At 65.0% G+C, this 44,393-nt stretch carries 38 protein-coding genes, 3 pseudogenes and 1 other annotated feature; of the genes and pseudogenes, 30 read left to right on the top strand and 11 right to left on the bottom strand.

Features of this window, described 5'->3' with window-relative positions; all coding sequences use genetic code 11:
- Window positions 1–174 precede the first annotated feature (174 nt).
- Entirely contained in the window at window positions 175–813 is a 639-nt protein-coding gene (locus tag QX121_RS30605; protein WP_315813805.1) for a DsbA family protein, read from the top strand.
- Window positions 814–2,171: 1,358 nt separating this feature from the next.
- Here QX121_RS30605 and QX121_RS30600 read toward each other — a convergent pair.
- The 4 genes from QX121_RS30600 to QX121_RS30585 are packed head-to-tail and all read right to left on the bottom strand — an operon-like array spanning window position 2,172 to window position 7,852.
- Complete coding sequence (locus QX121_RS30600) at window positions 2,172–3,371, bottom strand: 2Fe-2S iron-sulfur cluster-binding protein (protein ID WP_409999386.1); 1,200 nt, start codon at window positions 3,369–3,371, stop codon at window positions 2,172–2,174.
- The gene (locus QX121_RS30595; RefSeq protein ID WP_315813802.1) at window positions 3,368–4,198 is read right to left on the bottom strand and encodes an FAD binding domain-containing protein; all 831 of its coding nucleotides are present in this window, start codon (window positions 4,196–4,198) and stop codon (window positions 3,368–3,370) included. The genes QX121_RS30600 and QX121_RS30595 overlap by 4 nt, the downstream gene beginning before the upstream one ends.
- Window positions 4,195–6,573 (bottom strand): xanthine dehydrogenase family protein molybdopterin-binding subunit, encoded by a 2,379-nt coding sequence (locus QX121_RS30590; protein WP_315813801.1) that lies wholly within the window; start codon window positions 6,571–6,573, stop codon window positions 4,195–4,197. The genes QX121_RS30595 and QX121_RS30590 overlap by 4 nt, the downstream gene beginning before the upstream one ends.
- Window position 6,574: 1 nt before the next feature.
- On the bottom strand, window positions 6,575–7,852 hold the full coding sequence (locus QX121_RS30585) for an amidohydrolase/deacetylase family metallohydrolase (RefSeq protein WP_315813800.1): 1,278 nt from the start codon (window positions 7,850–7,852) through the stop codon (window positions 6,575–6,577).
- Window positions 7,853–8,026: 174 nt separating this feature from the next.
- On the opposite strand from QX121_RS30585, the gene QX121_RS30580 reads away from it, so the two are divergent.
- The 10 genes from QX121_RS30580 to QX121_RS30535 all read left to right on the top strand — a co-directional run bounded on the left by QX121_RS30580 (window position 8,027) and on the right by QX121_RS30535 (window position 15,326).
- Entirely contained in the window at window positions 8,027–8,512 is a 486-nt protein-coding gene (locus QX121_RS30580) for a MarR family winged helix-turn-helix transcriptional regulator (protein WP_315786448.1), read from the top strand.
- 424 nt (window positions 8,513–8,936) lie between these two features.
- Window positions 8,937–9,770, top strand: coding sequence for a nitroreductase family protein (locus tag QX121_RS30575; RefSeq protein ID WP_315813799.1), 834 nt, complete (start codon window positions 8,937–8,939; stop codon window positions 9,768–9,770).
- A gap of 24 nt (window positions 9,771–9,794) precedes the next feature.
- The gene (locus QX121_RS30570) at window positions 9,795–10,649 is read left to right on the top strand and encodes a transporter substrate-binding domain-containing protein (protein WP_315813798.1); all 855 of its coding nucleotides are present in this window, start codon (window positions 9,795–9,797) and stop codon (window positions 10,647–10,649) included.
- 117 nt (window positions 10,650–10,766) lie between these two features.
- Window positions 10,767–11,411, top strand: a complete 645-nt coding sequence (locus QX121_RS30565) for an amino acid ABC transporter permease (RefSeq protein ID WP_315739206.1) — start codon at window positions 10,767–10,769, stop codon at window positions 11,409–11,411.
- Entirely contained in the window at window positions 11,408–12,064 is a 657-nt protein-coding gene (locus QX121_RS30560; RefSeq protein WP_315705368.1) for an amino acid ABC transporter permease, read from the top strand. Before QX121_RS30565 ends, QX121_RS30560 begins: the two co-directional genes overlap by 4 nt.
- 13 nt (window positions 12,065–12,077) lie before the next feature.
- Window positions 12,078–12,845, top strand: a complete 768-nt coding sequence (locus tag QX121_RS30555) for an amino acid ABC transporter ATP-binding protein (protein WP_315813797.1) — start codon at window positions 12,078–12,080, stop codon at window positions 12,843–12,845.
- A gap of 27 nt (window positions 12,846–12,872) precedes the next feature.
- Window positions 12,873–13,265 (top strand): RidA family protein, encoded by a 393-nt coding sequence (locus QX121_RS30550; protein ID WP_315744929.1) that lies wholly within the window; start codon window positions 12,873–12,875, stop codon window positions 13,263–13,265.
- A gap of 11 nt (window positions 13,266–13,276) precedes the next feature.
- Window positions 13,277–13,879, top strand: a complete 603-nt coding sequence (locus tag QX121_RS30545; protein WP_315813796.1) for an urea carboxylase-associated family protein — start codon at window positions 13,277–13,279, stop codon at window positions 13,877–13,879.
- Window positions 13,876–14,685 (top strand): urea amidolyase associated protein UAAP1, encoded by an 810-nt coding sequence (locus QX121_RS30540; protein WP_315776814.1) that lies wholly within the window; start codon window positions 13,876–13,878, stop codon window positions 14,683–14,685. Before QX121_RS30545 ends, QX121_RS30540 begins: the two co-directional genes overlap by 4 nt.
- Before the next feature lie 11 nt (window positions 14,686–14,696).
- Complete coding sequence (locus tag QX121_RS30535; protein WP_315813795.1) at window positions 14,697–15,326, top strand: urea amidolyase associated protein UAAP2; 630 nt, start codon at window positions 14,697–14,699, stop codon at window positions 15,324–15,326.
- Between the two features lie 54 nt (window positions 15,327–15,380).
- Here the strand turns inward: QX121_RS30535 and QX121_RS30530 are convergent.
- Window positions 15,381–15,998: pseudogene (locus tag QX121_RS30530) on the bottom strand (NAD(P)/FAD-dependent oxidoreductase); the annotation flags it as partial.
- 223 nt (window positions 15,999–16,221) lie between these two features.
- Entirely contained in the window at window positions 16,222–17,157 is a 936-nt protein-coding gene (locus tag QX121_RS30525; RefSeq protein ID WP_315813794.1) for a LysR family transcriptional regulator, read from the bottom strand.
- 136 nt (window positions 17,158–17,293) lie between these two features.
- Between QX121_RS30525 and QX121_RS30520 the strand changes: the two genes are divergently transcribed.
- The 8 genes from QX121_RS30520 (at window position 17,294) to QX121_RS30485 (ending at window position 26,970) form a co-directional block, all read left to right on the top strand.
- Window positions 17,294–18,604, top strand: a complete 1,311-nt coding sequence (locus tag QX121_RS30520) for a cation:dicarboxylate symporter family transporter (RefSeq protein ID WP_315786473.1) — start codon at window positions 17,294–17,296, stop codon at window positions 18,602–18,604.
- Window positions 18,605–18,609: 5 nt separating this feature from the next.
- Window positions 18,610–19,641, top strand: a complete 1,032-nt coding sequence (locus QX121_RS30515) for a PdxA family protein (RefSeq protein WP_315813804.1) — start codon at window positions 18,610–18,612, stop codon at window positions 19,639–19,641.
- Window positions 19,631–21,088, top strand: coding sequence for an MmgE/PrpD family protein (locus tag QX121_RS30510; protein WP_315813793.1), 1,458 nt, complete (start codon window positions 19,631–19,633; stop codon window positions 21,086–21,088). The genes QX121_RS30515 and QX121_RS30510 overlap by 11 nt, the downstream gene beginning before the upstream one ends.
- A 2-nt stretch (window positions 21,089–21,090) precedes the next feature.
- Window positions 21,091–22,542, top strand: a complete 1,452-nt coding sequence (locus QX121_RS30505) for an MmgE/PrpD family protein (RefSeq protein ID WP_315799234.1) — start codon at window positions 21,091–21,093, stop codon at window positions 22,540–22,542.
- A 329-nt stretch (window positions 22,543–22,871) separates the two neighbouring features.
- Window positions 22,872–23,870: an MBL fold metallo-hydrolase gene (locus tag QX121_RS30500; protein ID WP_315799248.1), complete on the top strand. Its 999-nt coding sequence runs from the start codon at window positions 22,872–22,874 to the stop codon at window positions 23,868–23,870.
- 56 nt (window positions 23,871–23,926) lie between these two features.
- Window positions 23,927–24,736: a transporter substrate-binding domain-containing protein gene (locus tag QX121_RS30495; protein WP_315799233.1), complete on the top strand. Its 810-nt coding sequence runs from the start codon at window positions 23,927–23,929 to the stop codon at window positions 24,734–24,736.
- 265 nt (window positions 24,737–25,001) lie between these two features.
- Window positions 25,002–26,300, top strand: a complete 1,299-nt coding sequence (locus QX121_RS30490) for an MFS transporter (protein WP_315799232.1) — start codon at window positions 25,002–25,004, stop codon at window positions 26,298–26,300.
- A 136-nt stretch (window positions 26,301–26,436) separates the two neighbouring features.
- Entirely contained in the window at window positions 26,437–26,970 is a 534-nt protein-coding gene (locus tag QX121_RS30485) for a GlcG/HbpS family heme-binding protein (RefSeq protein WP_315739221.1), read from the top strand.
- A gap of 59 nt (window positions 26,971–27,029) precedes the next feature.
- On the opposite strand, the gene QX121_RS30480 is transcribed toward QX121_RS30485, so the two are convergent.
- A complete protein-coding gene (locus tag QX121_RS30480; RefSeq protein ID WP_315799231.1) occupies window positions 27,030–28,001 on the bottom strand; it encodes a LysR substrate-binding domain-containing protein in 972 nt (323 codons plus the stop codon).
- 213 nt (window positions 28,002–28,214) lie between these two features.
- On the opposite strand from QX121_RS30480, the gene QX121_RS30475 reads away from it, so the two are divergent.
- The 9 genes from QX121_RS30475 to QX121_RS30435 all read left to right on the top strand — a co-directional run bounded on the left by QX121_RS30475 (window position 28,215) and on the right by QX121_RS30435 (window position 40,109).
- The gene (locus QX121_RS30475) at window positions 28,215–29,612 is read left to right on the top strand and encodes an aldehyde dehydrogenase family protein (protein WP_315813792.1); all 1,398 of its coding nucleotides are present in this window, start codon (window positions 28,215–28,217) and stop codon (window positions 29,610–29,612) included.
- A gap of 30 nt (window positions 29,613–29,642) precedes the next feature.
- On the top strand, window positions 29,643–31,433 hold the full coding sequence (locus QX121_RS30470; RefSeq protein ID WP_315813791.1) for a thiamine pyrophosphate-binding protein: 1,791 nt from the start codon (window positions 29,643–29,645) through the stop codon (window positions 31,431–31,433).
- Window positions 31,434–31,475: 42 nt separating this feature from the next.
- A complete protein-coding gene (locus tag QX121_RS30465; protein WP_315799228.1) occupies window positions 31,476–32,714 on the top strand; it encodes an ABC transporter substrate-binding protein in 1,239 nt (412 codons plus the stop codon).
- Window positions 32,715–32,760: 46 nt separating this feature from the next.
- Window positions 32,761–33,630, top strand: a complete 870-nt coding sequence (locus QX121_RS30460) for a branched-chain amino acid ABC transporter permease (protein WP_315739227.1) — start codon at window positions 32,761–32,763, stop codon at window positions 33,628–33,630.
- Window positions 33,627–36,206, top strand: a complete 2,580-nt coding sequence (locus QX121_RS30455) for a branched-chain amino acid ABC transporter ATP-binding protein/permease (protein WP_315813790.1) — start codon at window positions 33,627–33,629, stop codon at window positions 36,204–36,206. Before QX121_RS30460 ends, QX121_RS30455 begins: the two co-directional genes overlap by 4 nt.
- A gap of 70 nt (window positions 36,207–36,276) precedes the next feature.
- A complete protein-coding gene (locus QX121_RS30450) occupies window positions 36,277–36,699 on the top strand; it encodes a cupin domain-containing protein (protein ID WP_315739229.1) in 423 nt (140 codons plus the stop codon).
- Window positions 36,700–36,709: 10 nt separating this feature from the next.
- Window positions 36,710–37,699, top strand: coding sequence for an NAD(P)-dependent oxidoreductase (locus QX121_RS30445; RefSeq protein WP_315813789.1), 990 nt, complete (start codon window positions 36,710–36,712; stop codon window positions 37,697–37,699).
- The gene (locus QX121_RS30440; protein WP_315776797.1) at window positions 37,696–38,409 is read left to right on the top strand and encodes an SDR family oxidoreductase; all 714 of its coding nucleotides are present in this window, start codon (window positions 37,696–37,698) and stop codon (window positions 38,407–38,409) included. The genes QX121_RS30445 and QX121_RS30440 overlap by 4 nt, the downstream gene beginning before the upstream one ends.
- 2 nt (window positions 38,410–38,411) lie before the next feature.
- Window positions 38,412–40,109: an FAD-dependent oxidoreductase gene (locus QX121_RS30435; RefSeq protein ID WP_315813788.1), complete on the top strand. Its 1,698-nt coding sequence runs from the start codon at window positions 38,412–38,414 to the stop codon at window positions 40,107–40,109.
- A gap of 731 nt (window positions 40,110–40,840) precedes the next feature.
- On the opposite strand, the gene QX121_RS30430 is transcribed toward QX121_RS30435, so the two are convergent.
- The gene (locus QX121_RS30430; protein ID WP_315739233.1) at window positions 40,841–41,221 is read right to left on the bottom strand and encodes an avidin/streptavidin family protein; all 381 of its coding nucleotides are present in this window, start codon (window positions 41,219–41,221) and stop codon (window positions 40,841–40,843) included.
- A gap of 92 nt (window positions 41,222–41,313) precedes the next feature.
- Between QX121_RS30430 and QX121_RS30425 the strand changes: the two are divergent.
- A pseudogene (locus QX121_RS30425) lies at window positions 41,314–41,488 on the top strand (GMP synthase (glutamine-hydrolyzing)); the annotation flags it as partial.
- Window positions 41,489–41,737: 249 nt separating this feature from the next.
- Here QX121_RS30425 and QX121_RS30420 read toward each other — a convergent pair.
- Window positions 41,738–42,033: pseudogene (locus QX121_RS30420) on the bottom strand (IS3 family transposase); the annotation flags it as partial.
- Window positions 41,834–41,950, bottom strand: a sequence feature (AL1L pseudoknot). (Overlaps the previous pseudogene by 117 nt.)
- 235 nt (window positions 42,034–42,268) lie before the next feature.
- Between QX121_RS30420 and QX121_RS30415 the strand changes: the two are divergent.
- Window positions 42,269–42,637, top strand: a complete 369-nt coding sequence (locus tag QX121_RS30415) for a hypothetical protein (RefSeq protein WP_315739234.1) — start codon at window positions 42,269–42,271, stop codon at window positions 42,635–42,637.
- Window positions 42,638–42,761: 124 nt separating this feature from the next.
- Here the strand turns inward: QX121_RS30415 and QX121_RS30410 are convergent, their stop codons facing one another.
- Both QX121_RS30410 and QX121_RS30405 read right to left on the bottom strand, forming a co-directional pair.
- Window positions 42,762–43,616 (bottom strand): IS3 family transposase, encoded by an 855-nt coding sequence (locus QX121_RS30410; RefSeq protein ID WP_315813787.1) that lies wholly within the window; start codon window positions 43,614–43,616, stop codon window positions 42,762–42,764.
- The gene (locus QX121_RS30405) at window positions 43,613–44,014 is read right to left on the bottom strand and encodes a helix-turn-helix domain-containing protein (protein WP_315705390.1); all 402 of its coding nucleotides are present in this window, start codon (window positions 44,012–44,014) and stop codon (window positions 43,613–43,615) included. Before QX121_RS30405 ends, QX121_RS30410 begins: the two co-directional genes overlap by 4 nt.
- Window positions 44,015–44,393: the final 379 nt, after the last annotated feature.

The following is a 44,393-nucleotide window of genomic DNA, read 5'->3' as shown; positions in this document are numbered from 1 at the left end:
ATCCGCAGCTCGCCAAGCGACTGTGGGATGTGTCCGTCAAGATGACCGGTATCGACCCTGGCTTGCCCTCCGTCGATGGCGTGTCCTGATTTAGGGATGGAAGGCGCCGCGGTCGACGCGAAACGGCTCAGATTAATCCAAGACTGTCGGTTCAATGACCAGAAGGATGAGATAATGCTGCAAATCGATCTTTACACCGAGACCGCCTGCCCATGGTGCATCATCGGGCATCACCGTCTCGACAAGGTCCTGGCGGAACGTTTCCCTGAGCTGGATGCCGATATCCGCCAGCACCCGGTCCTTCTGCTTCCCGATGCGCCGGAGGAGGGCCTCTACATTCCCGATCTTCTCTTGTCGCGTTACGGCGTGACGGATCCGAAGGCCTCCTTCGCCCGGCCCGAGGCGGAGGCCCGGGCGTCTGGCCTTGACCTCGACCTGAGCCGCCAACTCTGGACTTACAGAACACAGGCGGCGCACGGGTTGATCCTTGCGGCGCGCGCACGAGGGACGCAGCATCCGCTCGCCGTCGCGATCACTGATGCGCATTTTCTGGAAGCAAGGAACGTCTCAGACGCCGATGTCCTTGCGGATATCGCCGTGGCCTATGGGTTCGAACGGGAAGAAGCTCGTGCGATAGCGCTTGACCCCGAGCAACATAGACGTGTCGAGCAGGAGGCGGCCCGATCGATGGCAGCCGGGGTCAGGTCAGTTCCTCACTTCGTCTTCGGCGGGCGCATCGCCATCAACGGAGGACGCAGCGAAGACGAGATTGCATCAGCCATCCGTGAGGCTGCTGCTGTCGCTCCCGCCTAACGGCGATCTGGCCGCCATCGCAGCGAAACATGTAAATCAATGTATCAAGTTCCTTGACGGAGAGCACTTGCGACCCCTCGGCGCAATAAGAATAATTTGGGGTTACGTTGACAGTGCACTTAACTCTGCCGTCGCAACCCGCCGGTCGAAGACCGGGGCCGCGACACCCGTTCGCCGCTATCGCGAGCGCAGGGGCGTTTGAGGTGTGACCGATCTCAAACCACTCCACTTCGAAGCGCTTGCCGCGTATCATGATCGATCCGGGTTCGAATGCAGCGTAGGGCCGCTCGACCTGCATTTTCGGACACAGGCAGGAGAGTACTCGCGCAAGACCATGGCTGCGCCCTTCGTGGGAGATGGCGGATCATTTGATGCGTTCCCGGTCGCCGGGCGACTACTTCAAGCCCTCACCCTGAGGAGCCCGCTGAAGGCGGGCGTCTCGAAGGGCGAGGCCCCAGCTGCGGCCTCATGGTTCGAGACGCGCCGCCTTGGGCAGTCGTCGCGGGACGGGCTGCGGAGCCCGGCGCTCCTCACCATGAGGGTCAAAAGCCGAGGACGGCACTGCACATCGGCCATGAGCTGCGTGTTCATGGAGAGGGTCCAGCGCCGAAATCCGCGCGGCACATTGGCCGTGAGCAGCGTGTTCACGGTGAGAGCGAACGCCAAGCAGCGCTGCGTCGACGTCCGGTGGTGTCGCCGATCGGCTGACTGACCATCTGCCCGACGGGCAATCCTTGCATGCCCGGCATGCGCCAACCGCCCGTCGTGCCGGTTTGTCGCAGACTCATCCCTTGCGTTGTCGGGCAAATCACCTCCACATTCTCGCGCATCCCGGCTCGCTGAAGAGGGACGTTTCGCGATCGTCACGAGCGTCGAGCCGGAAGATGCGACGGGCGCGTTGCTCCGCAGCCGGGTGTCACAGCCCGCGCCGACGAACGGAGCGATGCGACGGCGAAGTGGTGTGGTCCTGGCATCGCGGTGCTGATGCCAAGCCGGCGGTGATGATGATCCGCTGGCGACGGGGGCAAGACAGCCGATCCCCGGGGAGAGCGCCTATAACCCGTCAAACCGTCGCGCAGGGAAGGCCGGATATTGGGCTGAACCTGTGGTTCTGCCGCGTGCTAATTTGCTGCACGCGGACCGCGGGTATCAGCCGATACCCGGTCTTCCCTGCGCCTCTTCGTTGAGAGGCGGTTGAATGAAGACAATAACTCGGGCTCGGGCGGCCGCGAGATCGCGTCGTCACGCCTGCTGTTTGAAACGTGGAGACAGGTGCCGTGACGATGTTCCGCGCTGGTGTTCGGCGCTCATTCAAAGCTGACCGTGGACGAGAACCAGTCCGCCGGTGAGGGGCGGCTTCATTGCCCGCGCATGCGCCGCGCGAAGGCCGTAAGACGTGTCCGTGCGATGTCCATCAGGAGGGCAAGTGCGTTGAGGCGCTGCGGCTCGGCAGTCTCTGCCGGATTCAACGTGCCGTTGAGATGCCGCTCGCAGTTTTGCGCGAACGTCGTCGTGAGGCGCGCCGCTAGATCGCGCACCAACCCGTCGCGCGCGATCTGCGCTAGTGGACCGGAGAGGCTGTAGCGTATGGCGAGCTCGACGCGGGTTGCCCGTCCTTGGTCGATCGGAAGCATGCGCCAGCTGATCTGCCCGGAGGTCGAGCTGCGGCTCTGCTGGTCACGTCCGGTGCCGATCAGCCGGCCGGACAGACTTGCGTCGTCGCGCTCGATCCGCGCGGCGCCGCGGAACACGGCCGCAAGCGGGCCAAGCGCGACCCTGATCTCGCCTTCGATGCGATCGGGGGCCGGCATGGCCGTGATCATCGCGCCGGGAAAGCATGCGGTCAGGGTCGTGAGGTTTCCGAACAGCGCGAAGACCTGCGCAGGCGCGGCGTTCACCGTGAAGGATGCGTCGAAGCTCTTGGCGGGCACGGCCTCGGGAATATCGCGTGTGCTGATGGCAGCGCCCCGGTTAACCGCCGTCTCCGCCATTGCTGGCCGCGCTGACGACGCAGCGGTCGCGACCGCGCCCGACTGCGATCCCACGGGTCCGAGCGTCGTGCGTCCGGCGCCGATCACGGACGCGATGCCGCGTTGCCGCCGCGCCTCGATCACCGCGCGGACAGCGCGGACGATCCCGACATAGCCGGTGCAACGGCAGAGATTGCCGCTCAACCCGACACGGATGGCCTGCTCGTCCGCGTGATCGAGGCGCAGCACGAGGTCGCGCGCCGACATGATCATGCCGGGTGTGCAGTAGCCGCATTGCAGCGCATGCTCGCGCGCAAAGGCCGTGCGCAGCTCGGCTGCGATCTCATCCTCATCCAGGCCTTCGATGGTCGTGACCGCGGCACCATCGCAGGCCACCGCGAGCGTGATGCAGGAGCGGGCCGGAGCGCCGTCGAGCAGCAGTGTGCAGGCGCCACAGACGCCATGCTCGCAACCGAGATGCGTCCCGGTCAGGTCGAGCCGATCACGCAGGACGTCGGCGAGATGGGTACGCGGTTCGACCGTGGCCTCGGTCGCGCTGCCGTTGACGGTGAGCTGGAGCTTCATCACGCCACGGCCTCCGCGATCGCCCGCGCGAGCACGGTCACGTGGATGTGCCGGGCGGCCGGATCGGTCACGCCGGCCTGCATCAGCAGGCGGTCGGCGAGGTCGCGATCGAACTGCTGCCCGAGATTAGTGTTCGCTCCGCCAAACAGCGATGAATCGTCGACGACGATCGGCGTCCTGTCGATGGCGCCGATCACAACTCGGCTGCAGGCCTTGTCCGGCTCGATCAGGACGGCGGCCATCGCATGCGCGAATTCGCCGGGCTTGCGGCAGGCCTTGGCGTAGCCGAAGCGCGTCGTGGGCGACAGGGAGGGAAGGCGGATCGCGGCGACGAACTCGCCGGGACGCAGCGCGGTCTGCAGTGCGCCCTGGATGAACTCTGCCACGGCGATGTCACGTTGGCCGGTGGAGCTCGTCAGCCGCACGCCGGCGCCGAGGGCCGTGAGCGTCGTTACCCAGTCGGCGGCCGGGTCGGCGTGACTGAGCGAGCCTCCGATTGTGCCGCGGTTGCGTACGGCGCGGTAGGCAATGCCGCGCGCGATCCGCCGCAGCACGCCATGAGTCACGTCAGGAAGCCGGCCGTCCTCGATGTCGGCATGGGTGACGCAGGCGCCGATGACAAGATCATCGCCGTCACGCTCGGCCGTACGAAGCTCGGCGAGCCCCGCGATGTCGACGATCAGTGGCGGCTGCACCAGGCGCAGATTGAGCATCGGCCCGAGCGACTGGCCACCGGCCATGATCCTTGCGCCGCCATTGGCGTCCGCGAGCAGGGCGAGCGCGGCGCCGACGCTGTTGGGACGCTCATAGGCGAAGGATGCAGCCTTCACGGCGAGCTCGCTTGCGCCTGTTTCGCTGCCAGCACTGTCGCGACGATGCGGCGTGGCGACAGCGGTGACTGCATCAGCTCCGCACCAAGCGGCCGCAGCGCGTCGTTGACGGCATTGGCGATCGCCGCCGGTGGCGCGATCGCACCGCCCTCACCGATGCCCTTGACGCCGAACATCGTGTAGGGCGACGGCGTCTCCATGTGGAACAGGCGGGGCTCGGGGACTTCGGTCGGACCCGGCAGCAGGTAGTCGGCCAGCGTCGTCGCCAGCGGCTGCGCGGCGTCGTCGAACGGCATCTCCTCGTACAACGCGGTGCCGATGCCCTGCGCCAGGCCACCGAGAATCTGGCCGTCGACGATCATCGGATTGACGAGGACACCGCCATCCTCGACGATGACGTAGTCGAGCAGCTCGACCTCGCCGAGATCCGGATCGACCGCGACCGTGACGGCATGGGCCGCGTAGGAGAAGGTGCCGCTGTCGCGCACCGGCTTGTAGCCGCTGGTGACCTCGAGGCCGGCCGGGTCAACGTCGGCGGGAAGGTCCTGCGGCCGGCGGTACCAGGTGTGGGCGATCTCGGCGAGGCTGACGCTGCCGTTCGGTCCGCAGGCGCGTCCCTCGCGCCACACGATCGCCTCCGGCGCGAGCTGCAGCAGCTTGGCGCCGATGCGCGTGGCGCGCGCGACGAGCTGCGCGCAGGCGGTGCCTACGGCTCCGCCGGCCATCACCATCGAGCGCGAGCCCCAGGTGCCGGTGGAATAGGGCGTCATCGCGGTGTCGCCGAGCACGACGCGGATGTTGCCGGGATCGACGCCGAGCACTTCGGAGGCGACCTGAGCCAGCGTGGTCTCGAGTCCCTGGCCGTGCGAATGAACGCCGACGCGCAGCTCAAGCCCGCCGTCGGGCGTCAGGCGCGCCGTGGCCTGCTCATGGCCGGGTACCATCGGGATGCCCCAGCCGGCATAGACCGAGGTGCCATGCGCGGCCTGCTCGCAATAGATCGAGACGCCGGTCCCGATCAGCCGGCCGTCCGCCTCGCCGCGCTGTTGCCGGGCGCGGATCGCGGGGACGTCGATCGACGCCAGCGCCCGCTGCAACGCGCCGGGATAGTCGCCGCTATCGAAATGCTTGTTGGTGATGTTGTCGAACGGCATGTCCTGCGGTTGCACCAGATTGCGCAGCCGGACCTCGCCGGGCTCGAGCCCGGCTTCGGCCGCGACGGCATCGAGCAGCAGCTCGAGCGCGAAGCAGACGCCGGTGCGCGCCACGCCGCGATAGGGCAGGATCGGGCATTTGTTGGTTGCGACCGAGTAGGTGCGGCAGCGATAGGCCGGCATCCGATACGGCCCCGGCAGGATGCTCGCGATCTGCGCCGCTTCGAGGCAGGCCGAGAACGGATAGGACGAGTAGGCGCCGGAATCGACGATCGCCTCGCAGTCGATGCCGCGCAGGCGGCCGTCGCGATCGGCATAGACCGTGATGTGATAGGCGTGCTCGCGGCAATTCGCGCTCGCACTCAAATGCTCGCGCCGGTCCTCGAGCCAGCGCACCGTCCAGCCCTTTTCCATGGCGAGCCAGCTCAGGCACACTTCCTCGGGCAGCAGGATGCCCTTGTGGCCGAAGCCGCCGCCGATGTCGGGTGCGATGATGCGGATGCGGCCCTGGTCCATGCCGAGGCAGTCGGACAGGCCGTTGCGCACGATGTGTGGCATCTGCGAGCCCGTGTGCAGCGTGAGCTGATCGAGCCGGTGATCGAAGGTCGCGACGACGCCGCGGCCCTCCAGCGGCGCCATGCACTGGCGCGCCGTCGAGATCTCGCGCGTCACCTTGATCGGCGCGTCAAGCGCCGCAGTGATGTCGACCTCGAAATTCGTTTCCAGGAAGACGTTGTCGCCCCAATGCTCGTGCACGAGCGCGCCGCCGGCCGCGCGCGCCAGCCGCATGTCGTGCACCGCCGGCAGCGGCTCCAGGTCGAGCTCGACGGAAGCGGCGATGTCCTCGGCCTCGGCGCGGCTGCGCGCGACGCACATCGCCACGAGTTCGCCGACATGGCGCACCTTGCCTGTCGCCAGCACCGGCTGCTCGGAAATCTTGAACCCGGGCAGGCCTGAGACGGCGCGGATCGGCTTGATGCCGGCGAGGTCGTCGGCCGTGAAGACGACGTCGCGGTACACCGTGGGAATATGGATCGCCTTGATGCTGGCGTGCGCCATCGGGCTGCGCACGAAGGCGACGTCCTTCATCCCCGGCAGCCTGATGTCGGCGACATACTGGCCGCGGCCGCGCAGGAAGCGATCGTCCTCCTTGCGCTGCAGCCGCGCGCCGACGCCACGCGGCGCGCGCTCATCCGAGACGGTCGGCGCCGCGCCGGCCACGTCAGGCCGCGACCGCTGCAGGCAGGATCGGCGCCGTTGCGTCGTGCCTGACGCCGGCGCGCAGGCAGAACACCGGCTGCAGCAGCCGATCGGCAATCACCTCGGTCTTCTCGTTGTCGCGCAGCACGAAGCGCTCTTGCTTCTCCTGGAGCACGCTGACGTCGGCGTCCATGCCCGGACGCAGTGCGCCGATCTGATCGGACAGGCCGAGCATGCTAGCCGGGTTCGACGTCACCATCGGCACGACCTGCTCCAGCGTCAGCCCGAGCGCGACCAGCGAGCTCATCGCCTGCACGAGGCTGAACTTGGCCTGGCCCGCGAACGGATGGTTCTCGTCGTCGGCATGTTCGTCCGGCGTGCCGGCCGGTGCTGGCACATGCGTGTTGTAGCCGTGGATGTCGGCGCCGAGCGTATGCGGCACGATGCCGGCGTCGATCGCCTTGCGCGCCAGCCGATAGGAGAAATGGCTGCCATGACCGACGTCGACCTTGAGCCCGCGGTCGAGCGCGGCCTGGATCACCGGATGTACATCGCCCTTGGTGTTGACGAAGCCGCCGGGATGCCGTGTGAACGGGTGCGCCAGCACGTCCCCCGGACGCAGCAGCGGGATCACGCGCTCCAGGATGGTGTCGACGTCCTCGCCATTGGTGCCGCTCGCCGGCAGGCCCCAGAGCTGGCCGAAATGCACATAGACCGGCAGCTCGGCGCGGCGGCCGATCTCGGCGGCCATCTCGATCACGCGGATGCCCCAGCGCGCGAAGCCGCCGATCTCGGCATGTGCCTTGATGCCGCGGACGAGGTCGCGGTTGGCGACCGCGGATTTCACCGTCGCGTCGATGTCGACACAGTCGGGCCGGTAGAGATCGGGGTAGTAATGGCCCTCGAGGCCGCCGACCAGATAGGCCGACAGGAACGCATAGACGCGCGATTGCGCCTGCTCGGCGACGAAGTGCCGGAAGCCGGGCAGGGTCATGCAGGACGGACCACCCTGGTCGATCAGGCTGGTGACGCCCGACTGTACGCCGACCATGTCCGCATTCATGCCGAAGCGGCCGGTGACGTACTGATAGGCATGTGCGTGGGTGTCGATCAGTCCGGGAAGCACGAGCTGGCCGGTGACGTCGACGACGTCCCTGGCGCTGGTCGGCAGGATATCGGACTGGACAGCGGCGATGCGGCCATTGCGGATGGCGACATCCTTCAGTCCATCGATGCCGGAGGCGGGGTCAATGACACGACCGCCGCGCAGCAGCAGGTCGAACGAGGCGCTCACGGACATGCAAGGTCTCCTTTCCGGGCAGCGTGCTCGTCCCGGTCAAAGCCTTCCTCGATGAGCCGGCACCGATGATGTGCCGACCGATTTACGAAGCATACTTCGCATTACATCAAGATCCGTGCCATAGACAGCTTCAAATTGATGCAGCGTGATCAGCGCTTATGCGGGAGCCGTTCGATGGCAGGAAGGACTAATCCGAAAGCAGATCCGTCATGGCCGCTCGAGGCGCGCCCGGGCTATCTGATCCGGCGGCTGCACCAGATCCACGTCGCGCTGTTCCAGCAGAAATGCGCCGCCTATGAGATCACGCCGTTGCAGTACAGCCTGTTGACGGCGCTGGCGAAACGGGGGACGGCGGATCAGACGGCGCTGGCCCAGGACATCGCGCTCGACCGGACCACGACGACCGGCGCATTGAAGCGGCTGCAGGCGCGCGGCTTCGTCGATCGCAGCGTCGGACCGCACGACCGGCGGTCGCGGACCTGCCGCCTGACCCGTTCCGGCGCGGCATTGCTGCGCAAGATCGAGCGGCCGGCACGGGCGGCGCATCTCGCGACGGTCGCGGATCTCACCAAGGCCGATCAGAAACGCTTCATTGCCATGATGCAGGCGATCGTCAAGGCGCAGGGCGAACGGCTCGATGCGACGCGATCGCCAGACTGAGCGCGCCCGACCGCGATGAGTTCCGATTAGATAATGGGCATGGTGCTGCCCGAAAAGCAGCGCGTCGCCGGAGTGCAGTATCCGGTCGGGGCGCCGTCGCCGTAAATACGAAGCATGCTCCGCATTCAGGTGCTGCGGCGTTTTGTCCGCAACCGGCGCATTTGGCTGCTCATTTTCGGTGAAGATCGTTGCAGGAGCGGTCGCGCTGCGCCAGGCCCCGCGACATCTGGCATGTCCCTTGCTCACATCTCGAATAATAGCTGCGGAAGCCGCGGCGAAATCGATCCGGGGCGGCGACACCGATGTCGCAGCGCGTGGGGTGAGCAATGCGACGTCTGCCGCTGCGGGATCCGCCGATCATGGCTCAGGCCAATGGCGTTCGTTCGACCTGGCGCGTCGCGCGTGATGCAATAGGGGCGCTGTGATGTCCGAGCATGCCGATGCCCTCGCCACACGCTTCGGAGACGGCGGACCCGATGGCGGCGATGTCGAGGCCAATGCGTTCCTGCGCGGCGTGCTGTCGCGCAAGACGGTGCGCCGCTATAGCGACCGGATGCCGGAGGAGGGGCTGCTCGACCTGCTCGTCGCCTGCGCGCTGAGCGCCTCGGCCAAGTCGGATTTCCAGCAGGCTTCGGTGATGCGCGTGCGCAATGCCGACAAGCGGGCGGCGATCGGCCGGCTGTTTCCGAGCATGCCCTGGATCGGCGCGTCGCCGCTGTTCTTCGTTTTCCTCGGTGACGCGCGGCGGCTGCAGCGGATCGGCGAGCTGCGCGGCAAGCCGGTCAGGAACGGCACCCTGGAAGGCTTCTTCAACGCCTCGGTCGATGCGGCGCTGGCGCTGCAGACCATGATCCTGTGCGCGGAGTCCGCCGGCCTCGGCACCTGTCCAATCAGCGTGATCCGCAATGAGATCGACATTGTCGCCAAGGTGCTGGAACTGCCCGACATGGTGTTTCCCGTCGCTGGGCTGTGTCTCGGCTATCCCGCCGCAGAAGGCCATGTCAGCCTGCGGCTGCCGCGCAGCATCACCACCCATGTCGACTGCTACGGCGACGATGCACTGCCTGCGGCGCTCGACGATTACGATCGGCGGCGCCATGCGCGGCACGCGATTCCGAAGGAGCAGCAGCGCGGCAATGCCGAGTTCGGCGAGGCCGATTTCTACGGCTGGTCGGAGGACAAGGCGCGGCAGGCCGCCAAGGCCGAGGGGGCTTCCTTCCCACCTTATCTGCGCGCGCACGGCTTCAGCTTCGACTGATCAGTTCATGTAAGGAGATACGAGATGACCAAGCCTTCGTTTCCCCGCCTGTCGGCACCGTCGCGGCGAGCAGCGCTTGCGCTGCTGGCCGCCGCGCTGACCTTGCCGCCCGCGTTCAGCGCCAAGGCCGGCAGCCTCGACGAGATCAAGAAGCGCGGTCTCATCGTCGCGACCGAGGACGATTTCCGTCCCTTCGAGTTCGTCAAGGACGGCAAGCCGACCGGCTTCGACAACGAACTGATCGAGGATCTGCGCAAATACGCGCCGTTCGAGATCAAGCAGCAGATCCTGCCGTGGACAGGCATCCTGGCCGGCGTCTCCACCGGCAAGTACGATGTCGCCATCACCGCGGCGATCATCACCAAGGAGCGCAAGAAGTCGCTCGACTTCACCAGCCCGATCGCCGACGCGACGCACTATTACGTGAAGCGCAAGGACGACAAGAGCATCTCCGCGATCAAGGATCTCAGCGGCAAGACCGTCGGCGTGCAGGCCGGCAGCGCGCTGCTGGGGCGGCTGCCCGAGCTCCAGGCGATGCTGGAAAAGGAGGGCGGCAAGCTCGGCAAGGTGGTCGAATACACCTCTTATCCCGAAGCCTATCAGGATCTCGCGCTCGGCCGCGTCGACTACGTGGTCAACACGATCATCAACATCAAGGCGCTGATCGCCGAGAAGCCGAACGTGTTCGCGGTCGGCCAGCCCGTCTCCGGCAAATCCTATCCGGCCTGGGCGGTCGCCAAGGGAAACACGGAGCTGGTCGAATTCCTGAACGGCTTCATCGCCAAGGAGAAGGAAAGCGGCCGGTTCGCCGAATTGCAAAAGAAGTGGTTCGGCGAGGCCTTCCCGGATCTGCCGGTCACGTTCGAGCCGGAATTCTGACGCCGCGGTTGGGGTGCAGCTGATGTGCGGGTGGCGATCGCTGCGCGCCGGTCCGCTCGACGGCGAGTTGACCCTCGACGGGACGCGGCTGCTCGGCGACGCCACGGGTGGACGGCGATGAGCGCGGCCGACGTGCTGGCCATCCTGCAGGGCGCGGTGGTCACGGTGACGCTGTCCTTGGTCGGCATCCTGATCGGGCTGCCGATCGGCCTTGGCCTGGCGCTGCTGCGCTGGGCCAACGTTCCGATCGTCGCCCGCGTGGTCGCGGTCTATGTCTCGGTGCTGCGCGCGACCCCGCTCGTGACGTTGCTGCTGCTGCTGTTCTTCGCGCTGCCCAATGTCGGGATCGCAATCGGGCCGGTGTCGGCGGCGATCCTGGCGCTGGTGATGAACACCTCGGCGTTCAACTGCGAGGTCTGGCGCGCCGCTCTGATGAACTTCCCGAAGGAGCAGTACGAGGCCGCGCAGTCGGTCGGCATGCATGCGAGCCTGCGCTTCCGCCGCATCGTCCTGCCGCAGATCGTGCGGGTCAGTCTGCCCGGGCTCGTCAACGAGATGTCGCTGCTGATCAAGGTCACGCCCGTGCTGGCGGTCGTTGGCGTCGTCGACATCACCCGCGCGGCGGTGCGCATCGGCGCCGAGACCTATGAGCCGCTGCCGCCGTTCCTGGTCGCCATCGCGATGTATGCGCCGATCGTGTTCGCGCTGGTCTCGCTGCAGCGCTTCATCGAGCGGCGCCAGCTCGCGGCCGAGGCCGCATGATCCGGGATTTCGCCATCGTCTGGAGCGAGCGGGGTCTGCTGCTGAGCGGTCTCGGCAACACCACGATCCTCTCGGTGCTGTCGGCGATCGCCGGGCTCGTGATCGCCTTCGTGCTGACGCCGGCCCTGATGTCGAAGCGGCGCTGGCTGGCGCTCACCGTGCGCGTGTTCGTCGACGGCATGCGCTGCGTGCCGTTCCTGCTGTTCGCCTACATCGTCTACTACGGTTTGCCCTCGTTTGGCATTAGGCTCGACAATTGGAGCTCGGGGCTGGTGGCGCTGACCGTCTATCACGCCGCCTATCTCGCCGAGATCCTGCGCGGCGCCTGGGCGGCGCAGCCGCGCGAGCCGATCGAAGCCGGCGTCGCCTTCGGCTTCTCCGGGGCGCGATTGTTCCGCCGCATCATCCTGCCGCCGCTGCTGCTCGCCGCAGGTCCTGTCATCGGCAACCAGATGATCCAGATCGTCAAGGACAGCGCTTTTCTAACTATCATCGCACTGCCCGAGCTGACGCATGCCGCGAGCTCGATCCAGTCGCGCCACTACGTGCCGTTCGCCGCCTTCATCACCGCCGTGATCCTGTATTGGGGGCTCTGCCTCGTGATCGAGGCGGGTGTCAGCGGCATCGACCGGCTGGCCGCGGCGCGGCGCTGAGAAGGAGCCCGGGATGACCGACGACATGGCCGTGCTCGACGTCGCCGGCATTTCCAAGCGGTTCGGCGAGCTCGAGGTGCTCTCCGATATCAGCTTCACGGTGACGCGCGGCGAGACGGTCTGCGTGCTCGGCCCGTCCGGCTCCGGCAAGTCGACCCTCCTTCGCTGCATCAACTGGCTGGAGCGGCCGAATGCCGGCCAGATCTATCTCAACGGAGACCGCATCGGCATCAACAATGGTGGCGTCGTTATGTCCGACCGTGAGCTGTCGCGGGTCCGCACGCGGATCGGCATGGTGTTCCAGCATTTCGCGCTGTGGCCACATCTGACGGTCCTTCAGAATCTCATGGAGGCGCCGGTGCAAGTGCAGAAGCGTCCCGTGGCCGAGGTGCGCGAGGAGGCGATGGCGCTGCTCGCCAAGGTCGGGCTCTCCGACAAATGCGATGTGTTCCCGGCGCGGCTGTCCGGTGGGCAGAAGCAGCGCGTCGGCATTGCGCGTGCGCTGGCGATGAAGCCGGACGTCCTCTTGTTCGACGAGCCGACCAGCGCGCTCGATCCGGAGCTGGTCGGCGAGGTGCTGGTGGTGATGCGCGAGCTTGCGCGCGAGGGCCGCACGATGGTGATCGTGACCCACGAGATGGGCTTTGCTCGCGAAGCCGCCACCCGCATTCTGTTTCTCGATCGCGGCCGCGTGGTCGAGACCGGGCCTCCGGAGCGCTTCTTCGTCAACCCGGAAACCGAACGCGCGCGCCAGTTCATCCAGCGCTACGCCGCCGGATGAGCCAGAAACAACGCGAGGAGACACGCCATGGATCCGATTTATCATCTGCTCCCGGACGCGCCGAAGCCGGTCACTCCCTACAGCCATGCGGTGCAGGCCGGTCCGTTCCTGTTCGTCACCGGCCAGCTCGCGACCGATCCCGATGACGACGCGCTGCCGCTCCCGGACGGTATCGACGCGCAGACCCGCAAGGTCATGGATAACCTCGCGCGTGTGCTGAAGGGCTGCGGCATGAGCTTCGCGAACGTCGTGTTCGCCCGCATCTACCTGACCGATTTCAAGCGCGACTACGCCGCGATGAATACGATTTTCTCCAATCATTTCGACGATGCGTACCGGCCTGGCCGGACCACGATCGGCGTCTGCGATCTGGCGCGCGGCGGCATCGTCGAGATCGACATGGTCGCCTACAAGCCCTGAAGGAGAGAGCGATGGATCCGATCGAGATTCCGGCGCGGCGCGGCAAGGCGGCGCTCGTCACGGCCAGCCAGGTGGTCACCGTGATCAATACCCATGGCGAGCAGGTGGTCGACACCTGGGCGTTCAATCGCGCCGACTTGTCGGAGTTCATGTCGAACGAGCACACGCGGGCGCATTCGCTGCATCTGGTGCCGCGGCCGGGAGACGTGCTGCGGACCAACAAGCGCCGGCCGATCCTGACCTTGATCGAGGATACTTCGGGCGGCATTCACGACACTCTGATCGCCGCCTGCGACCGCTATCGCTACGCGTTTCTCGGGCACGAGGGCCACCACGACAATTGCACCGACAATCTGTTCGCCGGCATGGCCGAGCTCGGCCTGACGCCGCCGGAGGTGCCGAGCCCGCTCAATCTGTTCATGAACATTCCCTGGGAGGCCGACGGCACGCTCGGCTTTGCCGCGCCGCCGCGCCCCGTTCCCGGCGGCCAAGTGCGCTTGCGCGCGGAGATGGATCTGGTGATCGCGTTCTCCGCCTGTCCGCAGGATATCCTGCCGATCAACGGCAAGGCCGGACGGCCGGTCGAGGCGCATTTCACGGTGACGGACGCATGAGCGGAGAGACCAAGGCGGAGCGGGCCGCCGCCAACCGCCGCCGCTACGAGGAGCTGCGCGCGGCGGGGCAGGAGCTGAAGCAGCTGCCGCCGCCGACCGCGCGCGACGGTGCGCCGATCACAGCGAACGCGATCATCCAGACCGAGCAGGTGCCGCCCGGCTGGCACGCGACGATGCGGCTGTCGCGCGGCGAGGCGCTGCGCATCAGCGATGATCTTGGCCGCTCCAGTGTCTCGCTGCTGGCGTGGCGCAGCGAGGATCCGTGCGAGCGGATCAACTGCGCCGACACCGTGAAGGTGCAATGGAGTGCGGCGCTGTCGAAGGGCCGGATGATCCTGTCGGACATGGGACGGGTGCTGCTCTCGGTGATCGAGGATACGTCCGGCGCGCATGACCTTCTGGTCGGCGGCTCGACCCCTGACTCGACGTTGTCGGCCTATGGCGAGGTGACGCGCAACACGCAGGCGAATTTCATCTTGGCCGCTGCCAAGATCGGACTGGGCCTGCGCGACATCCCGCCTTGCGTGACCTTTTTTGCGCCGGTGACGACGGACGCAAACGGCCGCTTCGTCTGGCACGCGGAGCGCAAACTCTCCGGCGATTTCGTCGCTCTGCGCGCCGAGATGAACCTGATCGTCGCCGTCTCCAACTGCGCCCATCCGCTCGATCCGGCGCGACCCGCAGCGACCGCGCCGATCACGCTGATCCGGCACCGGCTGCCGCCGCCCGCGGCCGACGACGTCTGCCGCACGGCGTCGCCGGAAGCGTTGCGTGCCTACGCATTCACCGATCGGCTGTTCGCCTGAGGAGCGTGGTCATGTCATCGATTGATCTGGGCCGCATCGTCTATGCCTTCGACATTCCCGCCGAGCAGCCCTGGTCGCGGGTGCTGAAGAGGGGCCAGACGCTCCGCATCATCGACAGCGAGGGCGAGCAGGCGGTGGACGCGCTGATCTATGTCGCGGAGGACACCGCCGAGCGCTACAGCGCGCAGGACACCTTGCGCGTCCAGGGCTCGGCCTATCTCGAGCTCGGCACGCGGCTGATCTCCAACCGCGGACGGGTGATGGCGCGGATCACCGCCGACACCTGCGGCCGCCACGAAACCTCGGCGGGCTGCTGCTCCTGCGAGAGCAATGCCGTGCGCTTCGGTGAGGCGACGCGCTACCTGCATGCCTGCCGCGAAAACTTCATCCTGGAGCTGTCGCGGCACGGCCTGACCAAGCGCGACATCGTCTCCAACCTGAACTTCTTCATGAACGTGCCGATCGAGCCCTCCGGGAATTTCACCGTGCTCGACGGCCCGTCCGCGCCGGGCAACTACGTCGACGTGACCGCGGAGATGGACGTGCTGTTCGTGATCTCGAACTGTCCGCAGGTGAACAATCCATGCAACGGTTTCGATCCGACTCCGATCCGTGTGGAGATCAGGGAAGCGACGGCATGAACCCCTGCTGCTGCAGGCGCACGCTCGTCGGACCGACCTGCGGCGAGAGGCGCCTCAACTCGCCTCGTCGCGCAGGTGATACCAGCGATAGAGCAGGCGCTGGCCGATGCGGCGGAACGGCGCGAAGGGATGCGTCGGCAGCGCCGAGGTGAAGATCGGCAGATCCTGCCCCTTGAAGGCTTGGCCCGCGAGCATCTGCGCCATCCGGCGGCCGGCCTGCGCCGAATAGGAGACGCCGTTGCCGCCATAGCCGAGCGCATAGACCAGCTTCGCCTGGGCATCGGGACGCACGATGCGCGGCATCATGTCGTGGCTGACATCGACCCAGCCCCACCACGAATAATCGATCTCGATGCCTGTGAGCGCGGGAAACTTGCGATGCAGGCCGTCGATCAGGAGCTGGAGGTGCCGGTCATGCGTAGCGTCGGCGTCAGTGATGGCGCTCCGGCTGCCGATCTGGATGCGGTCGTCCGGCAGCAGCCGGTAGTAGAAGCGCAAGGTGTGCGTGTCGGTGATCACCTGCCGGGTCTTGAAGCTGGTCGCCGCGAGCTCGGCCGCAGTGAGCGGGCGCGTCACCAGCGAGTTCGACAGGATCGGCATGCAGCGGCCGGACAATTCCGGCGTCAGCCCCAGCGAGGTATAGGCGCCGGTGGCGATGCCGACGCCGTTCGCGGTCATGTACACCCGATATTTGTGATCAAGCTATGCGATCTTGGAACAAGTGAGGTCGAGGCAGAGGCGATTGCCGGAAGACATCTCGTTATGCCTGCCCAGAGACATGAATCGAGCCGTAGCGGGTCGAAGAGGCGCAGGAGATGCGGAAATGGAGCGCGAGGCCGAAGCCCTGCCTGGGCTGACCTCAACGCTGGCTGTGCAACCAATTCTCGCCAATTGGCTAAGTGGCTGCCAGCTTCCTTGCCGTGCTCCAAAGACTCTCAGCGGCATGGATCATCCGCGCCCGCGCGCGGATGAGGCATATGTTGATCTTGATGTCCCAGTCCTTCGGGCCGGCTCTCACCAATCGGCCGCTCTGGAGATCGAGCTCGACCAGGCTGCGTGGAGCCCAGGTGATCCCGCGGCCTTCCCGGGCCATGTTGATGAGCAGCATCACCGGTGCTGAGAAGCTGGGGAGCAGCATGGCGCTTGGCTGCTTCGTCGCGAGGAAGGCGGTCACGATGCGGCCCACGCCTGAACCCGGATGATAGGCGAGATAGGGCAGCGGCTTGTCCGCAGAGCCAGGCAGCGCAAACCGCGGCATCGATTGCCGCCGGCGCCCGCTGCGCGTGACGGCCCTGTAACCGGTCGCGCTGATCGGGACCAGGACGTCGTCGGCGAGATCGATGCGCTGAAAGCGATCGTTGTCCAGGCGGCTGGCGAGCGATGGGTGGTAATGCGCCAGCATGAAATGCGCATGGGCCTCAAGCAGGAGCTTCTCACACCCGGCGAAGTTCGACGCCACGAGTTGAACAGCGGAACCGGATCGCGCACGATCGACCCGGCGGATCCAGTCCGGAAAGAACGTCTGCGACAGTGCGTGGGTGGCGACGAATTGAACGGTCTCGGCCTTGAGGCGAGCCGCTTCCAGGGCCTCCTCGCGGCCGTTTGACAGCCTGCGAATGACGTCCTCCGCCACCGGACGAAAACTCTCCCCTGCCGGCGTCAGCTTCACGACATGGGTGCTGCGCTCGAACAGAGGCGCTCCAAGCCACGCTTCCAGCGACTTGATCCGCCGGCTCAAGGCCGGCTGCGTCACGTGCCGGCGCAGCGCTGCGCGGGAGAAGCCGCCGTCCTCCGCAATAGCGAGGAAATCCTCGATCCAGCTCAGGTCCATGATGCCAATTCGTTATTGAATTATTCCAATCTGGCATTAGCACCGCGGCACCGGCTGGTCCAATGTCAGGCCAAAGATAAGGGCCGCGGAGACGCTGTTTGCAGCGCCGAAGAGCACGAGGCGGGAGGACACGGAATTGACGATCACAACGACTCCTTTGTCCGAGGCGCTCCCGACGCAGGCTGCTGCGCCTCGTGCCGGCTCGCTTTGGCGGGAGCCTTATGTCCTGATCGTGGCGGGCGCCGTGCTCGGCGCACTCGTCGGCGCGCTGTTTCCGGCTGCGGCACTCGAATTCAAACCGCTCGCCGACGGCTTCATCTCGCTCATCAAGGTCACGATCGCGCCGCTGGTGTTCCTGGTCGTGGTGACCGGCATCGCGCAGGTCGGCGACATGAAGGCGGTCGGGCGCATCGGACTCAAGGCGTTCCTGTATTTCGAAATCGTCACGACGCTCTGCCTGCTGTTCAGCTTCGTCGTGGTGCGATGGGTCCAGCCCGGCGCGGGTGTGGCGCACGCCACCCCGCAACAGGCCGAAGCCGTGGCCCGCTATGCGCAGACCCATGTCGGCTCGTTGTCGGCGTATATCCAGCACATGATCCCCGAAAGCTTCTTCGGCGCGTTTGCCAGCGGCGACGTGCTTCAGGTTCTCGTGCTCGCGCTGCTGTGCGGCATCGGCCTCTTGATGCTCGGCGAAAAGGCGCTGTCGCTGCGCTCGGGCATGGAGCGGTTGACCGCGCTCGTGTTCAGCGTGGTCCATGTCGTCGTCATGCTGGCACCGATCGGGGCCTTCGGCGCCATGGCTTTCACGGTCGGCAAGTTCGGCGCCGCCACATTGTACGCCCTCGCGCTCCTGGTCGGGACGGCCTGGGGGATGATGGCGTTCTTCATCTTCGTCGTCCTGGGAATGATCTGCCGTCTGGTCGGCATCCGGCTGATGGACCTGCTCCGGCTGTTGCGCCCCGAGCTTCTCGTCGTGCTCGGAACGTCGTCGTCGGAGACCGCGATTCCCGGAATGATGGAGAAGCTGCCAAGGGCGGGGGTGGGACGCGCCGTGACCGGTCTCGTCATTCCGTCCGGCTACTCCTTCAATCTCGACGGCGTGGCGCTGACATTGCCGCTGAGCACGATCTTCGTGGCGCAGGTCTACGGCATCGAGCTGAGCACGGCGCAGCAGTTGAGCCTGTTTGTCGTGATGCTGTTCACCAGCAAGGGCGCAGCCGGTGTCACGGGCGGGGCGTTCGCCGCGTTGGCGGCGACCATCGTTGCGGCCGGGCTGCCTGTCGAAGGCCTCGCGCTATTGCTCGGAGTAGACCGCTTCATGTCGCTGGCGCGCGCCATCACCAACACGATCGGCAACGCAGTGGCCGCGATCGTGGTGGCGAAATGGGATGGTGAATTCGACCGCGACGATTGGGGGCGGGTCGTCCAGATGAAAGCAGCAAAGTAGGATCCATGGTTCTCTGTGAAGACTTGCCAATCGTGGCGCTGGTTCCCGGTGATTGCACCGGTATCGGTCCTGAGCAGACGGCGCGAATCCTCTCCGATCACCGGCTGGCCGATGCGGCGCGCCTCGTCGTGGTGGGCGATGCCCGCGTGCTGGAGATGGGAATGGCGCATGCCGGCGTGAGCTTCGATATCGAGCGGATCGGCTCCCCCAGCGAGGCTTCCTGGGCTTCTGGCAAGATACAGCTGATCGATCTCGGCAACACAGACCCGTCGAGGCACCCGATCGGAAAGGCCAGCGCCGAGTCCGGGCGACTCACCGGAGAGACGCTGTCGCGGGCGATCGATCTTGCCAAGGACGGCGCGATCAATGCCATCACCTTCGCGCCCTTGAACAAGCGGGCGATGTTCGACGGCGGCTGGAGGTACCCGGACGAGCACAAGATGTTCGCGGACCTGCTCGGGCACCGTACCTATTTTTCTGAAATGAATGTGCTGGATGGTCAATGGATGTCGCGCGTCACCGGGCACCAGTCCCTGCGCGAGGCGCTGAACGACATCAGCCCGGCGCGGATCGCCGATGCGGTGGTCCTCGTCGACAGGATGATGCGGAGATCCGGAGTCGCTGCGCCGCGGATCGCCGTGGCCGCGCTGAATCCGCATGCCGGCGAGGGCGGCTTGTTCGGTCGCGACGAGATCGAGATGATCAAGCCGACGGTCGAGGCGATTGCGAAAAAGGGCATTGTCTGCAGCGGTCCGTATCCAGCGGATACGGTTTACATTCGCGCCTTTGCCGGCGAGTTCGACAGCGTCGTCGCGATGTATCATGACCAGGGGCAGATCGCGACGAAGCTGCGCGGCTTCAATCGCGGAGTGACCGTCACGGCCGGCCTCGAGACCGTCTTCACCACGCCCTCGCACGGCACGGCGTTCGACATCGTCGGCAAGGGCGTCGCAAACACCGGCGCGCTCGAAAGCGCGGTCCGGCTCGCCGCGCAATTGGCCTCGTTCAAAGCCCGGGAGACGTCACATGTACACTGATCGCAGGACCCTGCTTCAGGCCGCCGCCGCTCTTCCCTTGTCCGCGGTCGGCGCGAATGCGGCTTTTGCACAGGCTGAGGCACCGGCGGCGCCCGCCGCGGCGCAGCCCAAGGAGGTCACGCGTACGCTTGCGCGGTACATCGTCTCGGCGGGATACGATGATCTGCCGGTCAAGGTCCGCAAGGAAGGCGTGAGGACGCTGCTGAACTGGGTCGGCGTCGCGATCGGTGGGTCGCGACATGAAACGGTTGATATTGCGGTTGCCGCGCTGGCACCGTTCTCAGGCCCGCAGCAGGCGTCGCTGTTCGGCCGGCGCGAGCGGTTCGACATCATGAACGCCGCCTTCATCAACGGCGTGTCCAGCCACATCTTCGATTTCGACGACACCCATCTGAAGACGATCATCCATCCGGCCGGCCCGGTGGTTTCGGCGATCATTGCGCTCTCGGAAATGCAGCCGGTCTCCGGAAAGGAGTTCTTGAATGCGCTCGTCCTCGGTGTCGAGACCGAGTGCAGGATCGGGAACGCCGTCTATCCGAACCACTACGATGTCGGCTGGCACATCACCGGGACCGCAGGGGTGTTCGGCTCGGCGGCAGCTGCAGGCAAGCTGTTGAAGCTCAACGAGCAGCAAATGACCTGGGCGCTGGGCCTCGCCGCGTCGCAGCCGGTCGGCCTGCGCGAATCGTTCGGGTCCATGAACAAGAGCTTCAACCCCGGCCGTGCGGCGTCAAACGGCATATTCGCCGCCATTCTGGCGTCGAAGAATTTCACGTCGTCGGACGGGATGATCGAGGCGAAGCGCGGCTGGGCCAATACGATCAGCACCAAGCAGGACTATGGCGAGATCGTCGGCGATCTCGGCAAGCGTTACGAAGCCGCGCTCAACACCTACAAGCCGTTCGCCTGCGGCATCGTGCTGCATCCGGCGATCGACGCTGCGATTCAGCTGCGCAACGAGAACAGGCTGACGGGCGACCAGATCGATCACGTCGATCTCAAAGTCAATCCGCTCGTGCTCGAGCTGACCGGCAAGAAGACGCCGCAGCAGGGGCTCGAGGGCAAGTTCAGCATCTATCACGCGGTGGCCGTGGCGATCGTGGAAGGCGCGGGCGGAGAGAAGCAGTTCAGCGATCGCGCGGTAACCGATCAGACGGTGCTGTCGCTGCGTAGCAAGGTCATTCCGGTCATCGCGCCCGAGATCAAGCCGGAGCAGGTCGAGATGACGATCGTGCTGAAGGATGGGCGGAAGCTCAGCCGCCGCATCGAGCACGCCGTCGGCAGCGTTGAAGTGCCGATGACCGACCAGCAGCTCGAGGCGAAGTTCTCCGATCTCGCCGACGGCATCGTTCCTGCCGCATCGATCCGGCGGATCATGGACGCCTGCTGGAATGTCGAGGGCCTGTCGAGCGCAGCCGACATCGCGAAGATGTCGGCGTCGGCGTGACCATGGAGAACGGGGCCCAGCTGTCACGTCGCCGGCTCCTGCAATCGGCGGGGGCGTTTGCTGCGATCTCGGCGATGCCGATCCGTTTCTCCCGTGCCGCCGGCTCGGGCGTAACCGAACGCTTGGCGCGCTACATGGTCGCGGCGCGCGACCAGGAGCTGCCGGAGCAGGTGGTGCTCGCATGCAAGCACCGCATGTTCGACACGCTCGGCGCCATGGTGTCCGGCGCTCGGATGCATCCGGGCGAGATGGCGCTGAAATACGTGCGCAGCCTCGGCGGCGCGCCGCAGGCGTCCGTCGTCGGCTCCGACTTCCGGACGACGGCCGTCAATGCGGCGATGGCAAACGCCATGTGCGCCCACGCCGACGAGACCGACGATTTCGAACCGGTCACCAAGGCGCATCCGGGGTGCGCGGTCATCCCTGCCGCGCTCGCGATGGCTGAACGGGAGCATTGCAGCGGGCGCGACGTGATCCGCGCCGTTGTGCTCGGCTACGACTTGACCTGCCGGCTTCTGATGGCGCTCGGGCCGGACCTGGTGCGCGGCTCGCATCGCAGCGCCGAGGGCACGTCCTCGACATTCGGTGCGCTCGGCGCGGCGGCCTCGCTGGCCCGGCTGGACGAGCGGGGCATGCGTCACGCCATTTCCTATTCGGCGCAGCAGGTCTCAGGGCTGTGGAGTTGGGTGAAGGACAAGGACCACATCGAGAAGGCATTCGATTTCGCCGGCATGGGCGCGCGCAACGGCGTCATGGCCGTCGACATGGTGATGGCGGGGCTCACCGGCGTCGATGACGTGCTCGATGGCACCCACAACCTGTTCATCGCGCTGTCGAGCGATCCGAAGCCGGAGGAGATGGTCAAGGATCTCGGCAGCCGCTTCTACGTCACGGAAACCGCCATCAAGACCTTTTCGGTCGGCTATCCGATCCAGTCGCCGCTGGATGCGCTGCTCACGCTGCGCCGACAGCACGGGCTCACTCCAGACAACGTCCGCAGCATCCTGGTCAAGCTTCCGACCGACGCGATGGGCATCGTCGGCGACAGCGCCATGCCCGACGTGAACTGTCAGCATCTCGTCGCACTCGCCTTGGTCAAGGGGGCCGTCTCATTCGCCGACAGCCATGATGTCGCGCTGATGCGCGACCCGATGATCCTGGAGCAGCGTGGGAAGGTGACGCTTGTAGGCGACAAGAGTCTGATGGATCCGGCCGCGCCACGCGGTGCGATCGTCGAGGTGACTCTGGTCGATGGCCGCAAGGTCGATCATTTCACCAGGCATCCGCCGGGCACCAGGGAGAATCCGCTGAGCACGGAGGCCGTCAACGCCAAGACCAGGGATCTGATGACGCCCGTTCTGGGGCGTGAGAAGACGGAGAAGCTGATCGACATGGTCGGGCGGCTCGAAGAAATCGACGACATCGGCCGGTTGCGCGCACTATTCGCGGCGTGATCGGCTGTCATGGCGATGAGAAGCGAGATCGACGATCCCGACACCAGCTGAAGGGACGAGGTCTGTGGACCATGACCGGCACGCGCGCGAGCTTCCACGGCGAGGGCGGCAAGGAGGCGTCGCCGAAGGTCTACAAGGTGCAGATGAGGCCTGATCCGCTGGCCCACTGAAGCAAAACGCCACGGGGAGCCTTCATGGGTCGTCCCGTTCTGGGACTGAGAGACATGAAGACGACATCACGACGCGAACGGACGTGTCGATCAGGATCGTCTGAGGTCCCGCGCCGCGTTCAATTTCATCGTCGTTGGATCGACCAGAAGGAGGGGCACGTGATCAATCTCAACCGTCGTCAGTTGTTGGCCGGCGCAGCCTTGGCAGGGACTGCGGCCGCTACTCGCCTCGGCACGGCGCCCGCCGGAGCGGCTATGAATCCGGCCGGCGCGCAGGCAGCCGGCTTCTACCGCTACAAGGTGGGATCGTTCGAGTGCATATCCATCAATGACGGTGCGCGCACGTTTCCGGTTCCGGACAAGTTCGTCACCAACGCGTCCAGGGAGGAGGCGGTCGCCGCCGCCGACGCCGCCTACATGCCGAAAGGGATGGTGACCATCCCCTTCAACCCCCAAATCATCAATACCGGCAGCAAGCTCGTGCTGATCGACACCGGGAACGGTGTGGCCAATCTCGAGCCCAGCAAGGGCGCGGTCGGCCGAACCCTGCAGAACCTTGCTGCGGCAGGCGTCGATCTGAAGGCCATCGATGTCGTGCTGCTGTCGCATCTGCACCCCGACCATACCAACGGCATCCGCGCAGCCGACGGATCGATAGCGTTCCCGAATGCCGAGATCATGGTGCCTGCGAAGGACTGGGACTTCTGGACCAGCGAGGACAACGCGGCCAAGGCGCAGTCCAGCGAGATGATGAAGAACTACTTCGCCAATGTGAGGAAAACCTTCGCCGGTATCGAGTCGAAGGTGACGAAATATGACTGGGACAAGGAGGTCGCTCCGGGGATCACGTCGATCGCGACCCCCGGCCACACGCCAGGTCACACCTCGTTCGCGGTCGCGTCGGGCAACGCGAAGGTTCTGATCCAATCCGATGTCACCAACATCCCGGAATTCTTCCTGCGACATCCGGATTGGCACGTCGTCTTCGACACCGACCCCGATCTTGCGCAGCAGACCCGCCACAAGTTCTACGACATGGCGGCGGCGGAGAAGGCGATCGTGATCGGATTCCACTTCGCGTTCCCGTCGGTCGGACACGTCGAGAAAGACGGCGCCGGCTATCGGCTGATCCCATCATCGTGGAATCCGACACTATGAAAGACCGGCACATTGTCAGCACGGCGGTACCCATGTCGGATCGCGCCAGACCACGCATGAAATCGACCGGTCCGCTTGCATCGCTTTGTTGTGCCATCGCAAGTCTTTGCTTGGGCTTCTCGGCCATGATGGCGGGAGCAGCTGCGCAGGATGCGCGCGAGATCGCTCCGACCGGCGTGTTGCGCGTCGCTGTTGCGGTCGGGCCGGCCGCCTCGGCGTTCTGGACGACACGCGATCCGGCGACAGGCAAGCCTGTCGGCGTGACAGTCGAACTGGCCAAGGCGGCCGCAGGCAAGCTCAATGTGCCGCTCGAGCTCGTAGAATATCAGAGCTCGGACGAAATCGCGGCCGCCGGCAGCAAAGGCGCGTGGGATCTGTCCTTCATGCCTGCGGACCGGAAGCGAGAGCAGTTCGTCGATCAGGGACCCGCTTATGTCGCCTACATGAGCGGGTATCTCATTCGCGCCGGCTCAGACATCACCTCCGTTGCCGAGATCGACCGTCCGGGAATCCGGGTTGGCTGCATCGAAGGCACCTCGACGTCCAGAACGGTCGAGGCGAGCATGAAAAGTGCCAGCGTGACGAAATTCGTCAAGCCTGAAGAGGCCGCTGAATTGATCGGCCGGGGTCAGCTCGACGCCCTCGCCATGGGCATGGAAGCCTTGGAGGAGCTGTCGCGGCGCCTGCCGGGCAGCCGGGTCTTGAACGAGGTCATCCAATCAACGGGCGTCGTCGTGGTCGTCCCGAAGGGCAAAGTGACGGCGCGGGAGTGGGCGGCCCGGTTTCTTGCAGATGCCAAGGCGAATGGCACAGTACGCCGAGCGCTCAATCAAAGTGGATTTGTCACCGCCAGGGTCGCCCCGTGATGCCGCGGTGAGCTCCGGCCAAGCCATATCTTTCGCTTATGAGCGCCAACGCCAAATCGTATTTTGGCTGTCCTGGAATTCCGTCTATCTCCAATCGGCGGGCGATGAAGCTGTCGGCATTCATAATGGACACGACCGGCAGGCACGCGCAGAAAGTGCGCCTGCATGGTCCATGCGGCCACCCGATTGTACTGCACTCGCGCTTGTTCTTCCGGCCAACGAAGAAGCGCATCTGGTTCGCGTCCTGGCCTGAAAGTGAACGATCATGAAACTGGGCTGGTATTCCGAACTCGACGAGGTCGAACGCCGGACGTATTGGGCTTGCTTCGCGGGCTTTGGTCTCGATTCGTTGGATTCGACGATCTATGCGCTGGTCATCCCGGCGCTGATTGCAACAATCGGACTGACGCGCCCTGAAGCCGGCTATCTCGCGACCGCAGCCCTCGTCGGTGCAGCTGTCGGTGGCTGGGGCGGAGGGATCCTTGCCGATCGCATCGGCCGCATCAAGGTCCTGCAGCTGACGATCCTCTGGGTTGCCCTGTTCACGCTCGCATCGGCTTTCGCGACGGGCTTCAACTTCTTGCTGATCGTGCGTTTTCTCCAGGGCCTCGGCTACGGCGGTGAGGCGGCCGTGGGTGGCGTCCTGATCAGCGAGGTCGTCAGGCCCGCGCTGCGCGGCCGGGTGGCCGCGTCGGTGCAGAGCAGCTACGCGGTGGGTTATGCGATTTCCGTCGCGCTGCTCCCCGTCATTTCATCGCTGTTTCCTGAAGAGCTCGGCTGGCGCGTGTTCTTTGCGGTCGGCATCGCGCCGGCCTTTCTCGTGTTCTTCATCCGCCGCCTTGTGCCGGAGTCCGGGCTTTATCGTCAAAGCCGCGCGGACAAGACAGCCGGACTGCCGGCCTGGACGATCTTCACCAGGGCCCATGTGCGGCGTACCGTGGCGGCGGTCACGATGGCCACCGGCATTTTCGGCGGTGCCTATGTGATGATCACGTGGCTGCCGACCTATCTGCGCACCGTCCTCAACCTGACGGTGGGGAGCAGTGCAGGCTATCTTGCCATGAACATCCTGGGTTCGTTGGTCGGACCCTTGCTCTATGGCTGGCTTTCGGATCGCACGGGCCGGCGTCCCGCATTCATGATCTTCCTGCTATGCCAGGCCGTGAACGCGAGCATCTACCTGCTTGCTCCGATCGGCGCCAACACGACGATCCTGCTCAGCTTCTTTCTGGGCGCGTTCCAGGGTGGGTTGGCATCAGGAATGTTGCCGACCTTTGCCGAATTGTTTCCGACCGAGATTCGTGCGAGCGGGCAGGGCTTCTGCCTCGGCGGCGGGCGTGGGTTTGGCTCGGTCGTGCCTGCGACCGTGGGCGTGCTTGCTGCGTCGCATCCTCTTGGCTTGTCGATGGGCCTTTGCGCGCTCGCCGCCTATGGACTTGCTTTCATCGCCGCGATGGCTTTGCCCGAGACGAGCGGCGCTGACCTGCAGCGTATGACACCGTTGGAGATGCAAACAGGGCAGCCCGAAGATATCGGCAGCTTGGAAGCGCGGCGGTCGGAATGAAGCGTAGAGACGCGCCGGGTGCCGCCGGCGCGGAGCGCGCGCCAACGGAGGCAGAGAACGACACGCCTCGTCGAGTAAAACAAGGCGGCCAGGCTGGCCGACGAGCACGAGAAGGCAACAGGGTCGGGAGGAAGACATGCACTATCGGGCCATTTTGAGCATCATCGCATGCGTCGCAGCTTTGCACTTATCGAGCAGCCTCGCCCAGACATCGAACACCGACAACCCCAACGACGCGGTCGCGGATGCACTGAATCCGCCGCCTTATGGCGAGCCGATCAGCCTGGAGATGGCCAAGAAGGTGGCTGCTGCGGCCGTTGCCGAGACGACGAAGCGCAACTGGAACGCCTTCTGCATCTCCGTGGTCAATCCGAGCGGCGATCTGGTCTATTTCGAAAAGCAGGACAATTGCCAATATGCGTCGGTCGGCCTGTCTCAGCACAAGGCGCGCACGGCGGCACGTTATCGACGCCCCACGCTGGTGTTCGAGACGCTGCTCGGCAAAGGCGCGTATTTCGCCTATCTCGCCACGCTCGATGACGTGATCGCATCGCGGGGCGGCAATCTGCTGATGGTGGACGGCAAGATCATCGGTGCCGTCGGTGTGAGTGGTGGGTCGGGCGCCCAGGACAACGTCGTATCTCTGGCCGGGCAGGCGGCGCTGAAGTAGACGAGACCGGGCCGGGGGCGGATCGCGATGCCGTCGCGATCCGCCGGTCAGCGCGTGCGCTAGGCCGCCGGCGGGATCGCGGAAGACATGGAGTCGTCGACCAGGCTGACGCCGCGCCATTGTCCGGATGTGACGAGCGTTCGCGCCGTATCCTGGAGCTCCTTGGCGACGGCGAGGGCTGCAGGCGCCAGCAGGTCTGGCTTGATTGAATAGACATAGTTGCGTCGCGTGATCCGGGCGTCCGAGATGGGCAGGGCGCGCCAGTCCTCGCTGCTTCGTCCTCCTGCCTGCAGCGCCGACATCGGCTTGATGGTGACTCCGATGCCCTCACCGACGCAGCTCATCACCAGCGAGAGCGAGTCGATCTCGGCGACCACATTCGGCGTGATGTTGCGCCGCTCGAACTCTGCAGCTACACGCCGGCGCAGGCCATGAGTTCCCGTCGGCAGGATCAGGGGCAGCTTTGCAACTTCCGCAACTGTGATGCTGCAACGGTGTTGCGGCACCAGCGGGCTGTCGGCAGGGAGAAGCACGAACAGTTCCTCGTCGAGCAGCGGAATCGCGTCGAGCTTGGACGACACGTCGTTGTTGAACAGGATGGCCAGGTCGAGCTGGCCAAGCCGCATCATGTGAGCGATGTGGCCGCTCATTCCCTCGACGACATTGAGCAGGATACCGGGATATTTGGCGCGGATGCACTTGGTGAGTGGCAGCCCGATCGCGAGCACGGTCGTTGCGGGTAAGCCGACCGACACCATGCCGCTCACCTCTGCCGAATCCTGGCGGGCAATCGACAGCGCATGGTCGAGCTGCCGCAGCATGAAACGGGCGTGATGGTAGAGCGCAAGGCCGTTCTCGGTCGGGATCACGCCGCGCGAGGAGCGCTGCAGCAAGGGCCTGCCCACTTCCTCCTCGAGCTTTGCGATCTGCTGGCTCAAGGCGGGCTGCGCAACGAACAGGCAGCGCGACGCCTTCGACAAACTGCCGCTCTCGACGATCTGGGCGAAATAGCGCAACTGACGCAAATCCATGGGCGGGCACCGCACTGCCGGGGAAGAACGAGACGTTTCCGCCGAGCTATATGCTCAGCTTATAGCAACTAATCCAAAACAGTATTTTTGCTAATGTCAATTTCTCTCTAAGGACGAGGGTAACAGGCGTAAGACCCCTTTGGGAGGAACCAGACGATGGCGGACGCTGCGGTTCAGAGACAGGCGTCGGCCGAACTGCCATCGTGCCGCCTCTTGATCGCCGGGGAATGGGTGAAGAGTACGCACACCGTCGCCGTGCTCGACAAATATCGCCTACAGCCCGCCATGTCCGCGCATCTGCCGTCGCGCGAGCAGGTCCGCACCTGCATGATCGCCGCGGAGCGGGCGTTCCAAGCCAATGTGCTGACGCCCTATGATCGCGGCCTCATCCTCGATCGCGCTGCGGTCGAGCTAGAGAAGCGTGCGTCGGAGCTGGTGGAGGTGCTGCGCCAGGAGGCGGGCTTTCCACGCCGCGATGCAATGGGCGAACTCCAGCGCTGTGCGACGACATTCAGGCTCTCCGCCGAAGAGGCGCGGCGGCTTGCCGGCGAGATGGTGCCGATGGAGGGAGCAGCTGGCCAGAAAGGCCGTATCGGTTTCACCATCCGTGTGCCGCTCGGCGTCGTAGCCGCGATTACGCCGTTCAATGCTCCGCTCAATACGGTGGCGCACAAGGTTGCGCCTGCACTGGCGGCTGGTAACGCCGTGGTGCTGAAACCGTCGCTGCATACGCCGATGACGTCCTGCATCATGGCCGAGTGCCTGATCGCAGCCGGTCTGCCATCGGGCCTGATGTCGGTAGTCCATGGCGATAGCGAGGTTGCCGATTGGCTGATGAGCGAAGCTGCCGTGAAGTTCTTCGCTTTCACCGGCAGCACAGAAATTGGCCGCATCATCCAAAGCAAGGCGGGACTACGCCGAACCCAGATGGAGCTCGGCTCGATCTCGCACTGCCTGATCTGCGAGGACGCCGACCTCGATATTGCACTGCCGAAGGTCGTCAACGCCGGCTTCCGCAAGGCCGGCCAAGTCTGCACATCGATCCAGGTGCTGCTGGTGCAGCGTTCGCTGATAGGGCAGGTCGAGCAGAGACTTTCAGAGCTCGTTGCCGGGCTGCCCTACGGAGACCCCGGCGAGGACGACACCGTGGTGGGTCCCGTCGTCAGCGAGGCCGCGGCTCAGCGCATCGAGGCCTGGATCGCGCTGGCTGAGCAGAACGGCGCGCGGCGTCTGGTCGGTGGCGCGCGGGTGGGCGCCGTGGTTCCTCCAACGCTGCTCACGAATGTCGACAAGGCGACGCCGCTCGGCTGCCAAGAAGTGTTCGGACCCGTGATGTGCATCGCGCCCTTCGATGTGCTGGACGAGGCGATCGCGCGCGTCAACGACACACCCTATGGGCTTGCCACGGGCATTTTCACAAAGCGCTTGGACGAGGCTCTGCAGGCCGCGCGGCAATTGCAAGTCGGTGGCGTTCACATCAACGAGACTCCGAGCTCCCGCGTGGACCTCATGCCGTATGGCGGCTCCAAGGATTCCGGGTTCGGCCGCGAAGGGCCGCATTACGCCATCCGCGAAATGAGCGAAGAGCGTATCGTGACGATCCTCGCATGACGCGGACCGTTACCTGACAAGGATCTGACCATGACCAAGATGAAGGGCGGCGAAGTCATCGCCGAATATCTCGTCAAGCAGAAGGTGCCTTTCGTGATCGGCATCTGCGGCCACGGCAACGTCGGCATCCTTGACGCGCTCTACCAGGTCCGTGATCGCGTCAAGCTGGTGTCGCCCCGCCACGAGCAATGCGCCGGTCACATGGCCGACGCCTATTTCCGCGTCAAGCACAGTCCGGTCGCGACCCTGACGTCGACCGGGCCGGGCTCGGCCAACATGGTGATGTCGCTCGCGACTGCGTTGTCGGACTCCTCGAGCTTCCTTGCTATCACCGCCAATGTTCCGACGTCGCAGGCCAATCGCGCACCGTTCCAGGAATTGTACGCGCACAACCAGGCTGATTTTGCCCAGGTGCTGCGCCCGGTGGTGAAGCGTTCGTTCCAGCCAAGCCGCGTCGACATGCTGCCGCTGGCGCTGCGCCAAGCCTTCGACACCATGGTCACGGGACGTCCCGGCCCGGTCAATCTCGATATTCCGTACAATGTTTTTCAGGAGGAGGCCGACGTCGTGCTGCCGCCGCTGTCGCATGTTCACGGCAGTCACCGGCCGAGCGCGAGCGAGGCCGACGTCACCAAGGCGCTCGATCTGATCGAAGCCGCCAGGCGGCCGGTGTTCTTCATCGGGCAGGGCACGACGCTCTCGGAGGCCGGTCCCGAGATCAGCGCGCTGCAGAGCCGCTACGGCATTCCAGTCATCACCTCGCCCAATGGCATGGGCTGTGTGCCGGCGGATGATCCACTGACGCTCGGCTTCATCGGCCGCAACGGCGCTTATCCCGCCAACCAGGCCGGCCGTCATGCCGATCTCGTGCTCTGCATCGGAACGCGTTTCGACGATCGCTCGTCGTCGAGCTGGCACCAGGGCTACTCCTGGAATTTCCCGTCGACCAGGCTGCTGCAGGTCGACATCGATCCGGCGGAGCTCGGCCGCAACTATCCGCCGACGCTCGGCATCATCGCCGACGCCAAGACCTTCGCCGGGCAACTGCTCGCGGCGCTGGAGCGTCGCCCCGCGATCCGCCGCGAAAATTTCGCGGCGTGGCGCGACCAGATCGGGACCTGGAAGGCGGAGTGGGAGGCGTTCGTGCGGCCGCACTTCAGCGCCGACACCACGCCGATCCGGCCGGAATATGTCGTCGGCGCCCTGCAGGACGTGCTGCCGGACGACGTCATCCTGTCGCTCGACTCCGGCGTGCATCACAACTGGTTCATGCAGTTCTGGCAGCCGAAGCGGCCGCAGAGCATGATGAACAGCTGGGGTTTTTCGTCGATGGGGTTCGGCGTCTGCGGCGTGCTCGGCGCGCAGCTGGCCGCGCCCGACCGTCCCTGCGTCGCGGTGGTCGGCGACGGCGGCTTCATGATGGCGCCATATGTCGTCGCCACTGCCGTCGAATATGACCTGCCGTGCGTCTGGATCGTCTGGAACAACTTCGCCTGGAGCGCGATCCGCGATCTGCAGTATGGCCTGTTCGAGGGCCGCGAGCTCGGCACCGCGTTCTATCGCGGCAATCAGGGGCCCGGCGGGGATCGCTACAACCCCGACTTTGCCGCCTGGGCGCGCGCCTGCGGCGCTGACGGCGTGACGGTGACCCGCAGCGCCGACCTGCGCGGTGCAGTCGAGACCGCGATCAAGAACCGCCGCCCCTGCGTGATCGATCTGCATGTCGACGCCGAGGTGCGCCCGCCATCGACGGGCACCTGGGAGCTGCCGCCGATCCCATTCAAGGAGCCGGTGTTCGGCAAGCCTTACAAACGCGACTGACGATACAAAACAAAGATAACAACATCGAGAGGGAGGAGCACCATGTTGAAGCGTGATCTGAACCGGCGATCTTTCATGCGCGCGTCGGCCGGCGTGGCTGCCGCATCCGTGCTCGGCGTCGGCGGTCCCGCGCGAGCCCAGTCCGATGGGCCCGTCCGCATCGGCATGATCTATGCCAAGCAGGGGCCGGGCGCCTCGATCGGTGAGTACCTGCAACGCGGCAGCGCGCTTGCGGTCGAGCAGGCCGGCAGCAAGGTGCTGGGTCGCCCGATCGAGCTGGTCTGGCTCGACGAGCCCAATCCCCAGGTGTCGCAGCAGAACATGCAGCGGCTTGTCGACGAGAGCAAGGTGGTCGCCGTGGTCGGCGGCAACTACTCGTCCTCGGCGCTCGCCATGATGAGCGTTGCCAATCGCGAGAAGGTGCCGCTGATCCTGACCGGCGCCGCGGCCAGCGAGATCACCGGCAAGAGCTGCAGCAAGTACACGTTCCGCACCCAGGCGACCGTGCCGGTTCAGATGGCCGGCCTGATGCCCTACGTCTCCAGCATCGGCAAGAAGGTCTATTTCATCACGGCGTCATATGCCTTCGGCCAGGACATCCTGCGCGCCTCGCGCGCGATGCTGAAGCAGGTCGGCGCCACCGAGGTCGGGGTCGACGAGGTGCCGATCAACACCGCGGACTACAGCTCCTACATCCTCAAGATCCGCCAGGCCAAGCCGGACGTGATCGTCGGCGGCCTGGTGGGCGGCGACTTCTCCAACTTCCTGAAGCAGTGGAACGAGATGGGGATGAAGGACAAGATCCCCTATGCGGCGGTCGCCGTCACGGACACCGACTTCTGGGACGTCGGGCCGCAGGCCTCGACCGGCATCTACATCAAGCCGTGGTACTACAACAATCCGAAGAATACCGCCGCCGAGCAGAAGCTGATCGAGGATTTCAAGAAGAAGTACAATCAGCCGCCATCGGACAAGACGTGGTCGGGCTGGATCGGCATGCGGGCGCTGTTGGAATCGATCGAGGCGGCGAAATCGACCGAGGCCGCTCAGCTCGTGGCGCATCTCGAGCAGTGGAAGAACACCGAAGGCGAGTTTCCGTTCTTCTTCCGCGACTGGGATCACCAGCTGGTGCGTCCGGCCGTCATCGTCCAGATCAAGAAGCAGATCACCGACAAGTTCGACTATTTCGACGTGCTGAAGAACACCTCGGCGACCGCCGAGGAGACGGCGAAGGCGTTCGGTACCAAGGAGGATATCGGCTGCAGCCTGCCGTCGCTGTGAGGCGGGGCGACCCCCGGTTCCTGCAGCGCACCGACAGGCTCGAACGATGCTCGACACTCTCGTCTCCCAGGCGGCCAATGGACTCGTGCTCGGCTTCATCTACGTGCTGATCGCCGTAGGTCTGTCGATCACCTTCGGCCTGCTCGGCGTCATCAATTTCGCGCATGGCGCCTTCTTCGCGCTGGGGGCCTACGTGGCCTGGCAGCTGTTCCAGCTATTTGGCTGGAGCGCCGTGATCCTGGCGCCTCCGGTGGTCGGGCTGATCGGCATGGCTGTGGAGGTGACGATCATCCGCCGCCTCTACGGCAAGGAGCCGTTGCTCAGCCTGATCGTGACCTTTGCGCTGGCGCTGCTGATCGAAGCGGTGATCCGCTATGCATGGGGCGCCGACGGCAAGCCGTTCAATCCGCCGCCGGCCTTTGCAGGGATCGTTGAAGTTGGTCCTCTCCTGATCACCAAATATCGCGTGGCCGTGCTCGGCGCGACAACCGCGACCTTGCTCGGCCTATGGGGCTTCCTGGCGTTCACACCCTATGGCCGGATCCTGCGTGCCGGCAGCCGGGACCCGGAGATGGTGGAGTTGCTCGGCATCAATCTGCCGCGGGTGCTCACCGCGGTGTTCGGGCTCGGCTGCATGCTGGCGGCGATCGCTGGGGTGCTGGCCGCGCCGCTGTGGACGGTGTCGCCGTCAATGGCTGCCAATGCGGTGATGCCAGCGTTTGTGATCGTGGCCATCGGAGGGCTCGGCTCCTTTCGGGGCGCAGTGGTCGCCGGACTCGCGGTTGGAATCGTCACCTCGCTGACCATTCAGTTCTGGCCAGAGGCCGCCGCCGCATCGATGTATGCCTTGATGTTCGCGATCATGCTGCTGCGGCCGCGCGGACTATTCGGCGAGCGCTGGGAGCGTTTCGAATGACGACGGCCAAGCCCGTGCTGCAGCGGCTCGCAAGTCACCCGGTGCTCGTGGCGGTCGCGATACTGGCGCTCGCCTCCGGCATCGCGCTCGCTGTGGGCATGCCGATCCATCGCGTGACCCAGATCGCGATCTACACGCTCTACGGCGCGGAGGTAAACTTTCTGATCGGCTATCTCGGCCTGGTGCCGTTCGGCGCCTCTTTTTTCTTCGGCTGTGCGAGCTATGCGCTGGCAATCGGCCTGGGCTTCATGCCGGCCGCCAATGAAATCACCGGCCTGGCGATCGCGGTGGCATTTTCGCTGCTGCTGGCGCTGATCGTCGGCGCCATCATCCTTCGCCGGCGCGGACTCTACTTTTCGCTGCTGACGCTGGCGTGCTCCCAGATCGCGTTCGAGATTGCGTTCAAATGGACCTCGGTGACCGGAGGCGAGAACGGCCTGCAGAACGTCGCGCGTCCGCTGTTTCGCTCCGCGCTTGCCTTCCACGGGTTCACGCTCGTCGTGGTGATCGGGTCGTTGTGGATGATGTGGCGGCTGGCGCATGCGCCGTTCGGCCGACTGATGCAGGCGTTGCGCGACAATGAGCAGCGGGTCGCAAGCCTGGGTTTCGACACCTACCGCACCAAGCTGATTGCGCTCGTCATTGCCGGCGGCGGCATCGGCGTCGCCGGAGGTTTGATGGCGCTGCTGCTGCAGGGCGTCTACGCCAACAATCTGAACTGGGAGCATGCCGGCGATCCGGTGCTGATGGCGGCGCTGGGCGGCGTACATCATTTCCTGGGGCCGTTGTGGGGCGCCATCGTCTTCATCGTTTTGGAGGACCGGCTCAGCGCCATCACGGAGAATTGGTGGCTGGTCTTCGCCCCCATCATCATCGCCTTCGCGCTGCTGTCAGATGAGGGCATTCACGGCATCTTCCAGCGCATCGCCGGCCGCAGCCGCTGGACCCTGACGCGCAATGTCATTCCATCGCGGCCGCGCGACATCGTTCCTTACGCGCCGGATCGTGCACGCCAGGCTGCGGCGACGGCCTCAGAGGTGCCAATTCTTGCGATCCGCAACCTGTCCAAGCATTTCGGCTCGATCGTGACCCAGAACGACGTGTCCTTCGAGATGAGCCGGACCGGACTGCACAGCCTGATCGGCCCCAACGGCGCCGGCAAGACCACGTTGTTCAATCTGCTGACCGGTGTGCTCCGGGCCAACGCCGGCACCATCCTGTTCGAGGGCATGCCCATCGATCAGCTGTCGCCGTACAAGCGCGCGCGGCTCGGCATCGCCCGCTCGTTCCAGATCCTGAGCGTCTTTCCCAACCTCACCGCGTTCGAGAACGTGCGTATCGCGGTGCAGGCTGCCAACCGGCAATGGACGGGTCTTTGGCGCGATGCCTATGACGATGCGGCTGCAAACGCGAAGGTGTGGTCGCTGCTCGATGCCGTAGGCCTCGCCGATCGAGCCGCCGAGCTTTGCTCCGCGCTGGCGCATGGTGAGAAGCGGCTCTTGGAGATCGCGGTGTCGCTCGCGATCGATGCCAAGCTCCTTCTGCTCGACGAGCCGCTGGCCGGTCTGGCGGAGTCGGACCGCACGATCGTAGGCGAGTTGATCATGCGGCTGGCGAAGTCCCACGCCGTGCTGCTGATCGAGCATGACATCGACCGCGTGCTGGCCATGTCCGACCGCATCACGGTGTTGCATCAGGGGCGGCTGATCGCCGACGGCGAGCCGGCGGAGGTGGCGGCGCATCCCGAAGTTGTCACGGCCTATCTCGGCACAGCCCGTGGCCAAGTCGCGGCGGCTCCGTCGCGGGCGACCAATGTGACGCCGCTTCCCGGCAGCGCCGCCGCCGAGCCGCTGCTCAGGCTCGAGGGCGTGCGCGCCGGCTACGGCGGTGGCACCGTGCTCGACGGGCTCGACCTGGCCGTGCGGCCTGGCGAAGTGGTGGCGCTGCTAGGGCGCAACGGCGTCGGCAAGACCACCGCGCTGCGGGCCATCACAGGCACGGTGCCGGCGAGCGGCGGTCGCATCACGTTCGACGGCAGGGAGCTCAACCGGCTACGGCCGGACGAGATCAACCGTCTTGGCATCTCGCTGGTGCCGGAAGGGCGCCGGCTGTTTCCGAACCTGACCGTACAGGAGAATCTCAAGCTCGCGACCCGCGCCGGCGGCGCGTCGCTCGACGACGTGTTCGATCTGTTCTCGAAGCTGCGCATCCTGCACAAGGCGCGTGCCGAAAATCTCTCCGGCGGCGAGCGGCAGATGGTGGCGATCGCGCGCGCGTTGATGGTGCCGAGCCGGTTGATTCTGCTCGACGAGCCGTTCGAGGGCTTGGCGCCCGCCGTGGTGCAGGAGGTCCGCGACGCCGTGTCCAAATTGAGGTCGCGCGCGAGCCTCGTCATCGTGGAGCATCATGCCGAGAGCGTGCTGGCGATGGCGGACCGCGCCTATGTGCTGGTGAATGGGCGCGTGGCCCATGTCGGCGATGCTGCCGCGCTCGCGGCCGATCACGAGCTGCAAGGGCGTTTGCTTGGCATCACTCAGACCGCTGATGCAGTGCAACGCGCGGCAAACGGGTCATGAGCAGCTGCGAGTTCGTGACCATCGGCATCTGCTGGCCGGCCCAATCTGAACCTTCCTGAGGAGATGAGACATGACCATCGTCGTTCCCGGACCGAACGCCTACGCGAATGCGGCGACAGAGAAGAAGGCGGTGACGCGCAATCTCGCCGAGATCTTCTGGACCCAGTATCCAGGCCACTACAATCAGGCGCTGTCCAAGGCGATCGTGACACCGGATACCACAGGCAGCCGCTTCTTCGACTATCGCATCTCCTCCTACGAGCCCGGCGCGCACGTCGAGAGCCATTCCCACAAGGTGCAGGAGCAGATCTATCACGTGCTGTCGGGCGAGGGCATCCTGATCCTCGATGGCGAGCGCCGGCTGGTCCGTGCCAACGACGTCACCTACATTCCGCCGGGCGTGGTGCACGAATTCCACTGCACCGGCAACGACCCGCTGCTGTTCCTCGTGATCACCAGCCCGCCGACCGACGAGGAGCCGGCGCCGCGGTGAGGGGCCGGGCATGACCACGAGCAAGACCATTCTGGTCACCGGCGCCTGCGGCTGGCTCGGCACGGCCATCGCGCAGGCGCTGCTCGCGCGCGGCGATCGCGTCGTCGCCATCGACCTGGTGGTCTCGCCGGCCATGGCCGCACTCGCCTCGCAACAACAGCTACTCGTCAACGCTGCGATCGATCTCGGCGAATGGCATGAAGTGCTGCGGGCGTTCCAGACATTCCGTCCCGATGCAGTCATTCATGCCGCCGCGGTGGTCGGTGTGGTTCAGGCCGCTGACATTCCGTTGAAGGCGCTGCGGGTCAATGTCGAGGGCGCGATCAACCTGTTCGAGGCGATGCGGCTCTCCGGCGTCAGGCGCGTCGTGCAGATCTCGACCGAGGAGACCTATGGCGACTTCCAATCCGCCGTGATCGACGAGGAGCACTCGCAGAAGCCGGCCAGCGTCTACGGCGTGACCAAGCTCGCAGCCGAGCACTATGGTCGCGTCTATTCGCGCGATCACGGTCTCGAATGCATCAATGTGCGGACCTGCTGGGTCTACGGACCGCATCTGCCGCGCCTGCGCATGCCCCGCACTTTCATCGAAGCCGCATTGCGCGGCGAGCCATTCCATCAGGAGGACGGCGGCAATCTCGCGGTTGATCAGGTTTATATCGACGATACCGTGGCTGGCGTGCTGCTCGCGCTCGACAAGCCGCATCACAGCTTCGACGCCTATAATGTTGCGACCGGTGTGGCACCGACGCTGCGCGACACGGCCGACGCCGTCAATCGCGCCATTCCCGGTGCGAGAATCACGGTCGGCGACACCGGTCCCTATCATCATGGCGGCCGCGTGCTGAGCGCCGTCAAGGGCGCGCTCGATATCGGCCGCGCCAAAGCGGAGCTCGGCTACCAGCCGCGCTACGATCTGCAAAAAGGCATCGAGGCGACGATCGAAGCGACGCGGGCCGCGATGGCGAAGACACCATCTCCATCAAGGAATCGAAAATGACCACTTCTTCTCCGATCGTTCTCATCTTCGGCGGCTCCCGCGGCATCGGCGCCGCCTGCGCGCGGGCGTTTGCCGTCGCCGGCTGGCAGGTGGCCTCGACCTACGCCACCCACCACCCGTCGGACGGAGGGCCCGGCAGACAATACAAGGTCGACATTCGCGATGCCGCGTCGGTCGCGCAGGTCTTCGCTCAAGTTGCCGCCGACCTCGGTGCTGCGCCGCAGGCCGTCATTGCCAACGCCGGCATCAACGTGCCGGCAGGCCCGCTCGCGAGCTTCAGGCCGGAGGACTTTCGGCTGCTGATGGAGGTCAACGTCCTGGGTGCCTTCAACGTGCTGGCGGAGGCAGCGCGGCGCGTGCGCGACGGCGGCGCCATCGTCGCGATCACGACATCGCTGGTCCGCCACGCGGTGCCGGGCACCGGGCCCTATGCGGCGACCAAGGCAGCGGTCGAAAGCCTGGTGCGGTCGATGGCGAAGGAGCTCTCGGCGCGCGGTGTTCGCGTCAATGCGGTGGCGCCCGGTCCCGTCGACACCGATCTTTTCAATGCCGGCAAGACCGAGGAGGCCAAGCAGCGCATGGCGGCGTTGAGCCCGTTCAATCGCATCGGCAAGCCGGGCGAGATTGCGGAGGTGGTGCGCTTCCTGGCCTCCGGCGAGGCCTCCTGGATCCAGGGCCAGATCGTGCAGCCCAATGGCGGCATGGTGTGAGCATGACGGCGGCGCTGCACGCCGGCGAGACGTTCGATGTCGTCGTCGTCGGAGCCGGCGCGGGCGGCATGACGGCGGCGACCATCGCCGCGGCTGACGGCTGCTCGGTGCTGCTGCTGGAGCAGGCCGAATTCGTCGGCGGCACCACCGCCATCTCCGGCGGCATGGTCTGGATTCCTGCCAATCACAAGGCGGCCGCGGAGGGGCGGGCGGATACGCTGGAGGCGGCGCGCACGTATTTGGACCGGACCGTGCCGGGGCAGGACCGCACGCGGCTCGAGACATTCCTTGCATTCGGCGACGAAGCCTTGCGCGATCTCGAGGTCCGCACTGCGCTGCGGCTGCAGCCGGTGCCGACCTATCCGGATTATTATCCCGACCTGCCCGGTGCCACCGCGGGAGGCAGGGTGCTGGAGCCGCTGCCATTCGATGCGCGCGGCCTCGGCGACGCCTTTGCGCTGCTGCGCGATCCGCTGCCGGAGTTCATGCTGTTCGGCGGCATGATGATCAGCCGCCAGGATATCCCGCATCTGCGCCGTGCCGGCCGATCGTTGCGCTCGGCCTTGCACGCGGCCAGGCTGCTCGCGCGCTATGGCCTGCAGCGGCTCACGGCGCGGCGCGGCACGACGCTCTATCTCGGCAATGCGCTGGCGGCGCGGCTGCTGCGCTCGGCGCTCGATCGTGGCGTTGTCATACGCACCGGCACCTCCGTCCAGCAGCTTGAGGCCGACGCGCAGGGCAGGGTCTCGAGGCTCGAAATTATCGATCGCTCCGGCCGCTCCTGGATCACCGCAAGGCGCGGCGTGGTGCTCGCGACCGGCGGGCTGTCGCATGATGCCGAGCTGCGCCGCTGCTATGTGCCTGAGGCCGCCGGCCTGCTGTCGGCCACCGTCGACCCCGGCGCCGCACCACGCGGTGCGCGGCTGGCCATGGCCCTGGCCGCGTGCCTGTCGGCGCCGACGAAAGCGGGCGCGTTCTGGGTGCCGGCGTCGACCTTCACACGGGCCGACGGCAGCCGTGGCGTCTTCCCGCACACGGTCACCGACCGCGCCAAGCCCGGCCTGATCGCGGTCGATGGCACCGGCCGCCGCTTCGTCAACGAGGCGGTGTCCTACCATGAGTTCGTGCGCGCGCAGCTCGATCACGCTGCGGCCATTCCCGCCTGGCTGATCTGCGATCGCCGCTTCCTGTGGAGATACGGCCTCGGCAAGATCAAGCCGTTCACGCGCTCTGTCGCGCGTGATGTCGCTGCCGGCTATCTCAAGCGTGCCGACAGTCTGGACGCGCTCGCGGAGACGATCGGCGTCCCGGCGCAGGCGCTGACTGCAACCGTCTACCAGTTCAACGCCGGTGCGGTGCGCGGCGAGGATCCCGCCTTCGGCCGCGGCGGCAACATCTATCAGCGTGCGCTCGGCGACGCCGATCAGCATCCCAATCCCTGCGTCGCGCCGATCCTGGAGCCGCCTTTCCATGCCGTCGCGGTTTATTCGGCCGATCTCGGCATGTCTGCGGGCCTCGTCACCGATGCGCGCGGGCGGGTGTTGCGCGCGGATGGCTCATCCATTCCTGGCCTGTTCGCCTGTGGCAACGACATGGCCTCGATCATGGAAGGGGCCTATCCCGGGCCCGGAATCACGTTGGGTCCGGCGCTGGTCTTCGGCTGGCTCGTGGGCAGGAATGTCGCCGGCGGGAATGTTTGAGGGCTCTCATGCTCTTGAGCTCGCTCCAGGCATGGCTCGATGTGACCTCTCGAAGCCTGGAGGCATGAGAACGACTTGGTCACACTTCGCGGCTTGTGAAAGTCGGCCACGGGTTGTTGCCTGAAGTGGGGACGCGGCAGTGGTTAGGAGGACTGTTGTCGTTGTCCAGGGTGGGGTGGCCTTCCCCACCCGCCGCCCGGCCAACGCACGTAACTGGCTCGCTGGCGTAGTCGCGCCGCTTCGGATCCCCGCCGGCTCGCTGCTATATCGCGTGCAACACGGGATCAACTTGGGAAGTTTGCAATTGACGAACGACTCGGGGCTGCTCGAGTAGCGGACAGTGCTCGTATTTGGGCAACTCGAGATGATATGGTTGCACGTCCCCGTAACGAGGCGACTTGAGCATCATGCGCCTCTGCAGCCTTTTCCTGATATCGCCTGGCCGACGCGCTGCTTTCGGAGTTGAATTGTCGTTCCCGCTCAGCTCTCATTCATGAGCTGCTGGCACCAAGGTTAGAAGTTGCTCATTGCCGTGTAGGCAATAGCAGCCGATAGTTGCCGAACGGGCGCTCGGCATGAGCGCACAAGATATTCCTGTGGAATCAAGATCAAACCAAATCGTCGGTCTCGCGATCGGCGCCCTGAAGCGATACCTGCGCAAAAGCCTTCAAGATCAATGCCTTAATCTAGCACGAGGCAATCGAGTGGGAGTAGGGGGCGGCAGCGGGTCGTTAGACCCGCCAGAATGTGTCGGCTCCGGCGTTGATGGATTCCCATTCGCTGCCGTCGGGAACAGCTTTCGTCATCTGCCATAGTGTCACCAGCCGCGGCCCGTCCTGGTCTTCAATATGCTGCCCGACCCACGACGTGATCGAGTCTAGTCCGTTCCAATTCACGGAGAAGGCCACAAGCTTGCCGCTCACCCAGCCGACCAAGGGACCTTCCGCCGCAATCTGGCCGGCGTCGTTCTTATAACTCTTGTAGTGCCCCGTGAGAGTTGCCCCATTCTGATCTAGGTGCATCTCTGACCGGAGCTCATTTTTCCAGTCGCCGCCGATGTTCAGTGGTTCTGTTGCGGGCATTGAACGCGAGAGTGCTGGCTCAAGGCGCATAGAGTGTGTCCTCCTGGTTGTTTTATGCTAACTTGGCACGTCTTGGGTCACTTGGGAAGACTGATCGAGCGCTGAGCAGCAACCGAACGTGTGACCACTGCGTTGGCCTACGCGCAGCGACCCCCGACCGATAGCACGACCGTGGACTTCTATCCGTTCGACATGACGTTTCTGGGTAGCGTCGCGACGCGCATCATCAATGAGGTGAAGGGCATGGACCGGGTGGTTTATGACGTGACGAGCAAGCCGCCGGGAACGATCGAGTAGGAGTGAGGGCGTAGGCAGCCTTGAGATCATGGGTCTCGAGAAGCGCAAGTATTTCGCGCCCTCACTGAAGTTGGCTGCGGCCTGATCAAAGCTGGCGCCAATCTAGACCTGCACTCAAACAAAAAGGGGGTAGCTCCGCGCTAAAGAAAGCAGAACGACCAGACGTATTGTCAGCATAGGCTCCACTTCAGCCTAAAATAACGCGGTTAGGCCGCAATCAGACGATTGGTGTCGTCTCCGTCGATGATTTCGTACCAGATCAATCTTCAGCCCGGCGTCCTGCTTAGCGCGCGCCGACAGCTTGGTCGGATCGCGCCGCTTGGCCTCATGGGCGTGGTAGGTCGAAGGGGCGATCGGCAAGACCTTGCAGATCGGCTCGACACCATATGTCCCACGGTGATCGTCGATGAAGGCGATCATGGCTTGGACCGGCGGTCGAGCTCCGCCGTCGCAAAATAGGCGCTTGCCTTGCGTAGGATCTCATTGGCCTGCCGAAGCTCACGGTTCTCCCGTTCCAGGGCCTTCAGCCTCTCGGCCATGTCGGTCGGAACGGTTCAGTGGCGCGATCAGGGTGCAGGTTCTCAATGAAATTGCCAATGCCGCGCCAAAAAATGGGCACGGGACTTCGGCCGATGTCGCACGCCGAGATTTGGACGAGCTCTTGCGTTGTCTGCCTGACTTGCGCCCAGTTTCTCGGCTGTCAAAGCAGGCATTCCTCATCGTCCCAAGTGGTTAGGGTGAGGCGATCAATCGTTCAATCCGGCCCGGAGAGCCGTCGTCATGAAGAAGTTCATAATGTTCATCTGTCTCGCTCTGCCGAGTGTGTCCGCCGCCGCTGAAGTCGGATCGAAGGATCTGATCGTCGCAAGCATCAACGACTGCCTGAAAGAAGCCGTGAGCGCCGGGGGCCTGGAAGACGGCGGTGACGCCATCATTCTTGCCTGCAAAGGCGATAAGGCACACGTCCTGTTCAACATGCTGGGCGGGAAGATCCGAGCCGAGATCGTGCAGGACAAGAATGGCAAATTTGAGAACAGGCCGTTCGGCAACAACACCTGCTACCACCGGATTGAAGATGCAGGCGGCAAGACCTCTGACGAGTTCCGATGTGATCTGGTCCTCGTCACAGGGGATGTCTTCAAGAATTAGCGAGATCAGCCGAGCGATCTGGGCTTGATCAACCCGGACGAGAGGTGGATTACGGTGACAGCACTGGACTGCACCCCTTAAGTGAGACACGATAATTTCTGTGACAGTGGGGTTGCCACGACGACTATCGTGCCTTGTTTTGCGCGAACGCGGCTTCGAACTCAATAGGCGATCGATAGCCGAGCGCCGAGTGCAGGCGCTCCTTGTTGTAGACATCCGCAATGAAGCTATCGATCCGGCGGCGAGCGTCTCTTATGTCGGAGAACGCCTTGCCGTTGACCTCCTCGGCCTTGAGCGTCTTCATGAAGCTCTCAGCCTTGGCGTTGTCGAAGGGGTTGCCCGGCCTGCTCATGCTGATCGTGATGTCGCGATCCGCTAATATTTGGCGATAGGCGATTGACGCGTATTGCACGCCGCGGTCGGAATGGTGGATCAGGCTGCTGCGTTGCGGCTTGCGGGCCTCGATGGCCTTGTTCAATGCTGCAATCGCGAGCGAGGCATTGAGCGTGTTCTCGAAGGCCCAGCCAACCGCCTTGCGCGAGAAGGCATCGAGGATGACCGCGAGGTAGGCGAAGGTCGTGGCGAGATGGACGTAGGTGATGTCTGCGACCCAGATCTGATCGGGAGCGGACGGCACCAGGCCGCGCACCAGATTGGGCACCACGACAATGTCCCTTGGTCGCTCTGCAGGCGGCTTCAGGAATGGCGCCTTGCGCTGTGCGAGAAGATTGTCCTCGCGCATGAGCCTGAGCACCTTCTTAGCATTAACGACCATGCCTTTACGTCGGATGGTGGCCGTCACGCGCCGGTAGCCGTAGAACGGATGCTTCAGGCAAATGCGGATCTGATCGCGCAGCTCGCAGTCGGCAGTCTCACGACTGCGTTTGTTGAGATGCCGGTAATAGGTCGCGCGTGGCAGGCCGGCCAGACCGCAGAGCCGTTGCACGTCGGCGTGGGACTCCGTTGCCTCCGACGTCATGGCTTGGATGACTTCGATGATGCGGGTGCGGGTCCGCCTTGCGCTGCCGGCCGCTCCAATGCGCGCAAGGCTTGCCGAAAAAAATCGAGATCCATCTGCTGACGGCCGACAAGCCGTTCGAGTTCGGCGATGCGAGCATTTGCGCGCGTCAGCGCAGACCGCTTGTCGTCATAGGTTGCCGTAGCTTTGAGCTTCCGGGGGCCGGGCTTCGGCCCTCGCTTGCGGTTCAATCCCTCGGGTCCTTGCGCCTTCCAGGCCTTGATCCAGTCATGCAGGATCTTGCGAGATATCCCAAGCTCGCGAGCCACAGGCAGAACGCCTTCGCCTCGCTCAACGCGCTTGATCGCCTTCAGTTTGTAAGCCGTCGGAAACTGACGGTTCTTCCCTCTTGCTGCCACAGGTCATCCTCGAAATGCCTGTCACAGAAATTATCGTGTCTCACTTAAGGGGTGCAGTCCAGTGCACAAAACTCGTGAGCTTCCGTGAGCTTCGCTCGCTATCTCGACCGCCCTCGCTGCCCCGTTCAGCGCGGGGCCCGCGACGAAGGCCCGGGCATCCACGTCTTTCTTCGTGATGACCACGACGTGGATGGCTGTGACCGAGCATGGCCATGACGATGGGGGAGGGGCGAGGCGACTCACGGACGCCCGGTCGTCGTGCGATGGATCATCTGCCCGACGAGCAATCCACGCATGCCCTACATGCGCCAACTGCCCGTCGAGCCAGTTTGTCGCGGACTCATCACTTGCTACGTCGGGCAAATCACCTCCACATTTC

The organism is Bradyrhizobium sp. SZCCHNR2028 (assembly GCF_032380995.1).
Lineage (GTDB): Bacteria > Pseudomonadota > Alphaproteobacteria > Rhizobiales > Xanthobacteraceae > Bradyrhizobium.
The sequence above is the reverse complement of the archived record's forward strand: the minus strand, read 5'-3'. Positions and strand labels throughout refer to the sequence as shown.

Excerpts from the sequence above, each read along its gene's own strand:
- QX121_RS30535 (WP_315813795.1), top strand. The coding sequence starts at position 14,697 with ATGTCATCGATTGATCTGGGCCGCATCGTCTATGCCTTCGACATTCCC.
- QX121_RS30445 (WP_315813789.1), top strand. The coding sequence starts at position 36,710 with ATGACCACGAGCAAGACCATTCTGGTCACCGGCGCCTGCGGCTGGCTC.
- QX121_RS30580 (WP_315786448.1), top strand. The coding sequence starts at position 8,027 with ATGGCAGGAAGGACTAATCCGAAAGCAGATCCGTCATGGCCGCTCGAG.
- QX121_RS30480 (WP_315799231.1), bottom strand. The coding sequence starts at position 28,001 with ATGGATTTGCGTCAGTTGCGCTATTTCGCCCAGATCGTCGAGAGCGGC.
- QX121_RS30410 (WP_315813787.1), bottom strand. The coding sequence starts at position 43,616 with ATGACGTCGGAGGCAACGGAGTCCCACGCCGACGTGCAACGGCTCTGC.
- QX121_RS30565 (WP_315739206.1), top strand. The coding sequence starts at position 10,767 with ATGAGCGCGGCCGACGTGCTGGCCATCCTGCAGGGCGCGGTGGTCACG.
- QX121_RS30505 (WP_315799234.1), top strand. The coding sequence starts at position 21,091 with ATGGAGAACGGGGCCCAGCTGTCACGTCGCCGGCTCCTGCAATCGGCG.
- QX121_RS30545 (WP_315813796.1), top strand. The coding sequence starts at position 13,277 with ATGGATCCGATCGAGATTCCGGCGCGGCGCGGCAAGGCGGCGCTCGTC.
- QX121_RS30510 (WP_315813793.1), top strand. The coding sequence starts at position 19,631 with ATGTACACTGATCGCAGGACCCTGCTTCAGGCCGCCGCCGCTCTTCCC.
- QX121_RS30495 (WP_315799233.1), top strand. The coding sequence starts at position 23,927 with ATGAAATCGACCGGTCCGCTTGCATCGCTTTGTTGTGCCATCGCAAGT.
- QX121_RS30470 (WP_315813791.1), top strand. The coding sequence starts at position 29,643 with ATGACCAAGATGAAGGGCGGCGAAGTCATCGCCGAATATCTCGTCAAG.
- QX121_RS30460 (WP_315739227.1), top strand. The coding sequence starts at position 32,761 with ATGCTCGACACTCTCGTCTCCCAGGCGGCCAATGGACTCGTGCTCGGC.
- QX121_RS30490 (WP_315799232.1), top strand. The coding sequence starts at position 25,002 with ATGAAACTGGGCTGGTATTCCGAACTCGACGAGGTCGAACGCCGGACG.
- QX121_RS30515 (WP_315813804.1), top strand. The coding sequence starts at position 18,610 with ATGGTTCTCTGTGAAGACTTGCCAATCGTGGCGCTGGTTCCCGGTGAT.
- QX121_RS30570 (WP_315813798.1), top strand. The coding sequence starts at position 9,795 with ATGACCAAGCCTTCGTTTCCCCGCCTGTCGGCACCGTCGCGGCGAGCA.
- QX121_RS30560 (WP_315705368.1), top strand. The coding sequence starts at position 11,408 with ATGATCCGGGATTTCGCCATCGTCTGGAGCGAGCGGGGTCTGCTGCTG.
- QX121_RS30555 (WP_315813797.1), top strand. The coding sequence starts at position 12,078 with ATGACCGACGACATGGCCGTGCTCGACGTCGCCGGCATTTCCAAGCGG.
- QX121_RS30430 (WP_315739233.1), bottom strand. The coding sequence starts at position 41,221 with ATGCGCCTTGAGCCAGCACTCTCGCGTTCAATGCCCGCAACAGAACCA.
- QX121_RS30585 (WP_315813800.1), bottom strand. The coding sequence starts at position 7,852 with ATGTCCGTGAGCGCCTCGTTCGACCTGCTGCTGCGCGGCGGTCGTGTC.
- QX121_RS30455 (WP_315813790.1), top strand. The coding sequence starts at position 33,627 with ATGACGACGGCCAAGCCCGTGCTGCAGCGGCTCGCAAGTCACCCGGTG.
- QX121_RS30525 (WP_315813794.1), bottom strand. The coding sequence starts at position 17,157 with ATGGACCTGAGCTGGATCGAGGATTTCCTCGCTATTGCGGAGGACGGC.
- QX121_RS30485 (WP_315739221.1), top strand. The coding sequence starts at position 26,437 with ATGCACTATCGGGCCATTTTGAGCATCATCGCATGCGTCGCAGCTTTG.
- QX121_RS30415 (WP_315739234.1), top strand. The coding sequence starts at position 42,269 with ATGAAGAAGTTCATAATGTTCATCTGTCTCGCTCTGCCGAGTGTGTCC.
- QX121_RS30435 (WP_315813788.1), top strand. The coding sequence starts at position 38,412 with ATGACGGCGGCGCTGCACGCCGGCGAGACGTTCGATGTCGTCGTCGTC.
- QX121_RS30440 (WP_315776797.1), top strand. The coding sequence starts at position 37,696 with ATGACCACTTCTTCTCCGATCGTTCTCATCTTCGGCGGCTCCCGCGGC.
- QX121_RS30550 (WP_315744929.1), top strand. The coding sequence starts at position 12,873 with ATGGATCCGATTTATCATCTGCTCCCGGACGCGCCGAAGCCGGTCACT.
- QX121_RS30465 (WP_315799228.1), top strand. The coding sequence starts at position 31,476 with ATGTTGAAGCGTGATCTGAACCGGCGATCTTTCATGCGCGCGTCGGCC.
- QX121_RS30605 (WP_315813805.1), top strand. The coding sequence starts at position 175 with ATGCTGCAAATCGATCTTTACACCGAGACCGCCTGCCCATGGTGCATC.
- QX121_RS30540 (WP_315776814.1), top strand. The coding sequence starts at position 13,876 with ATGAGCGGAGAGACCAAGGCGGAGCGGGCCGCCGCCAACCGCCGCCGC.
- QX121_RS30450 (WP_315739229.1), top strand. The coding sequence starts at position 36,277 with ATGACCATCGTCGTTCCCGGACCGAACGCCTACGCGAATGCGGCGACA.
- QX121_RS30575 (WP_315813799.1), top strand. The coding sequence starts at position 8,937 with ATGTCCGAGCATGCCGATGCCCTCGCCACACGCTTCGGAGACGGCGGA.